The 49,798-nt window shown below is 58.4% G+C and carries 37 protein-coding genes and 2 tRNA genes; 2 read left to right on the top strand and 37 right to left on the bottom strand.

Annotated features, from left to right (window positions below; genetic code table 11):
* Positions 1-174: 174 nt before the first annotated feature.
* The 13 genes from ACTQ05_RS07115 to ACTQ05_RS07055 form a co-directional block, all read right to left on the bottom strand.
* Positions 175-318, bottom strand: coding sequence for a hypothetical protein (locus ACTQ05_RS07115; RefSeq protein ID WP_441048789.1), 144 nt, complete (start codon positions 316-318; stop codon positions 175-177).
* 254 nt (positions 319-572) lie between these two features.
* The gene (locus tag ACTQ05_RS07110) at positions 573-12,044 is read right to left on the bottom strand and encodes a SpaA isopeptide-forming pilin-related protein (RefSeq protein WP_441538577.1); all 11,472 of its coding nucleotides are present in this window, start codon (positions 12,042-12,044) and stop codon (positions 573-575) included.
* A 245-nt stretch (positions 12,045-12,289) separates the two neighbouring features.
* Complete coding sequence (locus tag ACTQ05_RS07105) at positions 12,290-13,885, bottom strand: sensor domain-containing diguanylate cyclase (RefSeq protein WP_441538575.1); 1,596 nt, start codon at positions 13,883-13,885, stop codon at positions 12,290-12,292.
* A gap of 31 nt (positions 13,886-13,916) precedes the next feature.
* Complete coding sequence (locus ACTQ05_RS07100; RefSeq protein WP_441083359.1) at positions 13,917-14,525, bottom strand: TetR/AcrR family transcriptional regulator; 609 nt, start codon at positions 14,523-14,525, stop codon at positions 13,917-13,919.
* Positions 14,526-14,661: 136 nt separating this feature from the next.
* A complete protein-coding gene (locus ACTQ05_RS07095; protein WP_441538572.1) occupies positions 14,662-15,954 on the bottom strand; it encodes a lysylphosphatidylglycerol synthase transmembrane domain-containing protein in 1,293 nt (430 codons plus the stop codon).
* A 151-nt stretch (positions 15,955-16,105) separates the two neighbouring features.
* Positions 16,106-16,182, bottom strand: a tRNA-Glu gene (locus ACTQ05_RS07090).
* A gap of 22 nt (positions 16,183-16,204) precedes the next feature.
* Positions 16,205-16,281 (bottom strand) — tRNA-Glu (locus ACTQ05_RS07085).
* A gap of 225 nt (positions 16,282-16,506) precedes the next feature.
* The gene (locus ACTQ05_RS07080; RefSeq protein WP_441538570.1) at positions 16,507-17,901 is read right to left on the bottom strand and encodes a CCA tRNA nucleotidyltransferase; all 1,395 of its coding nucleotides are present in this window, start codon (positions 17,899-17,901) and stop codon (positions 16,507-16,509) included.
* A gap of 192 nt (positions 17,902-18,093) precedes the next feature.
* Complete coding sequence (locus ACTQ05_RS07075; RefSeq protein ID WP_441538568.1) at positions 18,094-19,026, bottom strand: 1-phosphofructokinase family hexose kinase; 933 nt, start codon at positions 19,024-19,026, stop codon at positions 18,094-18,096.
* Positions 19,027-19,253: 227 nt separating this feature from the next.
* Positions 19,254-20,186: a 1-phosphofructokinase family hexose kinase gene (locus ACTQ05_RS07070; protein ID WP_154515554.1), complete on the bottom strand. Its 933-nt coding sequence runs from the start codon at positions 20,184-20,186 to the stop codon at positions 19,254-19,256.
* Positions 20,187-20,260: 74 nt separating this feature from the next.
* Positions 20,261-21,964, bottom strand: a complete 1,704-nt coding sequence (gene ptsP, locus ACTQ05_RS07065) for a phosphoenolpyruvate--protein phosphotransferase (RefSeq protein ID WP_427728175.1) — start codon at positions 21,962-21,964, stop codon at positions 20,261-20,263.
* 133 nt (positions 21,965-22,097) lie between these two features.
* A complete protein-coding gene (locus ACTQ05_RS07060) occupies positions 22,098-22,361 on the bottom strand; it encodes an HPr family phosphocarrier protein (RefSeq protein ID WP_022094575.1) in 264 nt (87 codons plus the stop codon).
* Positions 22,362-22,866: 505 nt separating this feature from the next.
* A complete protein-coding gene (locus ACTQ05_RS07055) occupies positions 22,867-24,876 on the bottom strand; it encodes a fructose-specific PTS transporter subunit EIIC (RefSeq protein WP_441048795.1) in 2,010 nt (669 codons plus the stop codon).
* Positions 24,877-25,147: 271 nt separating this feature from the next.
* Between ACTQ05_RS07055 and ACTQ05_RS07050 the strand changes: the two genes are divergently transcribed.
* Positions 25,148-26,005, top strand: coding sequence for a MurR/RpiR family transcriptional regulator (locus ACTQ05_RS07050; RefSeq protein WP_427717331.1), 858 nt, complete (start codon positions 25,148-25,150; stop codon positions 26,003-26,005).
* Between the two features lie 220 nt (positions 26,006-26,225).
* Here the strand turns inward: ACTQ05_RS07050 and ACTQ05_RS07045 are convergent, their stop codons facing one another.
* The 24 genes from ACTQ05_RS07045 to lspA all read right to left on the bottom strand — a co-directional run bounded on the left by ACTQ05_RS07045 (position 26,226) and on the right by lspA (position 48,991).
* The gene (locus ACTQ05_RS07045; protein WP_441538565.1) at positions 26,226-27,854 is read right to left on the bottom strand and encodes a DNA repair protein RecN; all 1,629 of its coding nucleotides are present in this window, start codon (positions 27,852-27,854) and stop codon (positions 26,226-26,228) included.
* Positions 27,844-28,704, bottom strand: coding sequence for an NAD(+)/NADH kinase (locus ACTQ05_RS07040; protein ID WP_441538564.1), 861 nt, complete (start codon positions 28,702-28,704; stop codon positions 27,844-27,846). Before ACTQ05_RS07040 ends, ACTQ05_RS07045 begins: the two co-directional genes overlap by 11 nt.
* The gene (locus ACTQ05_RS07035; protein WP_441538578.1) at positions 28,701-29,504 is read right to left on the bottom strand and encodes a TlyA family RNA methyltransferase; all 804 of its coding nucleotides are present in this window, start codon (positions 29,502-29,504) and stop codon (positions 28,701-28,703) included. The genes ACTQ05_RS07040 and ACTQ05_RS07035 overlap by 4 nt, the downstream gene beginning before the upstream one ends.
* An 8-nt stretch (positions 29,505-29,512) precedes the next feature.
* Entirely contained in the window at positions 29,513-29,779 is a 267-nt protein-coding gene (locus ACTQ05_RS07030) for an exodeoxyribonuclease VII small subunit (protein ID WP_390397661.1), read from the bottom strand.
* Between the two features lie 2 nt (positions 29,780-29,781).
* On the bottom strand, positions 29,782-30,366 hold the full coding sequence (nusB, locus tag ACTQ05_RS07025) for a transcription antitermination factor NusB (RefSeq protein WP_441538562.1): 585 nt from the start codon (positions 30,364-30,366) through the stop codon (positions 29,782-29,784).
* Between the two features lie 3 nt (positions 30,367-30,369).
* Positions 30,370-30,732 carry an Asp23/Gls24 family envelope stress response protein gene (locus ACTQ05_RS07020; RefSeq protein WP_441538560.1) on the bottom strand — a complete coding sequence of 121 codons (363 nt, stop codon included), beginning with the start codon at positions 30,730-30,732 and terminating at the stop codon, positions 30,370-30,372.
* Between the two features lie 24 nt (positions 30,733-30,756).
* Positions 30,757-31,320, bottom strand: a complete 564-nt coding sequence (gene efp / locus ACTQ05_RS07015; RefSeq protein WP_154515524.1) for an elongation factor P — start codon at positions 31,318-31,320, stop codon at positions 30,757-30,759.
* Between the two features lie 159 nt (positions 31,321-31,479).
* The gene (locus ACTQ05_RS07010) at positions 31,480-32,610 is read right to left on the bottom strand and encodes a M24 family metallopeptidase (RefSeq protein ID WP_441538558.1); all 1,131 of its coding nucleotides are present in this window, start codon (positions 32,608-32,610) and stop codon (positions 31,480-31,482) included.
* A gap of 132 nt (positions 32,611-32,742) precedes the next feature.
* A complete protein-coding gene (locus tag ACTQ05_RS07005) occupies positions 32,743-33,852 on the bottom strand; it encodes a hypothetical protein (protein ID WP_441538556.1) in 1,110 nt (369 codons plus the stop codon).
* On the bottom strand, positions 33,849-34,382 hold the full coding sequence (locus ACTQ05_RS07000) for a shikimate kinase (RefSeq protein WP_154515515.1): 534 nt from the start codon (positions 34,380-34,382) through the stop codon (positions 33,849-33,851). The genes ACTQ05_RS07005 and ACTQ05_RS07000 overlap by 4 nt, the downstream gene beginning before the upstream one ends.
* Before the next feature lie 8 nt (positions 34,383-34,390).
* Complete coding sequence (locus ACTQ05_RS06995; RefSeq protein WP_117646451.1) at positions 34,391-34,888, bottom strand: YqeG family HAD IIIA-type phosphatase; 498 nt, start codon at positions 34,886-34,888, stop codon at positions 34,391-34,393.
* 2 nt (positions 34,889-34,890) lie between these two features.
* Positions 34,891-36,324: an endolytic transglycosylase MltG gene (gene mltG, locus ACTQ05_RS06990; RefSeq protein ID WP_427793774.1), complete on the bottom strand. Its 1,434-nt coding sequence runs from the start codon at positions 36,322-36,324 to the stop codon at positions 34,891-34,893.
* Positions 36,317-36,745 carry a Holliday junction resolvase RuvX gene (ruvX, locus tag ACTQ05_RS06985; RefSeq protein WP_035138185.1) on the bottom strand — a complete coding sequence of 143 codons (429 nt, stop codon included), beginning with the start codon at positions 36,743-36,745 and terminating at the stop codon, positions 36,317-36,319. The genes mltG and ruvX overlap by 8 nt, the downstream gene beginning before the upstream one ends.
* A 17-nt stretch (positions 36,746-36,762) precedes the next feature.
* Positions 36,763-39,420, bottom strand: a complete 2,658-nt coding sequence (gene alaS, locus ACTQ05_RS06980) for an alanine--tRNA ligase (protein WP_441538554.1) — start codon at positions 39,418-39,420, stop codon at positions 36,763-36,765.
* A 148-nt stretch (positions 39,421-39,568) separates the two neighbouring features.
* Positions 39,569-40,978: an AI-2E family transporter gene (locus ACTQ05_RS06975; protein WP_441538552.1), complete on the bottom strand. Its 1,410-nt coding sequence runs from the start codon at positions 40,976-40,978 to the stop codon at positions 39,569-39,571.
* Complete coding sequence (locus ACTQ05_RS06970; RefSeq protein ID WP_427717298.1) at positions 40,975-41,766, bottom strand: RNA polymerase sigma factor SigF; 792 nt, start codon at positions 41,764-41,766, stop codon at positions 40,975-40,977. The genes ACTQ05_RS06975 and ACTQ05_RS06970 overlap by 4 nt, the downstream gene beginning before the upstream one ends.
* Position 41,767: 1 nt before the next feature.
* On the bottom strand, positions 41,768-42,145 hold the full coding sequence (locus ACTQ05_RS06965; protein ID WP_154515503.1) for an ATP-binding protein: 378 nt from the start codon (positions 42,143-42,145) through the stop codon (positions 41,768-41,770).
* Positions 42,138-42,728, bottom strand: a complete 591-nt coding sequence (locus ACTQ05_RS06960; protein WP_441538550.1) for a hypothetical protein — start codon at positions 42,726-42,728, stop codon at positions 42,138-42,140. The genes ACTQ05_RS06965 and ACTQ05_RS06960 overlap by 8 nt, the downstream gene beginning before the upstream one ends.
* A gap of 100 nt (positions 42,729-42,828) precedes the next feature.
* Positions 42,829-44,178: a replication-associated recombination protein A gene (locus tag ACTQ05_RS06955; RefSeq protein ID WP_441538548.1), complete on the bottom strand. Its 1,350-nt coding sequence runs from the start codon at positions 44,176-44,178 to the stop codon at positions 42,829-42,831.
* Between the two features lie 60 nt (positions 44,179-44,238).
* Complete coding sequence (locus ACTQ05_RS06950) at positions 44,239-45,486, bottom strand: deoxyguanosinetriphosphate triphosphohydrolase family protein (RefSeq protein ID WP_441538547.1); 1,248 nt, start codon at positions 45,484-45,486, stop codon at positions 44,239-44,241.
* Between the two features lie 31 nt (positions 45,487-45,517).
* Positions 45,518-45,940, bottom strand: a complete 423-nt coding sequence (locus ACTQ05_RS06945) for a prepilin peptidase (RefSeq protein WP_427728148.1) — start codon at positions 45,938-45,940, stop codon at positions 45,518-45,520.
* A gap of 78 nt (positions 45,941-46,018) precedes the next feature.
* Entirely contained in the window at positions 46,019-47,314 is a 1,296-nt protein-coding gene (locus tag ACTQ05_RS06940; RefSeq protein ID WP_154515488.1) for a glycosyltransferase family 2 protein, read from the bottom strand.
* Positions 47,315-47,396: 82 nt separating this feature from the next.
* On the bottom strand, positions 47,397-48,410 hold the full coding sequence (locus ACTQ05_RS06935) for an RluA family pseudouridine synthase (RefSeq protein ID WP_441016312.1): 1,014 nt from the start codon (positions 48,408-48,410) through the stop codon (positions 47,397-47,399).
* Complete coding sequence (gene lspA, locus ACTQ05_RS06930) at positions 48,410-48,991, bottom strand: signal peptidase II (RefSeq protein WP_441538544.1); 582 nt, start codon at positions 48,989-48,991, stop codon at positions 48,410-48,412. Before lspA ends, ACTQ05_RS06935 begins: the two co-directional genes overlap by 1 nt.
* A gap of 389 nt (positions 48,992-49,380) precedes the next feature.
* On the opposite strand from lspA, the gene ACTQ05_RS06925 reads away from it, so the two are divergent.
* Entirely contained in the window at positions 49,381-49,704 is a 324-nt protein-coding gene (locus tag ACTQ05_RS06925; protein WP_441538542.1) for a hypothetical protein, read from the top strand.
* Positions 49,705-49,798: the final 94 nt, after the last annotated feature.

Here is a 49,798-nt window from a genome sequence, read left to right as displayed (position 1 = left end):
AGTCTGCGAAGCAGCTCCTGCATATCGATGGCGCCGTCGTCGAAACGGGGCATAGCGAGCATGTCCGGCGTCGGGTCTGATAAGATTTCCATAGCGGTCTTCGTCCTTTCCCAGAACCTGTTGTTGTGGTGATTTCAGATTCTAGGACGAAGGCCGTTCTTCGTTAAACGAGCGCTAGGGTGTCACCCTTACACCAACATTTTCGACGCGATCGACCTGCTCGGCGAGTCTGCGAAGCAGCTCCTGCATATCGATGGCGCCGTCGTCGAAACGGGGCATAGCGAGCATGTCCGGCGTCGGGTCTGATAAGATTTCCATAGCGGTCTTCGTCCTTTCCTAGAACCTGTTGTTGTGGTGATTTCAGATTCTAGGACGAAGGCCGTTCTTCGTTAAACGAGCGCTAGGGTGTCACCCTTACACCAACATTTTCGACGCGATCGGCGGCACCATCATGGGCGAGAGCGATACGAGCGGCGAAGAGCAGCTGCTAACGCGGGATGACGCATCAGACAAGAAAGGCGGGGCATACGGTGATGAACCGTATGCCCCGCCTTGGCGTAATTAATTACCGCCTAGCTGCGTCGACGCGTGCGACGCAAGCCAATGGCAAACGCCATGAGACCAAGCGTTGCGAGTGCGTCAGAGACAGCAAACAGACTGTCGCCCGTGCCGGGCATGCCGTCCTTGGAACGCGAGACCTTATGGGCCTTATCGGTCACAGCAAGCTCAAGGGAGCCCGTGCCGCCCATGGACCATACGTCGCGGTTGTAGTCGTTCACAGCGGACCAAGATCCGTCTGCGGCAACCGAGAAGGAGAACGATGCGCTCGCGGCGGTACCGTCGCCGATCATGTAACCGGCAGGCGCCGAAGTCTCCGTCACGGTATAGGTCTCCCCGGCCACGAGCTGGGCCGAGCCAAGCGAGGCGATGCCATCGTCGCCGCTGGTAAGTTCAACGACAGATGAGCCGTCGGCAAACCGGCCTTCAACAGTAAAGACCGCACCGGGCAGCGCATCGCCGGACCCATTACGCTTGAGGAGCTTTAGGGCAAAAGCCGTATTGGTCACTGTGCCGCAGTCGAGCGGTAACTCGATGGAACCGGCCACATTATCTGCCGTAACGGTCAGTTCGTTTGTAGCGACTTCCTCGCGATCGAGGTAATAGCCAGCCGCGGGGGCGACTTCGACAAAGCGATAGGTGCCCCACGCGAGACCCGTCACCACGATGGAGCCATCCGTATCGGTTGCGCGGCCATCGCCCACATCGACCCAGTCCGAACCGCTCTTGAGCTGCAGCTTAAACGTTGCGCCGGCAATGGGCTGTCCGCCCTCGTCGACTTTGCGCATCGACACGCTACCCAGCAGCGGCTCGTTGGTAACGACGGGAGCCGAGCCGTCTGCCGTGGCGAGCACGTTGCCGACCCCATTGGCGGCATCGAGCACATCGAACGAGCTCACGAGCGAGCCGCCCGGCGCAACCGGCGCATAGCCGGTTGCGGAAACCGTCTCGATCAGCCGATAGCCGCCCTTCTTGAGGCCCGTCACCTTAAGGCAGCCGTCCGCATTTGAGGAATGCGCCGCCACTTGCGTGCCCGTCGCGTCGAGCACATATGAACAGCCGGTCTTAAGCCCGGAGATCGTCACGGAGTCAGTCTTGCCAAGCGGCGTATAGACGAGCTCGAAGCCCGCACCGTTGACCAGAGATCCGGTCGCGGCATCGCGTTTCTCAATGGCGAGCCCCGCGTTGAACTCATCGTTCTCGACCTTGACGGACTTCGTCTCTCCCCTATCGCTGCCACCCAGCGTGAACGCGGTCACCGCGCCGGCCGCGCCGGGCTTCTTGGTGAGCGCGGACTCGCCCGTCTCCACCAGGTAGTAGTCGCCCGCGGGCAGGCCGTCGGACTGCCTGACAAAGTAGCCGGCGAGCGAGCCGAAGGCGCCATCGCGGTTGAGCCACTCGACGGAGCCGTCCGCACTCCACTTGCCGTCGGCAGCCGTCACGATCGCGGCGATCTTCACGCCGCCGCCGTCAACGGAGGAGGCATGGTAGGTGCCGCGGTAGAGGTCGAACGTCATGCCCGCGACCGGCAGCTCGGAAGAACCGTGCCTGTAGACCTTCTCCAGCGAGAAGGCGGAGCGGTAGAGCGGGTCATTGGCAGTGATCGCACGACCGTCAGTCACGACCCAGCCCTCGGGGGCCTGCGAGAGCGCCGTGCCGCGCTCGTCGACCACAACAAGGCGCTCGCCGCGCTCGTCAAAGCGCACGCAGAGCGGAGCGTCCAGGCGCACGTAGCCGTCGGGGGCGACGGTCTCCTCGATGCGGTAGACCTCGCCGTTGATGAGGCCGCGCAGCTCGACGGCGCCGTCCACGGGGCTGACGGTCTTTGAGCCGTCGGCGCTATCGGAGAAGCGCCCGGTGACGGTAAACGTCGCACCCGAAACAAACACGCGCGAGCTCGCGTCGGCCTTGGAGAGCGAGACGACATTGGCCGTGTCCTTCATGGTGAGCTCAAGCGTGCCCGTGCCCGCCGCAGACCACACGGTTTTGGTATAGGTGCCGTCAGCCGCAAAGGTGCCGTCAGCCTTGACGGTAAAGCGGTAGGACGCGCTTGCCGCAGAGCCGTCGCCGATCTTGTAGCCCTCGGGCGCCGCAGTCTCCGTCACGGTATAGGTCTTCCCGGCCACGAGCAGGCCATCGGGCAGCGAAGCCGTGCCGTCAGCGGCGGTCACGAGAACGCGCGCGGCCGAGCCGTCGGAGAACTCGCCCGTCACCGTAAAGCGCGCGCCCGAGAGGCGCTCGCGGGCGGAGTTGACCTTGATGAGCCCAAAGCCGAGCCTCTCGTTGGTCACCGTGCCGCAGTCGAGGGGCGAAATGATGGAGCCAGCCACGTTATCGGCCCCGACGGTAACGCTCTTGGTGGTGACGCTGCCGCTCATGTAGAAGCCTGCGGCAGGCGCGACCTCGGCAAAGCGATAGGTACCCCAAGCGAGACCCGTCACGGTGATGCGCCCGTCAGCGTCGGTCGTATAGAGGCCGTCTGCCACATCGGTCCAGTCACCGCCAGCCAAACGCTGCAGTTTAAATTGAGCGCCCGCGATCGCATTGCTGTCAGTGTCCACCTTATGCATCGTCACGCTGCCCAGCAGCGGCATGTTGGTGACATCGGGGTCGGGGACAACATTTGCAAGCCCGGCCGAGCCCTCGCCCACGACAAACTCTCGCACAACCGTGCCGGCGGCCCCGACAGAAGCATAGCCAACCGCCGGCGAAGTCTCGACAAGCTGATATTGACCCTTCTTGAGGCCCGTCACCCTGAGCGCGCCCGGCGTAGCGGGAACAGGGGCCAGGCAGCTCGTGCCCGCGGCACCGAGCGCGTAAGAATAGCCAGACTTGAGCCCGCCAATAGTCACAACATCGGTAGAGCCCAAGGGCGTGTAGCGCAGCTCAAACGTGGCATTGTTAACCGCAGAATGCGTGAGCGCATCCCGCTTATGAATCTCGAGCCCCGCGTTGAACTCACGGTTCTCGACCTTGACGGCCATCGTCGTTCCCCTAACGCTGCCATCCAGCGTGAACTCTTTCACCCCGCCGGGCTTCTTGGTAAGCGCGGACTCGCCCGTCTCCACCAGGTAGTAGTCGCCCGCGGGCAGGCCGTCGGACTGCTTGAAAAAGTAGCCGGCGAGCACGCCAAAGGCGTCATCGCGGTTGAGCCACTCGACGGAGCCGTCCGCACTCCACTTGCCATCGGCATCCGTCACGATCGCGGCGATCTTCACACCGCCGCCGTCAACGGAGGAGGCATGGTAGGTGCCGCAGTAGAGGTCGAACGCCATGCCCGCGACCGGCAGCTCGGAATCTCCGTGCCTGTAGACCTTCTCCAGCGAGAAGGCGGAGCGGTAGAGCGGGTCGGCCACCGTGATCTTGGCGGCGTGACGCTCGACGCCCTCGGGCGGCTCCTCGATCGTCACAACGCCATCGACGCCCTCGGGCGGCTCCTCGTGCGTCACGACGCCATCGACGCCGATCTTGACCGTGAAGTCCGCCACGGCGACATGGCCCGCGGGCACCACAGCCTCGTGAACCTTGTACTCCCCTGCCGGCAAACCCACGATCCAGCCAGCGTTTTCGCCGGCGCCAGCCTTGCCATAACCGTCCTCCACAGTAACGGAGACAGCGCCATTCTCATCGCGCGACCACGTGGCAACCATCTGACCAGTGTTATCGAAGATCTCAAACGTCACGCCGTTGAGCTTCGTATCGGCGGCAACGCCCGTACCGCTTCCGCCCTCGACCTTGTCAAACGTCAAGCGCGTCGCAGCGTTGGTAAGGTTGCCCTTATCATTCTGAGCGTTATACCAACCGGCAACGGACCCGTCGACCTCTTTCACGCTGTAGGAATACACCTTGCCGTTCTGGGCGGTCTGGGGCAATCCCGTAAACTCGTAGGTCCAGGTGCCATCTTCATTCTTGCTCCACGTGGGCGCAGCATCACGCAGGGCGCCAGTGGCATCGGCAACCTTAACAAGCTCCTCGCTGCCACCCTCGACCTTTCGATACAAATTGAGCTTAATACCGCAGGTAGAAGGATCAAGCGTCGAAGCAAGCCCCGTGCCCCAGTCATTCCAAGTCTTAGTACCGGTAACTGTGGTCGTCACCAGCGTGTTCACATAGCGCTGAACCCCTTCTTCTGAGGCCGGCACCAGCTCAAGACGCATCGAGCGGTCGTCGCTTATAGCGAGAACATCCGCCGAAACAGTCGTGGCCTCATAGCTGCCCTTAACCAGCTCCACTGCGCGGTATTGGTACTCAACGGCCTGACCGTTCACACCAACGCCTTGCGCAGGCAACTTATCAAAGGAAACATTGGTATCTGCGACACTGACATTTCGGGTAAGCAGGTTATCGTTGAGAATAAAACCGTTAGTTTGATTCTCAACGAATGGATTGTCGACAACGGACCCGTACTTGGTAAACCACTTCCACGTATGCCCGCCATCAGAAGAGCGCTGCAGGACAAACGTCGTAGCCCAGGAGTCATTTGGAGAAGACGTGCCCGGACGAGTTACCCAAGCGTTGCCACTGTCATTCCAGGTCTTTTGCACCGTAACAGAAGTGGTTCCCACTGTACACACATTCGTGATATTTGACTTCCAGTTTGAGCTACCTGGCTCATGGGTTTCAGACTGAGAGGGAAGGTAGACACTCGCCGCGGAATTCTTAATTGAATAATTCCCGTCCCTATCGCACTCGAGGTAGACCTTGACGGTATTGGAGCTGCCTGCCTTCTTGTCATAGATAAGCAGGCTCTCAACCACGCGGTACTCAACCTTAACCCCACCGCTCGATGTCTTGACTTCCAAGGGAAGATTCGTCCAAGTAGTGTTTGAGTCATACGTGGTGGAATCTGTAGCGTCCGCGGTGAGCTTATCGACCGTATATCGATTGCTGCCCGGAAGCTTATAGGCGATCAGGCCCGTATTGTCATAATTGGTATCTTTCTCGAGATCGACCTCGACAATCCCACACGAGACAAAGAACGAGCCGGCCTCTTGCCATTCATCGCTGGAGCCAAGCTTGCGAGCCTGAAGCGTGTAGTACTGAGCAGGACGCTGTGCCCAAGCGTCATCAACCTGATTCCAGCTCTTTTTAAACCCAACTTGGCCCATCAACTCATTCTGGATCAACGGGAACTGAACGCCCTCGGAATTAGGACGATCGGTCGAAAGGCACGATCCGCCTTTATTCTTGGCATTGATTTTGTATTGGTATGGCATGTCAGCAGGCGATTCCGAGACCTCATACTTCCAAGCGGTACCGTCGGGCGCCCACTTCTCAAGGTTTTTGATGGTATAGGTCCAGATGTCTCCAGAGGATTTATCCCATTCGATGTAGTTAGCTCTAGAAGGATCGCTGCTTTGCAGCGTGACGCCGCCAGGGTTCTCTTCATCGGGGCCACCGCTCTGGTACCAGCGCTTAAGCGTCAGCTTGATAGATTCTGGACGCGTGCCAAAGATATTATTGCTGTCGACCCACTTCTTCTGGCCTTTTAGGTCAACCGAATCAACCACGTAGGCATTCTTAAACGTCTCGCTCACTGCGGAGGGGTTCTCAGCAAGCTCAACGGTGGGGCCCATGGAGAGGGAACCGGTCACGTCCGTTGGAAGCGACACGCCGTTGGCGGTCGTCCACTCATCCGAAGACTTAAAACCAGAAGCATCGGCGGCAAGCTCGCCCATGCCGCTCGTGGCGGTGTAGCCGTTGGGCACAACCTCAACGGCAACATATTGCCACTTGGCACCTGAGGGCGCGTAGATGTCGAGGTTGTCAAACGTGACAGCACCGGACTCAGTGGCATGATTGACGTCCTTGCCCTTGAGCGTCTGCTCAGCCACAAAGGTCAGAGCGCTCTTGGAGTCATCATCCTTGACGTAGTAGCGGTACAGCCTAAACGTCGAGTCGGGGTACTTGGTGTCAACGTCGGCACGCCCCGTAAAGACCTTGTACAGCGTGAGCTTGCTCTGCTTAGACTTATAGGTATTCCTGATCGAGAAGTCCGTATATCTAATATCGTAGACCTTGTCAAAGGCCTTCTCGAGTTCGCTTTCGGACGTGAGGTGCCAACCGTCCTTACCAACAATGCCATCGATGACCTCGCGCACACGGTACTCAATGCGACGTCCCTCGGCATCATAGGCCGCGAGCTTATTATCGCTCGGCAGAGCGTTGCTATTGGAATTGTCCCCGTACTGGCCGATGCTGAACGTCCAGTTGTTGCCGTCTTTCTCAAGGCTGTCTGTCCAGGCCACAGCAGTCTTGCCGTCAAGGATCTCCTGACCAGAGTCGGTCTTACCCGTATTAGAGCTGGCCACGGTATAGCCCTTTGCCTGCGTATCATCCACAGTCAGTTCAAGGCCAGACCAAGGCAAAGCAGCGCCATCGGTCCAGTTGCCGTTAGCTCCGTACGAACCCGCAAGCAGGCGGCGCTGCACGTAGATAGAAATCGCCGGCAGGTCGTCTTTGGAGTAACCGACAGGGACGTTCTCCCACAGCTTCTCACCCGAGACCGTTACCGAGCCGTGGATATGGAAATTGAACGTCGAGTCCTCACGGTAAACGAGCTGCTGGTCGTTGTCTGCAAGGAGGCAATCGGCAAACGATCCAACCTCGTCATCTGCCTTATCCCACGAGCCGGGGTCCTTTGTATAGGAATCCTTCGAAACCGTATCGTCATCATAGTAGTCGAGCGCGCCCTTGGTGTCATCCAGGACATTCATATCCACACGCGCGTAATAGACGTACTGTCCGCCGTTGCCGTCGTACTTGGGAAGGTTCTTGAACGTGGCGTATTGGGTAAAGTCACCCTTGGTGTCGTTGCGCAGGCGATCGGCTGGGTCGGACGACACCCACTCAAAGTGGCCGTCGTACTCGGAAGGAGAAACCGACGAGAGCGTAATTACGGGATTTCCATTGCCATCTTTAATGATATTGCCGTTATCGTCATACGTATAAGCCGCACGATACAGCACCAGCTTAACGTCAGGGCGCTGGTTGAGGACGTCCTTGACGTAGTGGTCAAACCACTTGGTATGGAACGTCACGTCCTTGGTGCCCGTACGCTTGTTAGTAAACGAATAGTTGAGCTGGTCTTCCTGATGCCAGGGCGAACCGAAGTCTGTGCTCGAAAGTCCGCCGACGGATCGATAGTCACCGGCATTGACGATATTCTCCTCGACCTTCCAATCAACGATGGCGCCGGAAAGATCGTACTTAGGAAGTCCCACGACGGAGAAGAAGGATGAGGCCTTGTTCACATCGACCGTAAAGGTAATGGACTTTGAATCCTCTGAAACAATCACATCAGTGTTTTCGGAGGCCTCAGCAGACCCAGTTAGCTGGCTAAAGTTGCCCTCCGAATCTTTTTTCTTTAGAGGCTGGTCGATTTTACCGGCAACCCTAACGGACAGCTCCCGGCTACCGTCATAGACAAACCTAAACTCGGAGCTCGATGCGGGCGCAGAGATTGTTATCTGAGCCTTGGGGCGCTTGCTCGTAGCAGATCCAGCGTCAGCCCAGGTCTTATCGATAGAGATATCCACCGAACCAACGCGGCGATTCGTGACCTCGAGAGAATTTTTATCGAGATTTTCCCCATACGAAACCTCATACGAAAAGCCCTGCGAAAGGTTCTTGGAGATCATGCGAGTAGAGGTATCCGTCTCAGGCCAATTTCTAAGCAGCGAATCATAGGCCGCAATCTCCTCGGCAGAGCCGTCTGTAGCCCTGCGAACAGCAGTATCGCGATCGATGACCTCATATCTTAGGTCGTCTGGTGTATCGCTGCTATTAAGCGTAGACAGCTCTCTGATAGAGACGTCATCCTTGGAAAGCCCGCCAACTGGGACATTTAATTCGTCGTACCAAGAGTTCTCTTCGTTAAGAGTGACCTTATTAATCAGTTCACCCTCTCTATAGGCCAACTGTCTATCCCTGTGAGAATAGATATCGTGATTCGCATACAGGCCAATCTCAACAGGCACGCGGGAGGCAGCGTTGCCGCTATCAAGCCATTTCTTGGAGACCGCAAATTTCGAACTGGAGGCATTGCCTTCAATCACGGGCCGGTTATAAAACTTGGTATAGATTTTGCGAGACTCGGGGTCGATACCGCGAACCGTATGGTCTAGGTTAAAGCCATCCACCGATTCCTCAAGAAAGAGGTAGTCGTACTTAGACCCGTTGTCGTCATATTTGGGTAGACGGATAAACTCAACATGCCAAGGACTCGTCTCCCACCAGCCAAGCTCCCAGGAAGAGCCAGGAATCGTCTGAAAATTGGGCGTGGGATCAACGCGACCGTCCAGCTCAATCGTTGTAAGCAGCGAATCGTTGCGGATTACCTTGACCGTTACCTTTGGAGCAACGCCATTACCACATTGTTTGGCATCCTGTGTCCAAATAGGATTGCCATCGGCATCAAGGGCCTGCCAATACTTATCAACGGTCGCATCAACTGTATCCACGTAGCTGTTGACAAAGCATTTCTCTTTAGCATCATATTCGCCATTAAAGGAAAGGAGATTCTGGTTGCCGTTAGCATCAGTAAACGTGCCAAAAAACTCAAACGGGCCGTCCGGTGTGGTAGGCAAGGCAGAGAACCGGTCAGGATCCTGCGTGTCCAGCACCTCAACCTCTTGCCAGCGGTAAACGTACTCGTTGCCCAGCTCGTCATATCGGGGCAGACCGCTCTTCGAGAAGGACTGCTCAGAATTCTCGGCGCTCCAGCCGTTAAGCGTGACGCGACCGTCAGCGACGTCGTTCCAGGTATAGGTGCCGATAAGCGAGCCATCAGCTCCATACATGGGATCTTCCTTAGAGAACCACTGTCCGTTGTTGTATGTAGCATGCTCTTTAAGGATGCGCTGGAGCTGAAAGCTCACCTCGACGGTACCGAGCTGATCTTGAAAGGCGCCGATATCCCAGCGCTTCTTGGCGCTAACGGTTTCGGTCTCAGCACGACGATTGGTGAGCGTACCGCCGTTGTAGACGCCAAAGTTGTCGGAATCGGAGCGCATCCATCCATCAAGCAAATACTCGGTGTTTGCATCGCTTGCACTGAAATAGTTGGGACCGAGATCGCCCGACGTGTTGCCCTCGTTGTCGACCGTGCCGAACACATGCTCATAACCCGCGAGGGTCGACTCGCGGAGCTGGTAGATATAGGGGTAGCCCTCGGGATCGTACTTGGCAAACTGCGTGAAGCCATCGGTGCCGTACTTATCGAGCAGCATCTTCCCAAGGTCCATCGTAGCGTTGTTGATGGAACCGTCTTCGCTGTTGTAGCTCGCGCCCAGCTCATTATTCTGCTCGGCCGTGACATCGAGCTTTACGAACTCGCCTTTGCGATCACCCGTCATCACGACCACCTGCGCCGCGCTCCGCGCATCGTTGCCGGGCCTTGCGGAATAGCGCCACAGGGTATAGGTGGCCGCAGGGCGCGAAATCTCGTTGCCATTGGAATCGGTCGAACCGGGCACGTAGTCGTCGAGCCAGACCTTGGTAGCCTCAAACCGCGTGGTGCCCGTATGGCGCACCGTCATAGTACCGCCGCTGTAGCACGCGGAGATATCGCTCGCATAGTCGGGAACAACCTTGTTGTCGTAGGAGACCACGTAGGCATCGCGATAGCCGGAGGTGCCGGAGTTATCTATTGTCTGCTGGATCAGGCGGTACTTCATCGACACGCCGGATGGATGGTAGGCCGGCATGCGACCGCTTATAACATAGTTGTTGGAAGCATTGTCATTCCAGGTAACACTAAAGAGCTCGCGTTCGATGAGCTGCAGAAGACCGTCCCCGTTGATATTGCTTACATCCTTGTCGTCAGACGCACCCATATGCCGCGCAGCCGTAAGGGTCAGGTACTTACCCCATCTCGAATACCAGCCATTATCGCCCGAAAGGTTGTGATCCACCATATCGTTGCCGATGTGGACATCGACGTTGAAGCTAACGCTTTTGAGCATCATCAGACATTCTTTGGCATAGGGCTCCACATAGTCCGTACGGTCACTCAGCATGGAGGAGTCGGGCACGATGTAGTCGCCAGACTCAGAGCTCTGCGAAGGGTCGGCGTTGGAGTTAGGATAGAGCGTCGAGCCAGTTTTGACTTCCACGGCCCCACCGCCCGCCGTCACGTGGGAAATTGCATACGTGATGGGCTGTTCTTGCGCCGTGCCGTCGTCCGTTCGCGTCACGACCTTGGCGGGAAGCTTGCCTGCGAGTACCACGGACGCCTCGTATTCGGAGACCGTGGACGCTGCAACGCTTACCAAGTGGCCATCGGTCTTGGCGGCATCGAGGGTCTCCTGGGTAAATCCGAGCTGCGCGGCCGCCTCATCGGACAGGTTATCTCCGTCCTTGGTGAGCGCCACATAGGTCTTACCGCCATCAAGAGAATAGAACACACGGTATTCGTTTCGATTCTGGAGAGCCTCCGCGGACGGGCGGTTGACGTTGTTGTTATCGGCCCAAAACGTGGTGAACGTGATCTTGCTGCCGTAAGAATCCACAGGGGTCACCGCAGAAACCGGATCCTGGAAGGTGCCCGCCGCAGTGACGGCAACCGTTGAGGAAGCATCGGCCCTATCAATCCCAAGAAGCCCCTCAACATGGGAGCGCGCGGGAATAGTGAGCTCGCAAGTACGCACGCCCTCGGTCTGCGTCTGCTGTATCGCCCAGTCAAGCGTTGACTCCTCGTCTTTGAGGAGCGCGGAATCGAGCAGTACATCGGCATCGACGGCAAAGGACTCTTTAGCCTCAAAGGAAAGGTCGGCATCGGTCTGCTCGTCATGCGGAGTAGCGAAAGCCACAGTAAGCTTAGAGGCAGTGAGCTGTGCATACCCAAGGCGGATGCGCGTGGTATTGCCCTCAGCGTCCAAGCGATAGAGGGCAATGCGCTTGATGCCATCATGGTCCTGGAGCTTGGCCGAATCGAGGTCGAATGTGAGCCCGGCGGGAAGATCGACGGTAAAGGTGTCGCCTTCAAGCAGCGCCGTGTTGAGAACACACTTGATGTTGAGCGAGGCAGGCAGCTGCACAGGAATTTCCTCGATGGGGCCTGCTCCAGCAAGCTCTCCCAAGCGCTTGTCAAAGGCAAGGCCCTCGGAGGATACCGTGAGCGCGCTGGCATCGTGCGACCAGTCGCGCGGGACCACGTCAACGGCGTCCTGGTTGCCAGAAGTGTCCTCGTTGGAGGCGGTGGTGTTGTTGGAAGTGTTTGAGTCAGACTTGTCATCGTTCGAAGCACTCGCGCTAGCCTCACCCGAACTATCGCTCGACGAGACGCCCGATGCGGCGTCCGAGCCGGTCTTGTCATCCGACTCCTCCGCCGCATCGGTCTCGGCAAACGGTTGGACAATGTCCTGCCACGACTGGGCGTCCTCAAGCGTAAGAGCAACCGCGCTGGCAACGCCGTTACCCAAAAGGGCCTCGACGCACATGATAAAGGTGAGGGCAAAAGCCACAGCACGCTTAATCTGCCTCATCCCAACCTACTTTCGGTAATAGTGTCCTAGAACTCATATTTTACCGAAACAACAACCGGAGAAAAATAGGATTAAAGAAAGGCGGAGCACTACTTGCCCAGGCGAAATGCTCGTCTGGGCATTTTCAGACTGATTAAATGCAACATCCATCTGCTTGAAAGCGACATCACGAACCGTGCTGCCCTGTGCGGTCAAAGTCGTGAAATACCGTGCAGTTTTACGTTTATATGCGCAGCTTTTCCCTCTCACAAGCTGTGCCTTCTCCGATCATTCCCTGCCGAGATGTAGTATTGCTTCTTGTTTTCATACATTTGCGCATCTGCGGCTTTCAGAAGCGACTCAAAATCCGTGTCCTTTGTGCCGCTTATCGTCGTACCGAGGGACGCGGTAGCCCCCAGTTGGCTTTTTGCCGTTTCCAGTAGTTTCTGAAACGCCGGATGTGTGATGTTTGGCAGAACCGCAATGAACTCATCTCCGCCAAGCCGATACACATGACGCTTTCCGAACACAGATTTCAGCGTCTGTGCGGTCTGCACAATGGCTTTATCACCGGCGTCATGTCCCTTTTGGTCATTTATTTCCTTTAGGCCATTTAGGTCGCACATGACAACCGCCAGGGGAAAGTACTTCTCCAGCTTTTCTGTGTACGCCCAATCCAGTGCTTTTCTGTTTTTACAATCTGTGAGCTGGTCATATAACGCACTGTGCTCCAGTGCATTCGCATTATCGCGCAGTCTTATCATAAAAGAGACCATAAACTCGATCATATCCATCTCATTCGAGATCTCATGCAGTTTCTCTTTGGGAGGATTGTCCACACCGTAGAATCCGACCATCTTGCCGTTGATTTTGATTGGCCCTGTCACAAGGGTATTGACACCCTGAGGTTTCAGCCGTTCATAGATGGCTTCGCTTGTTTTTTTGCATTCTTCAATGTCATGGATGATGGCATTGTTGGATTCTTGATATTGTGCAAACCATGTTTCAATGATGCCTTCATACGGCACATCCTGCAGGTTATCTTTTTCTTTGGGTACGCCCGCTTTGCACCACTCGTAGGTGTTGTCAAACGTTCCGCGGTCATTCTGTTCAAAGATGTACGCTCGATCGGCGGTCACACGCTGTCCGATATACTCCACCAGTTGATTCAGTACTTTGTCCGGAGTTGCTTCTGAAGCGGCATACCGAACCATGTCCGTGAGAAATCTCTCGTAATTCAGGAGTCGTTCCTGCGATTCGCGCTTGCCGACTTCCAACGCTTCCATTTCCTTATGGTACAGAATTCTCTGGAGCTTGCTTCGCATCATCGTGGCAGTCAGAAACATACTCAGCACCCCGTACAAAATAACATTCACGAGGTTTTTGGATAAAATTGGGTTATGCTGCGCAAAGAAAGCAAGTCCGATATAGAGCAGCATGCTGCTCAGAATCAGCCCGTTCATGACCGCCGCTCTAGCGGTAAACAGCAGCGGCGCTACCATCATGAACACAATGTAGTTGACCGTGAGCTCCTCCGGCGTAATTACCGTTCCCGTAATAATGCCGAACAGCAGCAGCGCGGCAAAAAAGCTGTATATAACCAGCTCTTTCCCCAAGAAGCTTCTAAGTTGACAACGAGAAATGCAAAAATAGAGCAAAGAAAGGAACGTATAGGCCAGATACACCCATTTATAATTTCCGATACTCAGGGAAACCGCACTCAGCAGCGTTATGACTCCAAAGGCAACAAGCGCCACAACAGAATACAGCCGCATGGCTTTCCAGTTTTCTTCCCATGCATTCTGTTTTACTTTCTCATAATCACAACGACTAAACATAAACAAGGAAACGATATTATTCATACGTATTTTTTCAATCTCTGTTTTATTGCTACTACAAACGGGTCTCTAGGCTCGAAAGGCCGTTCAGGGTCAGGTCGTTGGCGACCGCCGAGACGCGCTCGATGGGAACCGAGCCGTCGGATAATGCCCACGTGCGATAGATACCGATAATACCGGACAGCAAAAACGCCAGGTAGTAATCGAACATCTCGTCCTTAAGACCTTGGGGCAGCAGACCGCGCTCGGCAATCTCATGTTCGAGCGGCGCACGAAGACGAGCCATAAAGTCGTCGAGCGGAATGTTTTCAATCAGCTGGCGATTGAGCACCAAATTGTTGCACAGCGCCTCGTTAACGGTTTTGAAGAAGGTCGCCGCCGCTCCGAGTGCTCGCTCGTTGGTGTTACCGCCCATAGAGGAAAGCGTCTTCTCGACTGAGTCGACAATCATCTCGACCACATCCACGGCAATGGCATCGAGCAAGCCGTCCACCGTGCCAAAGTGCACGTAGAAGGTCTTACGGTCGACATTTGCCTCGCGCGCGATGGCGCTCACCGTAATATCGGCGAGGGGCTTTTCCATCAGCAGTCGCTCGAATGCCGAAAGAATCGCATTGCGACTGCGAACGATGCGGCGGTCAAGGCGCGGTTTAGTGGTGGCCATAGACGTGTCCCCTTCATGTCAACTGCCCACCTATAGCTCCTGTACAAGTGGGAGATAATCAACGTAAGAGGATTATCCTATATCTAACATCGCGATGACGAGCATCATTAAGAACGCACGACTCACCAACTGGGCTCTAGGGCCGCTTCTTTTTATTGAGCGCCGCAGGGGAAACGCGGATACCGTCGCCAGTCTGACGAACATAGGTCTTCCGTGCCGGTTTAGAGGCCACAGCAGTCTTTTGAGCATGCTGATTGGGGTCCACGGTAACCTGAGAGGTTGGATGTGCCTTAGCGGACGTAGAAGGCTTCTGAGGAGTGCGCCCGAGCTTGCACATCATACGGTCCCAGCGCGCATGGATACTCTCGTTATGAGCGCTCTTAAGGCCCAAAAGAGGGGCGGCCAAAATGGTCGGCGCGATAAAGGTAATCAAACGCCAAAGCAGATAGCCGGCAGCCGCTGCCGTGCCAAAAAAGTGACCCAGGAACAGCGCGAAGCCGCCCTCGGCACCACCGGTGCCGCCAGGCAGCGGGACGGCGGAACTCAACAGCTGTACAAAAGCACTCGCCGCCATGACCGAGAAAAAGTCAACGTCGTACTGACCAAAGGCAAGCATCAAAAAATACGGAACCAGGTAGAAAAACGCCAGCTGCAACATGGTGATGACGACCGTGAGCAGCATGGACGAAAAATGGCCGGCAGAGAGTTTGAATTTCTCGGAGAACGAGTAGATCTCGCCATCGACAAAGGTACGCCAGCCCTCGATCTTAGTAGCGGAAACACCCATGCGCTCGAGCCAATTGATAATACAATGTGCGACGCGCGTGACGGTCTTGGGCATCAACGCCACGGCAAAGATTCCGAGAAGAATGCAGCAGTGGCCGCCAAAACTAAAGACGCAAAGCAGCGTCATGTCGCCATAGCGCTCGGCGAAAAACGGCATGCGGGCGAGCAGCAGAATGGCACCCCATGCCACCAAACCAAACTGGTACACGATAAAGCGGGTGAACTGCGTGGCACCCGCTTCGCCCACATTTTGGCCGGCTTTGGTCAGGCGATAAATCTGGGCAGGCGTGGAGCCCATCATCATGGGCGTCAGATTGCCAAAGAAGATGCCGCTCGCCTCGACCGAAATGAGGTCGCGGATGCCGACAGGCGAATTGGGATCGAGCCATACGGCAATCGCGTACGCCACGATGCCAAAAAACAAGTATAGGAACATGCAGAAGCACGCGGCAGCGAGCCACGGCGCCTGAACGCTAGCCATGGCGGCCCAGAACTGACCCATCTGACCGGTCACGACCAAATAGACGATATAGCCCGCCAGCACAATGCCAATAAAGATGGCACCACGACGTGCGCTCTTGTTGTCATCGCCGCCCGAAACATCGACTTGAGGCTTTGGGGTATGCTGAGAGGACTCCGTCATGAGGCTCCTTCTGACCGTCAATGTATCTGGCCTATTGTACCCGTCTGGGAGATAAGCAAAACGTAAAGCTATGGGGCAAATGGGATTAACAGACAAGCCCGCAGGTAATAAAAAACCCGCCCTTCGAAAAGAAGGTCGGGTATCCAATACTTGGTAGCCCGTACCAGATTCGAACTGGTGATCTCCGCCTTGAGAGGGCGGCGTCCTAAACCGCTAGACGAACGGGCCATAAGCCTCAGCAGAAAAGAAGTGGTAGCCCGTACCAGATTCGAACTGGTGATCTCCGCCTTGAGAGGGCGGCGTCCTAAACCGCTAGACGAACGGGCCACATGACACCTGCACTGCCGTGCTGCGAGGACATATATTACGGGACAAAAAACGCGAGCGCAAGAAGAAATTCCAAATTGGCCAAATTTTGTCGTGAGGTTATGGAATACACAGGTCAACCTGGTAGCTCTTTTGGGACGGGGCTTTTTTAGCTACCCCTGCCAGAATCACTATTGTTCGTCCTATTGACAGCGGGGTAGCTAAAAAAGCCCCGTCCCAAAAGAGCTACCCCAGGTTGAGGTGGGCCAGAAGGGCTTCGCGGGTATTGGGAACGTTATTCTCGATCACGGCGTCGAGGGCGACGTTGAGAAGCTGTCCCAGCTCAGGCCCCGGTTTGACGCCGGCGCGAATCAGGTCCCCTCCGTTGATGCCAAGCATCTTAAGCGTATAGGGCTCCCCCGCTTCCAACAGTTCGTGGGCGAGCGAACGCATCTCCTCGATCGTCTCGACGTAATAGAAGCACGACGGTGCCTTACCCAGCGTATCGGCACGCTTAAGGTCCATAAGCTCGTCAATCAAACGCGGCGTGTCGACGCCCTCACCCGAAAGCGAGCGCATCATATTGAGCAAACAGGAGCGCTCGGGGCGCAACGGCTTATCGTGATACCTGATAAGCAGACACACGTCGCGAACCAAATCGTGCGAAAGCGCCAAGCGATCCATAATAGCGCGAGCTTTCTTGGCACCAAGCTCAGGATGACCGTAAAAGTGGCCGCTGCCCGCATGATCGACCGTAAAGCAATCGGGCTTGGAGACATCGTGCAAAAACGCTGCCCACATTAAGCTCGACGAAGGCGCCACGCCGTCACACAGCGCCAGCTCCCCCGCTACCGTCAAAACGCGAGCGATATGTTCGTAGACATTAAAGGCGTGGTAGACGCTGCGCTGGTCAAACCCACGAGCCGGCGAAAGCTCGGGCACGGCGGCGCAAACAAGCTCGGGGTAGCGTAGCATCGCGTCTCCCCCGTGACCGGTCGATAGAATCCCCTCGAGCTCAATGCCCACGCGTTCGCGTGCCACGACATCGAGCAGCGGCGAGCACTCGGCAAGCGCCTGTTTGGTCTTAGGCTCGATCATAAAATCCAGACGGCAGGCAAAACGCACGGCGCGCAGCATGCGAAGCGCATCCTCGTTAAAGCGACGCTTGGGATCTCCGACGGCACGAATCAGCTTACGCTCCAGGTCGCCCTGGCCATCATAACGGTCGACAAGACCGCGCTGGGGATGCCAAGCCATGGCGTTAACGGTAAAGTCACGACGTGCCAGATCGTCCTCAAGCGACGCCGCACGCTCTACACTCTGGGGATGGCGACCATCGGTGTAAAAACCGTCCAGGCGATACGTCGTGACCTCAATACGCTCATCGTCACAAAGGGCGGTAATGCCGCCAAATTTTATGCCCGACTCAACTACCGCAATGCCGGCTGCCTCGAGCGCCGCCTTGGACTCTTGCCACAGGCCGCTACAGCACATGTCAACATCGTGGCTGGGGCGTCCCATCAGGGCGTCACGCACCCAACCGCCTACGAACCAGGCCTCGAGACCGGCGTCCTCAAGCGCACGTAGCACACGCAGGGAGGCATCTGTGGGCTGCGTACCGTTGAGCGAAACATTACACATACCTATGGCCTCCTACGCTTGCAAGCGTTAAACGATGGTTCTCAAGCAGTCTAGCAAGAAACAAGCGTGAGCGCACATGAAATCACATCGTCGATTCGCGCGAACGAGACAGCAGAGCCCATGCGGCCAACAGATAAAAACACCCGCCTCGGAGATCCAAAGCGGGTGTTCGGCAACGATGTGTCTAAACGGTTAGCAGACCTGGCGAACGTCGATGTGCTTCTTATATTCGTCCACCTTGGCAAAATCGCCCAAACCAGGGCACTCGACCACGTTGGCACCAGTTGCCATCGAGAGGCGCAGGGCGTCCTCGACGCACTCGGGGGCATCATGCCACACGGACAGGAAGGCGGCAAGAGAGGAATCGCCGGCGCAGACCGTCGAGAGCAGCTTGACCTCAAAGGTGCGCTTGGCAAACCAAATGTGCTCGCCGTTGGAGAAGTACGCGCCGTCGCCACCAAGGGTCAGCAGCACATTCTTTGCGCCCTTGGCGTGCAGCTCAGCCATAGCGCCCTTAACGGACTCGTCGTCGCCACCGCTCACCTTAATGCCAAAGATGTCGAGCAGCTCGTCGTCGTTGGGCTTAATGAGCAACGGCTCCATGGCAATGAGATCGGCCAGCTGATGGCTCGAAATATCGAGCACGAACTCGGCACCCTTTGCCTTAACACGGCGAAGAACCTCGGCCAGGAAACCCTCGGAGGTGTTGGGGGGCAGCGAGCCGCTAATGACCAGGCAGGTCATGTCGTCGAGCGATTCGATGAGCTCAAACATCTCCTGCTCGTTGGCAGCATTGATGGCAGCGCCTGCATTGACCATGTTGTACTCGGTATCGGGACCGGCGTTGAGGAAAACGTTGACGCGCGTGATGCCGTCAGTCCACACGGGCTTGACGGGCACACCCAGGGCCTCGGCGCCCTTGACGATATACTCGCCTGAGAAGCCGGCAAAAAAGCCCAGGATCGTGGTGTCGACACCGTAGTGATCGAGGGTGAACGAGACGTTGAGACCCTTGCCATTGGGCGTATAGACCGCGTTGCGCGTGCGGGTGACGGTGTTGGCGGAAAGTCCGTCGCAGGAAATGTTGTAATCAATGGCGGGATTTGCAGTGAGCGTGTAAATCATGAATATTCCTTTCACAAAGCAACGTGATAATGAAAGTATATTCCACACCTTGTGAAAAGACCATAGCAACTCGGCGAACGGTGTAGAACGCGTGCAGGTCGACAGAAAAGCAGCAAGGCGGGGCAAAAATATCAGGAATGGTTGCCCTGAAGCTCATTTGCAATTTACAAATAAGCGCCCCAGCCTAAACCGGGGCGCCATATAGTCAAGAATATGTAGCGTTTCGCTTACTTGCGATCGAGCTTGCGGACAGCAACGCGCTTACTATACTCATCGACGTGACCGAAGTCGCCGATGCCCACGGACTCGGCAACATTGGCGCCGGTGGCCATAGCGAGCTTCATGGCCTCCTCGACGTTGTCGCGATCCCTGTACCACTTGTGCAGGAACGCAGCGAGCGTGCAGTCGCCGGCGCAGACGGAAGAAACCAGCTTGATGTTGAACTCACGCTTAGCGTACCAGATGTCCTCGCCGTTGGAGAAGTAAGCGTCGCCGCGGCTACCACGGGTGAGCAGCACGTTCTGGACGCCGGCATCGTGAGCCATCTTCATAGCAACGCGGACCTCGTCGTCGGTGTCGACCGGCACGCCAAAGATGGCCTTCATCTCGTGATGGTTCGGCTTGATGAGCAGCGGCTTCTTGTGAGCGAGCTCCTTGAGCTTGTCGGAAGACAGGTCCAGGACGACGTCGGCGCCACGAGCCTGAGCGTGATCCATGACCTGAGCCAGGAAGTCGGGCGTAGCTTTGGGAGGCACGGAGCCGGAGACGATCAGGCACTCAAGATCGCCCGCGGTGTCCAGGATGTTGTAGAGCTCCTTCTGGTGCTCCGGCGTAATCGGGGCGCCGGGGTTAAGGATGCCGTACTCGTGCTGGCCATCGTTGACATAGGTGTTGATACGCGTGATGCCGTCGGTCCAAACCGGGCGGCACAGGCAACCCAGGTTCATGACCTCCTCGACGATGAACTTGCCCGTGAAGCCGGCGAAGAAGCCGAGCGCGACGGTGTCGACGCCCATCTTCTTAAAGGCGAAGGACACGTCGAGGCCCTTGCCGTTAGCCGTGTAGCTGGCCGAGCCGGTGCGGACGTTCTCGTCGGGCTCGAGCGGAGAGCTCGAAACCGTCATGTCGACAGCCGGGTTAGCGGTTAGCGTGTAGAACATTTACAGTACCCCCTGTATATTTGAGGGCCGCGCGGCCAGCCCATTCCAACCACGCGGTTACCTCTGATACCAAATTAGCGAGCGGCAGCCTCAAGCAGCGCCTTGACCTCTTCGGCAGTGTTGCAGGCGAGCGCCTTCTCGGCGAGGTCGTCGCACTCGGCCTTGGTCCACTGGCTGATGGTCTTGCGGGCGCGAAGGATAGACGGAGCGCTCATCGAGAACTCCTCGAGGCCCCAGCTGATCAGCAGCGGCTCAAGCAGCGGATCGGCAGCGGCCTCGCCGCACATACCGACCATGATGCCAGCCTTGACGCCGCTCTCGATGATGTTCTTGAGCGAGCGAAGCACGGCGGGATAGTACACCTGGTACAGGTTAGAAATGGTGTCGTTACCACGGTCGGCACACATGGTGTAGCCGATCAGGTCGTTGGTGCCGATCGAGAAGAAGTCGGCGACCTCGGCCAGGCGGTCAGCGATCAGCGATGCGGCAGGCGTCTCGACCATAATGCCGACCTCGATGTTCTCGTTAAACTTGCGGCCCTCTTCGGTCAGCTCGGACTTGCACTCCTCGACGAGCTCCTTAACGGCCAAGACCTCCTCGACGCAAGTGACGAGCGGGATCATGATCTTGACATCACCGAAGGCGCTGGCGCGCAGCAGAGCGCGGAGCTGTACCTTGTACTGGTCGGGGTTGGCCAGGCAGTAACGCACGGCACGGAAGCCCATGAAGGGGTTCTCTTCCTTGACCATGTGCAGGTACGGGATCTCTTTGTCGCCACCCACGTCGAGCGTGCGGATGATGACCGGAGCGCCATTGAGCGCGCTGGCAACCTTACGATAGGCGTTGAACTGCTCCTCCTCGGAAGGAAGCTCGGCGGAATCCATGAACAGGAACTCGGAGCGGAACAGGCCAATGGCCTCGGCATCGTGATCGAGCGCGTTGGGCACGTCATCGGGGTTACCGATGTTGCAGGCAATGATCTTCTTGATGCCATCGGCAGTCACGGACGGCTTGCCACGGAAAGCCTCGAGGGCTGCCTTCTCGGCAGCGAAAGCCTCGGCCTTGGCGGTGTAGGCGGCAAGCGTCTCCTCGTCGGGATCGGCCTCGACGATACCCTTGCCACCGTCGACGACAACGGTCATGCCGTTGCGCAGCGCGGTGCAGCTGTTGGCAACCGAAAGGACAGCCGGAATCTCGAGGGCGCGGGCGATGATCGCGGAGTGCGACGTGCGGCCACCGGTCTCGGTGACGATACCGGCAACGTGAGCCTTATCGATCGTGGCGGTCATGGACGGCGTAAGGTCGTGCACGACAACGACAGTGTTTTCGGGCAGGACGGAGAGATCGACGACCTCCTTGCCCAAAAGCTCGGCCAGAATACCGGTGCGGATGTCGGCGATGTCTGCCGCGCGCAGGCGGAACATCTCATCGTCCATGGACAGGAACATGTTCTCAAACATGGTCGAGGTGTCCATGAGCGCCTGCTCGGCGCAGGTGCCGCCGTCAATGGCGGCGTTGATGGCGTCGGTCATGCCCGGGTCCTGAGCCAGGACGATGTGTCCGCTCATGATTTCGGCCTCGGCCTCGCCCACCGTCTCCTTCATGTGGTCGGCCTGAGCCTGGGTCTTCTCGCAGAAGACCGAAAGGGCGGTCTGATAGCGCTCCTTCTCTGCTGCCGAATCAGCAACCTCGTGCGGCTCAAACGTCAAGTCGGGTTCGACGGCAACCATGACGGTGCCGATACCGATGCCCTCGGAAGCGTTGACTCCCTGATACATTCCTATTCCTCTCTCCGTGTCATGTGATAAAGCGTTTTGCCATATCCATGACAAAAGAGCGCAGTTCCCTTTAAACAGGTCACTGCGCCCCCAAATATGAACTTAGTTGTTCAACATGCGACCCGTTTGAGTTCTACTCGCCAAGACCGCTCTTGATGAGCTCGATGGCAGCAGCCAGAGCCTCGGCCTCGTCAGCGCCGTCGCACTTGACCTCGACCTCGGTACCGCAGGGGATGCCGGCAGCCATGAGGGCCATCGGGGACTTGCCGTTGACCTCCTTCTCGGGGGTGACGACCGTCACGTCGCAGGCGTACTTGCCCATGGTGGAGGCGAAGAGGCCAGCCGGACGCATGTGAAGACCCTGAGGATTAACGAGGGTAGCCTTCTCAGAAACCATAATTGACTCCTTTTTTGTGTTTAACCCCTATCAGCAATGCGACAGGAGCCATATTCACGACGTGGATTATATTAACTCACATCAAACGGTTTTTCATTATGTTTCGCACGAATTGTTGGACAGATGTCGTTCCTGCACGCTCGTCTGCCGGGCGGGGCGGTTAAGTTTGCTGCTCTACAGTCCTGCGCAAGACGGAAAGCACATTAAGTGCTTTCCTTTGCGTGCGGAACTCGCGACAAACTTAACCGCCCCGCCCGGCAGACGAGCTGCGGAAACTCAGTCGGTCCAGAGCAATATCGTGCGAACGAAATTTTGGCTGATAATTTGTTCGCCTGGTTGATCTGGTTGATGGGGCTATCTATGCCCTCTTGTGAACTGAGGAGTATCCCTAACTGTCGGCAGAAAGGAAACGTCCCTCAGTACCGGGTTACTTGAAAAAGGCGGGGACCCCTGATGGAGTCTCCGCCTTATATACAGGGGGCGATGTTATTCGCAAGCTGCGGGATTAGACCAGACGGGCGTTGATCGTCTTAGCGATCTCGGCAGCGTCGGTAGAACCCTTAACGGTGGCACGGAAGCCCTCGTCCATGAGCGCCTCGGCGACCTTGGACAGGATCTTGAGGTGCGTGGTGCCGGCCTGGGCACCGGGGATGAGCAGGGCAATAGCCACGTTGACGGGAGCGCCGTCCATGGTGTCCCAACCGGTCACGCCAGAGTCGTCCTTGACGACGATGACGGCGGCCTCGGTAATGGCATCAGACTTGGCATGCGGAATAGCGAAGCCCTCCATCATGCCCGTGGTGCCCTCGGCCTCGCGGGCCAGGAAGGCGTTCATTACGGCGTCGGCGTCGTCAGCGATACCGGCCTTGACAGCCTGGTTGGAGACAAAGCTCAGGGCCTCGTCACGAGAAGCAAAATCCTCGGCGACAAAAACGTTCTCGACCTTCACGAAGTCGGAAGCCTCAGCCTTGGGGGCCTCGACGGCAGCGGCCTTGGGAGCCTCGACCGGCTTAGCGGCAGCGGCGGGAGCGGCCTTCTGATTCTTCTCGAAGTCATACTTCTTGAAAGCAACGAACAGGATGCCACCGACCACGGCGCCGATGAGGATCGCGAGGACCCACAGCGGACCGTTCTCGACAACGGGCAGGACCAGGAAACCACCGTGAGGCGCCGGATCGTGGACGTTGAACATAATGGTCAGGATCGAGGCGATGGAGGAACCGAGCATCATGATGGGCATGACGGGCCAGATGTTCTTGGTCATGAACGGAATGGCGCCCTCGGTGATGTGGGTGCAACCAAGGATGAGGTTGACGATACCGGCGTCATGATCCTCCTGGCTGAAGTACTTCTTGCCGACGATAACGGCAAAGGTGGTGATCAGCGGCGGAACGATGCAGGCGGCGGAGACGGCAGCCATGAAGTTGGTACCGAAGTTATAAGTGTCGGTGCCGACACCGGCAGCCAGGGCCTCGGTGAGCATAGCGGTACCGGTGACGTAAGCAGCCTTGTTGACCGGGCCGCCCATATCAAAGGCGCACATGCAGCCAATGGCAAGACCCAGGACAACAGCGCCAGAGGCAGACAGACCCTTGAGGAAGTCCATCATGGCGGTGTTAATGGCAGCCATGGGGCCGGAGATGCCGAGCATGACCAGGCCGACGATGGCGGTCGAGAACAGCGGGTACAGGAAGATAGCCTTGAGGCCGTCCAGGTTCTTGGGCAGCTTGGCAAAAACCTTCTCGAGCAGCAGGATGACATAGCCAGAGAGGAAGCCGCCGACGATGCCGCCCAGGAAGCCAAAGCCCACGCCGGCACCGCCGGCATCGATCATGCCGGTCTCGGCATTAACGGGCAGGCCCTGGATGGCGATCATACCGGCAACAAAGCCGGGAACGAGCGCCGGGCGCTTGCCGATGGACTCGGCGATATAGGCGGAAAGCACGGGAACCATGAGGTTCATGGCGATGCCGCCGATGATCTTGAGCATAGCGGCAAAGCTGTTGTAGTCGGCAGCCGTCGAGTCGAAGGACGTGATGCCCCACAGGAACGAAACGGCGGTCAGAACACCACCGGCAACGACGAAGACCAGCATGTGGCTGACGCCGTTCATGAGGTGCTTATAGATGATGTGACCGATGGACTCCTTCTCCTCGACCTCATCCTCGACATCGGCAGCAGCCGCAACCGTGTCGTCGCCCTTGGCGGCGAGAGCACGGTCGATCAGCTTGCCGGCAGCCTCGACGGACAGGGCCTTGGAAACACCGACGGAAACCATGGGCTTACCGGCGAAACGCTCCGCCTGGACATCCTTATCGGCTGCGACGACGACAGCCTTGGCACCGGCGATCTCACCCTTCGTGAGTTCGTTCTCGACACCGACCTGGCCATGAGTCTCGACCTTAATGGTCAGACCGCGCTCGGCAGCTGCCTTCTCCAGCGCCTCCTTCGCCATGAAGGTGTGCGCGATGCCGGTCGGGCAACCGGTGGCGGCGATGATGTCAAACTTAGCCATGTGTCCCTCCTTCTTGAGTACTGCGCCCGCGGGCGCTCCCCTACACGCGCTACGGTGCGCGTTTTTCCACTCCTGAAAGATACCAAGCCACCGCTTATATGAGAAGCAATCCAGCCTATTTCTCCGGTGAAAGGTTCTTTCACAACCGTAAACGGTCGATGAAAGTTTACCATCAACTATTGAAACAGCAAGGTGTATCTTGTAATTGAAATCCCCGTATACTAGAGCGGCACACAACAAGACAGGTTTTAATGCCAACCAGGAGTCATCCATGTCCTATAGCAGCAAGAGCGCACTCTCCCTTATTAGCACGCACAAGGGATACAGCGAGTCCGAGCAACGCATTGTCGACTATATCCTAGAGCACCAGTCCGAGGCACCGCTCCTAACAGCCGCGCAACTCTCGCGCGCCGCCGCAACCTCCGAGGCCACCGTCTCGCGCTTCTGCCGCAAGCTGGGCTTTGGAAGCTTTCGCAGCTTTCAGTTTTCGCTGGCGCGCGACCTGGAGAGCCAGCGCAACGAGGGCCTGACAGACGAGGTCTCGCTCGATAATATGGAGCAGAGCCTCAAAAACATCCTCGCCGCAAAGGTCAGTGAACTCAATGCGACCATCGATGGCATTGATCACGATACACTGGCAGCCGTCGTGCACGCGTTTAAGAACGCAGGGGCTATCGAGTTTGCAGCCGTAGGTAATACCAACGCCGTTGCGCTTGACGCGACGTTTAAGTTTTCGCAACTGGGCCTTCGCTGTATGTCAAGCACCATCAGCGAGACATCAATCGGCTTTGCGCTCACGTTGCGCCCCGGCGACGTTATCGTGCTGATCTCGAACTCTGGCAAGTCGCGTCGACTGAATCGCATGGCAAAAGCGGCTCGAGGCTGTGGTGCCACCGTAGTCGTCATCAGCAGCGACAGCAAGTCTCCGCTTGCTCGCCTAGCCGACTACACCTTTAATACCGTGAACCACGAGGCGCTGCTCACCACGGGCGACTTTGCGTTCTCCAAGATCAGCGCCACGATGATCATCGAGGTTATCTACAACTTCCTGCTGCCCGAAATCGAGGACGCCCGAGAGCACATTAGCTACTACGAGGAGCTTATCCAGCCGGATAAGGTCGTGGAATAGAAATTTTGGCGAGCCGACAAACGCCACTCGCCACGAAACCGGCCCATCTACTACGTTTTATCAGTATGGCCCAACCACATACCGAAAATAGAAATACCGCAGGCGTTCTACCTGCGGTTTTCTATTTGCAATTCAAGGCGTGGTTGCCGATAGCCTATTAAACGTAGTAGATGGGCCGGTTTCGTGGCGGCCGGGTCGAACATACATGTAACGGCTCGGCCTAAGCACGCGCTTCCTCGAGCAGCTGCTTAGCGTGCGCCAAGCTTGCCTCCGATTGATCGCCGCTCAGCATACGGGCGATCTCTGCGGTACGGGCGTCCCCGGTCACCTCATCCAGATGGGTTTGGGGAACGTCGCCGGGCTCTTTGCTCACCACGTAATGTTTGTCGGCCATGACGGCGACCTGCGCCAGGTGCGTTACGACAATCACCTGATGCGTTGCGGCAAGATCTGCCAGAACGCTCGCAAGGGCGCGTGCAGTAGAGCCGCCAACACCGGCATCGACCTCGTCGAACACCAACGTATCCACGCCGTCCGCGTTACCCAAAACAACCTTGCTCGCCAACATGACACGGCTCAGCTCGCCACCGGAAGCAATGCGGCGCAGGGGGCGCGGCGTCAATCCGGCACCGCTACGATACAAAAGCTCGTAGCTCGAAGGACCCGCCGGCGTCCACTCGGCGCGCGGAAGATCGCGCGAGTCCCAAACGAGCTCGGCGCCGCCCATCTCCAGGCGCGCCATCTGACGGCCAACCGCGTGGCAAAAGTGCGGGGCTGCCGTATTGCGTGCACGCTTAAGTGCCTTGGCGGCGGCGAACAGTTCGCGCTCTGCCGCGCCAAGCGCTTCGCGCGCCTTCTTAATCCGCTCATCACCATCGTCTACCAGCGACAACAGCTCTCGCGAGCTATCGCGCATGGCAAACACGTCGTCCATGGTGGGACCCCACTGACGCAAAAGTCCCTTAAGATCGGAATACCGCTCGCGCATACGAGCCAACTCGCGCGGATCGAAGGCAACCCCATCGCGATAGGCGCGCAGCTCGTTGGCACAATCCTCGAGCGAGATGCAGGCATCCGAAAGCGCATCGGCGATAACACCCAGCTTGCGATCGACAGTAGCCATGCGCGAAAGCTCCGCGACGGCACTGTTCACGGCATCGAGTGCTCCCCCTTCGGCAGCAAGCGACGCATGGGCATCGTTGGCCGTTGCCACCAGCACCTCGGCATGCTCGGAGCGTGGCAGCAGTTCCTCGAGCTCCTCATACTCACCCGGCTTGGGGTCGACCTCGGCGATGCGCTCCAGAGCGAAGCGCGCTTCCTCGACACGACTCCCCTGCGCACGCGAGGCCTCTTCGACGCGACGGACCTCTTTGGCAGCCGCGCGAGATGCCTTAAGGCAAGCACGATAGCGATCGAGCGCCTCGAGCGCCGGGCGCCCCGCCCATGCATCGACCATGGCAACATGATGCGCAGGGTCGAGCAGGCGCTGGTGCTCGTGCTGGCCGCAAAGATCCATCATCACGCCGACGCGCTCCGAAAGCTCACGCACGCTGGCGATGCGGCCGTCAATTTTTACGCGGCTACGGCCCTCGGCAGAAAGGCTGCGCTGCACGGTGAAGCCCTCCGTGTCGTGCGGGCCGTCAAACAGGCGCGCCTCGACGTTGGCAAGCGTCTCGCCCTCGCGCACCGTCGACGAATCCGCGCGCTCGCCCAGAATGAGCTTAAGTGCCGAGAGCAACGCAGTCTTACCGGCGCCGGTCTCGCCGGTCAGAACCGTTAAGCCCGCGCTCGGAACCAACGTCGCCTCGCGAATGAGGGCAATGTTGGAAACCTGCAGCTCATCGATCATGACGCACTCCGTAGAACACGCGGCTCACCGAGTTATAGAAGCTCTCGGGGCCGTAATCCAGCAGCAGAACATCGCCGGGACCGCGACGCACGGCCACGCTCTCGACCGTGCCATCGCAGGTAATAAACTGTCCATCGATGGCGATCGCAGGCACGCTCGGGCGGTCATCGGACATAAAGATCTCGACGACATCGCTTGGCGAGGTCAAAAAGGCGCGAGCCTGAATGGTATGTGGGGCGATGGGCACGCAAACCATGCCCGTGTAATCGGGACTGACGATGGGGCCGCCTGCGGAAAGCGCGTAGCCGGTGGAACCGGTCGCTGTCGAAACGACGACGCCGTCACCGCGCAGGCGGTCGATATGATGGCCAGACACCGTGATGTCGAACTCAACCATATCGGACAGGGGCCCGCGCGTAAGCGCCATATCGTTAAGGGCAAACGTGCGCACGACATCCTTCGTGCCATCTTCGCGCACCGAAACGATATCCGCGGCGAGGGTGGCGCGGCGACTCACATGGAGCTCACCGGAAAGGGCATCGCTCACGACCCGCAAAATATCGCGATCCTCGGGGCTCGCAGCCGTCAAAAAACCCAAATGACCATAGGAAAGGCCCAGAATGGGGATCTCGCGGTAGTTGAGAATGCGGGCGGCACGCAGCAGCGTGCCGTCGCCGCCGAGCGTAATGACCAGGTCGGCATCGTCAACATCGGGCGCACGCTGGATCTTGGAACGCTGATCGGCAGCCCATGCGACCTCGTAGCCTTGGCGCGAAAGCCAAAGCTCGAGCATCAGGCCGCTCTCGACAGCCTCTTGCTTGTAGTAATTGGGAACCAGAAAGACCTTCATAGCGTTGCAGCTTTCTCGCTCAAAGCCGTTACCTGTGATTGCAGCTCATCGTCGGCACGCTCGCCAGAGGCAAACCTCGTGCCGTACAGGAAAAACTCGACGTTGCCCTTGGCGCCATGGATGGGCGACACGCACACGTCGAGCGGAAACAGGCCCTTGGCGGCAAAGAGCTCAATCGCCGCCACAAGCGTATCGCGGCGGACGGAGGGGTCGGTCACGATACCGCCCTCGCCCACCAGCGCAGCCGGCGCCTCAAACTGCGGCTTTACGAGCGTGCAGAACGAACCCAAAGGCTTCAGGCACGCCAACACGGCGTCGATGATATGCGCGATACTCGTAAACGACACATCGCAGACAGCCAAGTCGATAGCGCCGCCGTAGCCAAGCTCGGGCAGTTGTGTCACGTTGGTGCGCTCATGGAGCCTCACGCGCTCGTCTTGGCGCAGCGACCAATCAAACTGAGCGCGACCCACATCGACCGAAACGACCGTTGCGGCGCCACGCTTGAGCAGGCAATCGGTAAAGCCGCCCGTGGAGCAGCCCACATCGAGGCAAGCAAGGCCCATGGGATCGATCCCAAACGCATCGAGCGCGCCCTCGAGCTTGAGCCCGCCGCGCCCCACGTAGGGAATACGGCCCTTCACGTGCAGGGGCAGACCGGGCGTCACCTTAAGGCCCGGCGAGGTCAAACGCTCGCCGCCACTCGAGACCAAGCCGGCCATAAGAGTGCGAAGGGCATCCGCGCGGTCGGCGCAGATGCCCTGTGAAATCAGTTCGTCATCGAGACGCACGCGTTTCATGAATGCCATCAACCATTCGTATCCGGAGACGCGGCCTGGCTATCCTGGGATTCGTTTGCCGCATCCTCATCGTATTCCTGCTCGAGCTTATCGGCCTCACGAGGCGTCAACTCAAACTTGTCGACCATATCGACCGCACGGGAGCCAAGTTCGATCGCCTCGTCAAACAAATCGAGCGAACGCTCCAAGGACGTATCCTTGGAGCGAACGGTAGCGATGATCTGGTCCAAGCGGTTCGAGATCTCGTCGAAGTTGCGGACGGAACCCTCTGGCATGGCTACTCCTCGACGGTACCGTTCTCGACCTCGGCGACCTCGGCACCCTCGTCGAGAACGCCGGCCGCAGCCTGAGCGGCTGCAACCTTGGCGGCAGCCTCGGCGGCCTGGGCCTCCTCGCGGGCGCGGTCCTCGGCCAGCAGCTCCTGATACAGGTCCTCGCCCGGCAGCTCCTCGCTACGCGCGATCTTGCCCAGCACGCCATTGACAAACGACGCGGACTGGTCGGTGCCATAGGCCTTGGCAAGCTCTACAGCCTCGTTGATCACGATGGCGTCCGAGACCTCCTCGTCGGTGAGGAAGCGCATCTCATAGACGGCGATACGCAGCAGATTGCGATCGGCGCCGGGCATGCGCATAAGATCCCAGTTCTTGGCGATGGAGCGCAGGGCGCAGTCGATACGGTCGATATACTCGTAGGCACCGCGGCACAGCTCCAGAGCGTAGGGGTCGAGGGGACCCTTCGAGATCAGGAAATCGCCCTCGAGGACGCGCTCGAGCGGGCTGTCCGTCGCCTCGGCCTGGAACAGCAGCTGCAGCGCCTGACTGCGGGCAAGCGTACGCCCGCGATAAACCTTAAGGCTCAAAGGTTACTCCTTGGGGAAAACGAGGCCGTCGATGCAAACGTCAACGCGCTCGACCTCGACACCTACCTGGGCATCGATAGCTGCGACCACGGCGGAGCGAACGGCCTCGGCGAGTTTCTTGAACGGATAGCCAAAGAACACCACGACGCGCACGGCGAGTGCGAGCTTGTCGCCGATGACCTCGGCCTCTACCGGCGGCTCGGAAGCCGGGGCCTTGGACGAAAGCATCATGGAGACAAGGTTGGTGGCAAGGTCCTTGACGCCCACGGAGGCGATGCCCTCGACATCCGTGACGGCGCGCGAGACGATGGCGGTCAGAACATCGGGCGAAATACCGATGCCGTCAATCTTGATTTCCTGGGGCATGAGTCCTCCTAGAAGAGTTGGTTGCTAGACGCGGGAGACGAACTTGCCGTCGCGGGTGTCAACCTTGATGACCTCGCCCTCGTTGAGGTACATCGGGACCTGGATGACAGCACCGGTGTCGATGGTGGCCGGCTTGGTGGAACCCTGAACGGTGTCGCCCTTAAAGCCCGGGTCGGTCTGGACGATGGTGGTCTCGATGAACATCGGCGGGGTCACGCCCATGAGCTCGTCGTCGGCGAAGAGCAACTGGCAGGTGTCGTTCTCGCGCAGCCACTTGGAGTTCTCGCCCACCATGTCCTCGGGAACGGGAACCTGCTCGTAGGACTCGTTGTCCATGAAGATGTAGTCGGCGCCGTCGTTGTAGAGGTACTGGAACTCACGGGTGGTGAGCATGACGCTCTCGAACTTGGTACCGGCGTTGCAGGTGTTCTCGACGACACGACCGCTCTTGATATCGCGGGTCTTGTAGCGCACAAAAGCACCGCCCTTGCCCGGCTTGACGTGCTGGAACTCGACGATGGTGTAGACCTTGTCCTTAATGCGGAGACCGAGGCCGTTCTTGAAGTCGGCGGTAGAAATGGTAGGCATAGCGACCTTTCTTGTTATGGGTAGAACGCACAAGCGTCCAAATTACATACGAGCGAAATTATACACTTGCAGGCGGCGCCTGCGGCGAGCGCATAAAAAGAGAACGCGGGGCGCCCGAATCATTTCGGACGCCCCGCTTCCAAAATCAAACTGAATGGCTTAGCAGTCGATGACGTGCAAGTCGTGCGGGGTCTTGGTGAAGGGCTCATAGCCGTTCTCGGTGACAACACCGTAATCCTCCAAGCGCACGCCGCCCACGCCGGGCAGGTAGACGCCGGGCTCCATGGTGACAACCGAGCCGACCTCGATGATGTTCTTGCTGCGGTTGAAGTTGGGCAGCTCGTGGATGTCGATACCGACACCATGGCCCAGGCCATGGTTGTAGTAATCGCCATAACCGGCATCACCGATGATCTTCTTGGAAAGCTTGAAGATATCGTTACCCTCGACGCCCGGATGGATAGCGGCGACGCACTCCTCGTGGGTGCGGCGCACGAGCTCGTACAGGTCGAGCTGTTCCTGCGTGGACTCGCCCATCACGACGGTACGCGTCATATCGGAGCGATAGTCGCAGTAGCCCGCGCCATAATCCATGAGGACGAAATCGCCCTTCTCGATGACACGGTCGCTCGGGACGGCATGCGGGTTGGCGGTGTTGGGACCGCTCGCGACGATGGAGCCAAAGGCCAAGCTGTCGGCACCGTTGGCGAACATAAAGTTCTCGAGCTCGTTGCGGACCTGCTTCTCGGTCATACCGGGCTTAATAAAGCCGAGCATGTGCTGGAAGGCGGCATCGGTGATCGACTGCGCGTGTCGCATGAGCTCGATCTCCTCGGCATCCTTGATGGCGCGCATCTTACGAATGTCGTCATGCATCAGCGGCAGCATGCAGGCGACGGAGCGATCCTCAAGACCACGCTGAATACCCTGGTAAAAGTTAATCTGCATGTCATCCTCGACGGCGCAGACGCGACACTTGTTGGCCGCGATCTTGTCGGCAACCCAACCGGGGATGGTGCCCTCGTCCATGTCGTAGACCCAGGGGCTGCCGGCGGGCGTGTTCTCCTCAAAGCTGTTGAGATAGCGCGAGTCGGTATGGAACAGGCATTGATCGGCCGTAATAAATGCGGCGTGCGGAAACTCGAAGGTGTAATCGAAGACGCCCTTCACACCCGTGAGCCAACGGAGGTTGGCCTCATCGCGCACGACGATAGCATCGTAGCCGCGCTCGACCATCAGGGCACGGACACGCTCGATACGACCGGCAGGACCGGCAGCAAACTCAGACATTCAGATTCCTTTCTTATTGTCCTCAAAAAGAGCAGGACGGGCTTCAAACGAATAGCCGAACCACAAGCGATTCGCAACCGATTGAAAACCCGTCCCTCAAAATGATACGAAAGACGATGGATGTCAATAAAGTTAAAAAAGTTCCTTGCGAGAAGCCAGATACGCCTGCGCATGGCGTTCGAGAATCTCGTCCTCGACATTTGTCAGGCGAATGGCGCCGAGCGCCGCGGGCAGCGGCAGCATGCTGCGGTTTGAGCGGGCAAACTGCTGCTTGCGGAACTCCTCGATAAACGCGGTGGGCTCCAAGTCGAAGGCAAGCTCTTCGATGCCAAAGTCCTCCAGGCAATCGTCGAGATCAAACACATTGTCGATATCGAAGTCGCAGGCATCATGTGCTAAGCGCGCCTCAAAGCGCATGCCCTCGGAAAGGAGCTGGTATGCGGGAACGTTATCCGCGGCCTCGCCCAGGCAGGCGCGAAGGGTGCGCTCCCCTGTCTTACCAAAATCGAGTGCATGGCGAGCACTGGGGTTCGTGGCCATGAGCACGTCTTTGCGCGCGGTCTGGGACCACTGCACAGCATTGACGAGCGCGACCTCCTCGCCGGAAAGAATCTCGGGAACAGTCTCGGTAAACTGATTCCAGCGGGACTTGCTGCTCGAAAGCATGGTGCCAACAAGCACCACATAGCCGAGCTTGAGATCCTCGGAGTCCGCCTCGCGAACAAGGTCGAGGTCACACACGACCAAGCCCGATTCGGGACGGAACGCGATAGCGGGAAGCGCATTCGACGACGAGGCGACGAGCGGCTTCATGGTCGTCGCGACCGTGAGCATGGCGTCGAACGTTGTCGGCAGCAAGGCGCACTCGGTGCGACCGCACCACTGATTAGCACACCAGCTAACAACCGAGCAGGTTGCGGCATCACCAACGGCGACGACCAGATCGTCACAGGTAATTCCGTTGGCAGATAGGGCACCAAAGATGGTATCGGCATCGGCCAGCGTGGCACCAGCAGGCGAAACCTCGAGTGGGAGCTGCGACACGACAAAACCGGCATCAACCAGCGCATGCTCGACGACCTCGCCAAAACGCTCTGACGTGGCGCCGTTCCAAACCACCAACGCGCGCTTAGGCTTGCCCACAGCCGAGGCAAACATGCGCGACAGCTCCTCGAACGCGCCCAATCCGACGCGGACATCGACACTGCGGTTTTGGAAATTGATCAGTTGACGGCGAATCATAGCAGCCCACGCTCCAAAAGCATCTCGGCACAAAGGTAGGAAACGTCCTCGAAGGACTTGTTGCGAATATCAAGAGTAATATCGGCGGCCTGGCGATATAGCGGACGGCGATGCTCAAACAGGCGCGCGGCATGCTCGGGCGAACGGAAATCGGGACGCGTGTCGGACCGACGAATCTGGCGAATCGAATCCTCAAAGTCACCTTCGAGATACACACAGATACCCATCTGGTGCATAAGCTCAATATTCACCGGAGTCTCGACGATACCTCCGCCGCAAGAAACCAGCAGGCTGCGCTCGCTTTGGAGCGAACGGAGCGCCGAGGTCTCGAGCTCGCGAAAACGCTCCTCGCCCTCGGTCTCAAAAATCTCGGTCACCGATTTACCGCAACGACGCACGACAAGGCGGTCGGTATCGATAAAGCGACGTTTGAACATAGTGCCCACGTTGCGCGCAAGCGTCGATTTGCCCGCGCCCAAAAAGCCGATAAAGAAGATATGGTCGCAGCCGTGTTTGGTGTGCTGGGACATAGCGAGACCTATTCCTCGCAGGGAAGGTCGCGCAGGGCCCGGCGCTCAAAGATACGGAAGATCTGCGTATACCACAGGTCCTGAGTGGCCTGCGGCTTTACCAGGATGGTATCGACGCCGGCGAAATTGCCGCTCCACACGTCCGTGTAGAGCTGATCACCGATCAGCACCGCCTCGTCGGCCGTGGCGCCGAGGCGCTTAAGACCCGCCTTGAGGGCAAACGGAGCCGGCTTCATGGCGTGGCTAATGGCCTCGAGTCCCAGCTCGCGTGCCGAGCTCATGACCTGGTCGCGATGCCAGTTGTTAGACACCATGCACAGCTTAAAGCCTTTGGCGCGGGCGGCGTCGAGCCAAGCGGAAACCGCGGCGGGAACCTGCTCGGTGTCGCGCGGCACCAGGGTGTTATCGCGATCGAGCAGAATGGCGCGTTTGCCGTCGGCCCACAGGGTATCAAGGTCGATGCGGTCGACGGATGCAACATATCGTTTGGGGCTGAAAATCCTCATGTTTAATTCCAAGACTGTTGGTGCTCTTCGTAGGTTTGCGAGAAGTACTCCTCGTCCTGCGTTATGTAGAAATACAGGTCATCGGAGTCGGTCGGCTCAAGCGTGGCCTTGAGTGCCTCGAGCGACGGGGAGCAGATGGGCGTGGGTGGCAGACCCTCGTGCTTATAGGTGTTGTACGGACTATCGCTCTGCAGGTCGTCGGCGGAAACCTCGCCACCGGTGACATACATCATGGTCGCATCGCTGTTGAGATAACGCAGACCGTCGAGCTTGCCGGCAAGGCGGTTGTAGAAGACCGAGGCGACATGTGCGCGCTGCTCGGCGTTGAGACCCTCGCGCTCAACGATGGAAGCGAGATTGATGATGTCGTAATCGGACATCTCCACGCCGTAACGCTCTTTGATCTTGGCCTCGCACCCGGCAAAATCGAGAGACTTGTACTCGGTGTTGAACTGATCGAGCATGGCGCGGATAACGTCATCGGCGCTCGGGTCCTTGCCCAGCGAATAGGTCTTGGGGAACAGAAAACCCTCGAGCGAATCGTTGGCGGCGCCCTTAAGGAAGCTATAGTCGTCCACGTAGTTGGAGGCCTTGGCCTGGTTGAGGAAGTCCTCCTTAGAGATGCTGTCGTAGGCCTGGGCCACACGGTCGGCGACTTGATCGACCGTTAGACCCTCGGGAATAGTAAGCGCATTGGAGCCCGCATTGGGGCCTTCCATGAGCTGCTGAACAACCTTGGTCGCATCCATGAATGTGGTGAACGAATAGGTACCAGGCTTGAGGGACATATCGGCATTGAGCTTTTTGACCGCCGCATAGTAATCCTTGGGATTTTCGACGATATGGTTCTCGGAGAGGATCGAGGCGATGGTGTCGCCCGAAGCACCGTCGGGAATGGTCACCGTAACCTGCTGACCAGCCGTAACCTTCGTATCCTCACCGGCAAAGAAGCCCTTGACGGCCGGCACGACAAAGAAAGCGATCACAGCAAGCGCGAGCACCGCCACCACAACGCCGATGATCATGGGAACCGGAGAACTCTTCTTTTGAGCACCGCGTCGAGCACGCGTGTCGTAGCTCGAGCGGGTCGCCGGAGCAACGCCATGCAAACCGCGAGCATGATGCGAATGAGATTGGGTAGCCTGCGTTCGCCGGACAGGTGCCTGCTGCTTAAAGCGGGTACCGCCTGCAGGCTGGGCCGTACGAGCAGTGGGCTGCTGAGCCGCGCGAGAAGCCGGATGCTGAACCGAACGAGCAGAAGGCTGCTGACCCGTCCTTTGAGCAGGTTGGGCCGAACGAGCGAAGGACTGCACCGGGCGCGCGCCAGGCTGAGCTGCGCGCTGCGTCGGCTGTGCCGGACGCTGGCCAGGCTGGGCAGGGCGCGACTCGGGCTGACGTGTACGATTCGGCTGGCGCGGATCGGAAGCGCTAGGCATGCGAAACCTCCTCGTTTTTACGATCGAGCCACGTCTGCAAAAACAGGCTGGCGGCAATCATGTCAATCTTGCCCCTCATCTGCTTTTCGTTGAGGCCCTGCTCGCGCAAGATACGCTTTGCCTCTTGCGAGGACAGACGCTCATCCTCAAACTCGAGCGGAAGATCAAGCTCGTCGGCGATCTTTTGTGCCACGGCGGCAACGCGCTCGGCTTGAGGGCCGGGCTCGCCGGCCATGGTCAAGGGACGTCCGCTTACCAGGATGTCGGGCTCATAGTCCTCGACCAGGTAACGGAACGTCTTGGCCATACCGGTGACCTCGGCGGCCGGGAGTACCTTGACAGGCATCGCCATCTTGCCATCACGGCTCGAGACGGCAATGCCAATCCTGGTCTCCCCTATGTCCAGTGCGAGCGCGACCACAGCGACTACTTCGGTTCTTAGGCGCCCAGCGCGGTCTTAGCGGCCGCGAGGGCATCGGCGATACCGGCGGCGTTCTTGCCACCGGCCTGGGCCATGTTGGGACGGCCGCCACCGCGACCGTCGACCAGGCCCGCGATCTGCTTGATCACGTTGCCGGCGTGGAAACCGGCCTTGACGGCGTCATCGGAGCCGGCGGCGAGCAGCGCCGGGGTGCCCTTCTCGGTCACGCTGGCGACGACGCAGGCGACAGGGCCGGCGACCTTCTGGTGCACGGTATCCCAAACGTTGCGCAGGTCGGCGGCCTCGAGACCCTGGAGCTCAGCGACGACGAGCTTGTAGCCATCAAGCTCGACGGCGCCCTCGATGGCGCTGGAGATAGCGTCGGAGGAGCCACCGGTCAGGGCCTTCTTGAGCTTATTGGACGTCTCGCGCAGCTCGGCCTGCAGGTTCTCCACACGAGCGGGAACCTCGTCGACGCGGCACTTGAGCGCAGCGGCAGCGGCGTCAACGAGTGCCAGGCGGTCGGCCATGTAGTCGAGGGCACCCTTAGAGGTCACGGCCTCGATACGGCGGACGTTGGAGCCCGTGGAGGACTCGGAAATGATCTTGAACAGACCGATCTCGGCGGTGTTGGCGGCATGGGTGCCACCGCAAAGCTCACGGGAGAACGGCTGGTCCTCGGCGCCCACGGAGACAACGCGGACAACGTCGCCGTACTTCTCGCCAAAGAGGGCGACAGCGCCGGCGGCCTTGGCCTCATCGATGCCCATGACGCGGGTAACGACCGGCTTGGAAGCGAAGATCTGCTGGTTGACCAGGTCCTCGACAGCCTTGAGCTGCTCGGAAGACAGGGCCTCAAAGTGCGTGAAGTCAAAGCGCAGGTGCTCGGGCGTCACCAGCGAGCCGGCCTGGGAGACATGCTCGCCCAGGACCTGCTTAAGGGCGGCGTCGAGCAGGTGCGTGGCGGTGTGGTTGCGGCGCAGGAAGCCACGGCGCTCGGCGTCGAGCGCGGCGGTCACGGTAGCGCCGACGGTCAGCGTGCCCTCGGCAACGTGGGCGACGTGGGCATACAGGCCGTTGTGGTTCTTGGTATCGGAAACCGTCAGCGTAACGCCCTCGGCGGATAGCTTACCGGCGTCGCCCTGCTGGCCACCCATCTCGGCATAGAACGGAGTGCGGTCGAGCACGACCTCGACGTCCTCGCCGGCGGCAGCGGACTCGACGGACTCGCCGTTGCGCACGATGGCAACAACCTTGGCACCCTCGATCACATCGTTGTCATAGCCGTCGAACTCGGTCGCGGCAACTTTGTCGGAAAGCTCAACCCACACGTCGTTGAAGCTGCCCCAGGCGTCGCCCTTGGCATTGGCGCGGGCGCGGGCCTTCTGGTCCTCCATGCAGGCGGTAAAGCCGTCCATGTCGACGTCGTGGCCAGCGGTGCCGGCGATCTCGACGGTCAGGTCGATGGGGAAACCAAAGGTGTCATGCAGCTTAAAGGCAACATCGCCCGGAAGGACAGCGCCGTCGGCGAGCGCGGCCAGGGCCTCGTCCAGGTAAACGCGGCCGTTGTCGAGCGTCGTGGAGAAGCGCTCCTCCTCGGAGGCGACGATACCCTTGACGAGCGCGACGTTCTTGAGCAGCTCGGGATAGGCCTCGCCCATCTGAGCGTTGACCTCGTCGATGAACTTGGTTAGGAAGGCGCCCTCGATACCCAGCAGGCGACCGTGGAACACGGCGCGGCGGAGCAGGCGGCGAAGGACGTACTCGCGGCCCTCGTTACCGGGCAGGATGCCGTCCGAGATCATGAAGTCGACGGCACGGGAGTGATCGGCGATGATACGCAGCGAGCGGCTGGCACCGGAGTAATCGTCGGCGTCATAGGTCTTGCCGCTGATCTCCTCGCCAAGCTTGATGAGGTGCTGCATCAGATCGCCGTCGTAGTTGGCGGTCTTGTGCTGCATGATAGCGGCCATGCGCTCCAGGCCCATGCCCGTATCGAGGTTGCGGTGCGGCAGCTCCGGCATGGAGCCGTCCTCTTGGCGGTCGTACTGGGTAAAGACGAGGTTCCAGAACTCCAGGAAGCGGTCGCAGTCGCAGCCGGGCTTGCAGTCGGGGCTGCCGCAGCCGACCTCCTCGCCCATGTCAAAGTAGATCTCGGAGCACGGACCGCAGGGGCCGGTGGGGCCGGCGGCCCAGAAGTTGTCGTCCTCGCCCAGACGCGAGATGTGATCCTCGGCAACGCCCAGAGAGCGCCACACGTCGTGAGTCTCGTCGTCCTCGGTAAAGACGGTGAAGTACAGGCGGTCGAGCGGCAGCTTGAACTCCTTGGTGATGAGCTCAAAGGCCCAAGCGCAGGCCTGCTGCTTGGAGACGCCGCCAAAGGAGAAGTCGCCGAGCATCTCAAAGAAGGACAGGTGACGGCCATCCTCGCCGATGCAGTCGATGTCGTTGGTGCGGACGCACTTCTGGCAGGAGATAGCGCCGATCTCCTTCATGGTCTTCTTGCCCTGGTAATACTCCTTAAACTGGTTCATGCCGGCGTTGGCAAGCAGCAGCGAAGGATCGTCGGGGACGAGGGACGAAGAAGGATAGAGCTTAAGACCGCGCTCCTCAAAGAAGTTGAGGAACTTGGAGCGAATCTCAGCCGTAGTCATTGACGGGTAGTCAGCACTCATAGAGGGAATCTCCTCGGTTTCACATCGAAACAGTTCAAACGTAACGATATTACCATCCCACCGCGCCTGTGCAAAAAAGAGGGTCGCCAAACAGCGACCCTCCAGCGAATTTGCACGTTATTGCCTATGAACTTGAACTTGAAATGACTTACTGCTCATCATCGTCCATGGAGCCGTCGATGCCGGTATTGGTATCGTCGTCCGAGTTGGAATCGTCGTCTTTGGCGAAGGGATTCTTGAAAAAGCCCGTAGCATCGGGCTGAAGGCCCGAGAGCTTGATCCAGGGGTTATCGAGCTCGGGTTTGGGCATGGCCTGCGCCTCGGGCGCAGTCTCGTTACCGATGAGCTCGGACTCATAGATGAATGTATCGTCTCCAAGCGCATCGTAGGCGGCGACCGGGTTACCCTCAGTATCGCGATACGGCGTGCCCTTAAACACGGCGCCGTCGTATGCCACGAGCTGATGGCCGGTCTCGTTCTCAAAGTAGTAGACGAAAATGCCCTTGAGGGCCGCGCACAGCGGAATGGCGATAACCATGCCGATGGCGCCCATAAGCGCCGAACCGATAACGAGTGCCGTCAGGCTCATGATGGGATGCACCTGGACCGAGCTTTGCATGACTTTAGGCGAAATGACGTTGTCAGTGACATTTTGCGCCACCATGGTCACGACCAAAGTCCACAAAGCCAGCATCGGGCTGAACATAAAACCGAGCACCGTGGCGATCGCCGCGCTCACCCAGGGGCCGACAACCGGGACCAAGTGCATAATGCCCGTAAAGATGGCCATGAGTGCCGCGTAGGGATGGCCAATGAGCGTAAAGCCGATAAAGGCCAGGATGCCACCGCAGATGGACGTCACGACCATGCCGCGCATATAACCGCCAACCGAGCGCGAAAGAATCGCAACCATAAAGCGGTACGAGGTCTCCTTTTCCTGCCCGATGATGGTGCAGACCTCGTGGTGCATACGGGGATAGTCGCAGGCCAGCCAATAGGCAAGCACCAGACCCAGGAAGATGACGAACAGCTGCGAGGCCGTATTGGTAATGAACGGGAATACACCGCGACCAAGCTCGGCGGCAATCTGAGATACATACTTGGACGCCACGGTAACCAGCGAAGAAAGATTATCGTCCAGATACTCTTTGAGCGGCGTGTTGTTGAGCGTCTTGGCATGCGAGACCATCTCGTTGAGATCACCGCCCGCAACACGAAGCTGCTCAGGCAGGCGACTCAGGACTTCCATAATCTGACCAAAGAGAATCGGCGACAAGATGCAAACGACACCGACGAGCACAGCAACGACCACGATCAGCGCGATAAGCGAACCAATGCCACGGTTGACGCCGTGATGCTCGAGCCAGTTAGTAATCGGCGACATCACAAAAGCGATGATGGAACCGACAGCTAGAAACTCGATAACCGGCGCCAAGATACCCATAAGGTTAAAGATGACGGCGGCGATGACAATGCAGCCGACGACGGCCCAAATGCGAAGCGTCAGAATACGGGTATCGCGCAGCGCGCGATCGGTTTGTTGGGGGTGTTCACTCATGAACGAACCATCACTCCGTCGGGGTCGATCTTGTCCTGAACCTTCTTAAGGGTACGGCGCAGCAGGCGCGAGACCTGCACCTGCGAGATGCCCAGCTTCTTGGCGATCTCGATCTGGGTCATGCCCTTTACGAAACGCAGCTCGATAACCTCGCGCTCGCGCGGCGAGAAATCGCGGATGGCCTCCTCAATCACCAGGCGGTCATCGGTGAAGTCGAGCTCGTTGTCGTCGTCGGCGTAGCGGTCGAGAATTGAAGGCGCGTCGTCAGAATCGGACGCACCGGGGGCCTCGATGGGCACCGAGGTATAGGCCGAGGACGATTCCATGGCCTCCAGCACCTCGTCAACGGTCACGTCTAGGTACTCAGCGATTTCCTCCACCTTAGGCGAGCGCTGCAGCTCGTTAGTGAGCTTGTCGGTGGCCTGGTTAACCTTGGCAGAGAGCTCCTGTAGGCGACGCGGAACGCGCACACTCCAACCCTTGTCGCGGAAGTGACGCTTGATCTCACCCAAGATGGTGGGCGTGGCAAACGTGGTGAACTCAAGTCCGCGCTCGGGGTCAAAGCGGTCGATAGCCTTGAGCAAACCCAGATAGCCGACCTGCATGAGGTCGTCGAGCGGCTCGCCGCGATTCTTAAATTTGTTGGCAAGAAACCTTACCAGGTTCATATGGGACATGACGAGCTGCTCGCGGGCGTCCGGATCACCGGTCTCTTTGTAGCGACGAAACAGCTCGCGGGTTTTCTCCTTGTCCCAAGCGGTCTTACCGCTCCGGGAACGTTCGGTCATATTAGATATCCGCCTTGAGATCGAGGGAAAGCGTCAGAGGCGCCGCAGTCTTTTCGTAGGAATCGCACACGCTTGCCAGAATGAGCTCGGCATATACGGCGGCCTGGTCATCCTCATCGACAGTCGCCTGGTCGCCAAAGGTGAAGGTCATGCCCACGTGAGACTCATCGACATCGAATTTGATCGAGATAACGTCAGAATCAACGGCCGTGCAGCCAAAGATGAAGGCCTCCTCGGCAGCCATACGAATGTCCTCGATGCGATCGACGGACATGGAACACAGCGCGCCGACATTAGCCGCCGTCATGCGCACCAAGCGTGCCAGACGCGGATCCCCGGCAACAGTCAGCGTGATAGAGCAAGTTGCTTCACTACTCATCGCAGGACTCCTCAGAGGTCTCGGCGGGCGTGTAGGTGTAATACCGGGCTACTTTAGCAGCAGGCTTCTGTGCATCATCGTCACCAGCAGCGGCATCGTCCCCGGTTTCGCCAATCAGGACACGCTCGGTCGGCTGCTCGGCTTCGGCGGCAGCGGAAAGATTGCGCTCGGCCTCGACCGCGGGAGCCTTCACCTTGTTAAAGAGTTTCTGAACGGCACCGGCCGCAGAGTCGGTCACACTCGACACGGCATTGCTGGCCTCGGCCATGCTGCCCGTAACCTCGGAAATGTCGCGAACCACGGCTTCGACCTCTACGAGATTGGAGGTAAGGGCGTCGACGGCGGTCTTGCTCGACTTGAGGAGCGGCTCAACCTGCGCCAGCGCGGGGGTGAGCTCATCGACGGCGCCATCGAGCTTTGCTACCACGGGCTGAGCCTCGGCGATGGTGTTGTTAAGGTCGCTCACCGTCTTGTCGAGCGAATCAACGACAGTGCGGGTCTTTCGCAGCGTGAGCGCGAGCTCGATGACAGCCCACACGCCGGCAACGGCGAGCAGCAGCAGGGCGATTTGGATGGGACTCATACAAGCCTCCCGAAGGAATCGAAATACAGACGCTGTTCATGGTACCCCAAAGGGGACCGAACATGCCAAAAGCAGCAACGTGAGACAAAATTACCAGCAGCTACTTCGGTGCATTCCCGCTACGGTCGCGCTCGCTTTGCTCTACACGCCACTCTTCCCAGCCGCGGCCGGCAGGCTGCCAAAACGCACCGCGCTCCAGCCCCTCGGGCAAATAGCGTTGATCGACCCAGCCTTCGGGATAATCATGCGGATACTTATACACACCGTATTCGTCGCTGCCCGGGCGATGACGATCGCGTAGATAGCTCGGCACCTCGCGCAGCCCACTTGAATGAATATCGGCCAACGCCGCATCAATCGAGGCCTCACACGCGTTGGATTTTGGCGCCAAGCACACATAGAGTGCAGCCTGAGCCAGATTAATGCGACACTCGGGATAACCGATGACCTCGGCAGACTTAAACGCGGCATGGGCCACCAATAGCGCCTGCGGGTCGGCGTTGCCAACATCCTCAGAAGCCTGAATCATAATACGGCGAGCGATAAACTTAGGGTCCTCCCCCGCATCGATCATGCGCGCGAGCCAATAGATCGTGGCATCGGGGTCGCTGCCGCGCATAGACTTAATAAACGCGCTGATGATGTCGTAGTGCATGTCGCCGTTTTTGTCATACGAAAAACCACGGCGCGGATTGGCAATCTTTACGTCATCCACGGTAATGGGATAACGCTCCCCCGCCGCCGGCGCTGGCGTTCCCTCGGTATCGGGACGCGTGACGGCAATCTCGCTCGCAAGCTCGAGCGTCGTGAGTGCCGAGCGAGCGTCACCCGCAGCCAGCGTGCAGATGGTCTTAACCGTATCCTCATCGGCCGAGAACTTGCCGTTCAAACCCTGCGGCGCCTCGAGCGCACGCTCGATAAGCGTGGCGATATCCTCGTCCTTTAAATGTTCAAGTTCCACCACGCGACCGCGCGAGAGCAACGCCGAGTTGACCTCGAAGTACGGATTCTCCGTCGTGGCGCCAATCATAACGACGGTACGGTTCTCAACCGCATGCAGCAGGGCATCCTGCTGCGACTTGGAGAAGCGGTGAATCTCGTCGATGAAAAGAATGGTGCGACGGTCGTACGTATTCAGGCGCGTCTTGGCCTCGTCAATCACGCGGCGCAGGTCCTTCACAGTGCCCGTCACGGCGCTGACCTCGACAAACTCGCTCTTGGTATGGTTGGCGATAATGTGGGCCAGCGTCGTCTTGCCCGTACCGGCCGGCCCATACAGAATCACACTCGACAGCACGTCATGCTCAATCGCGGCACGCAACCACGAGCCCTTACCGACGGCCTTTTGCTGGCCCACGTACTCGTCGAGCGAATTGGGCCGCATGCGCACCGCAAGCGGCGCATTCTGAAAGGAACGCTCACGCGTCGAAGCAGAAAAAAGGTCGTCCATAGCCATCCCGTGCATCAATCAAAAACGTTTTCCATGAACAGTATACCGAATATATACGAACTACCGTTCGTTAATATAGGTACGGTGCGGAAACATCAATCCCGGGAACAGCTTGCTCGTGAGCTCGCAGAAATAACCGTCCGTCATGCTCGCAATGTAATCCACGACCGTCTGGTCCTTATCGTCCTGCCATGCATAGGTGCGATCGTAGTAGGAAAGCTGCTGCTCAATGCGAGAAATGTGGTGCTTAAAGATATACGAGGACTCGTCGCCTTCGTTTATATCCCGCAGGCAACGGTCATAGAGCTTCTCGAAGGCCTCGCGCAGCTCCGCTTCGGAGTCGCCTTCTATGCCGCCCTTGCTATAGATCTTCTCGTAGTTCTCGCGCTTGGCCCGGCGGATTTCCTCAAACAGGTCCTCGCTCATCTCGATGCGCGGCTTGCCATAGCTGTGCTCGACGATATCGATAGAGGCATGCGTAAGGATCCAGCTGTTGTATGCACCGCCCAGGTCATCGTCAAAGTCGTCGGGTGACAGCAGGCCCGCCGCAATGGCGTCTTGGCGATCGCGCCCAACGTAGGCAAGGATATCCGAGATGCGAACCACGCAGCCCTCGAGCGTCATGGGGCGCAGGTGCTCAATTGCGCTATAACCCGTGGCAATGCATTCCTCGACGGTTCGGTCGAACTGGTCAAAGGAACCCATGTCCGAAAGCTCAAAAACACGCTGTTCGTACTCGCCGTTGTGGCACAGTACGCCATCGAGCGTCTGGAGCGACACGTTGCGGCCGTACAGCGCGTCGAGCACGCGGACCGACTGCACATTATGGAAAAAATAACGCCCCGTGCGCTCATGATAGATGTCGTTGAGGAAACGCTCACCGGCATGGCCAAAGGGCGTGTGGCCCAAGTCGTGGCCTAAGCCAATCGCCTCGATCAGATCGCAGTTGAGGCCCAGAGCACGCCCGATATCGCGAGCGATGCGCGAGACAAGCTGCACGTGCAGGCCGCGGCGCGACAGATCGTCGTTGCTGCGAAAACTGAAGACCTGCGTTTTGCCTGCATAACGTGTGTATGCTGGCAGATGCAGAATCTTTTCGATATCGCGCATAAAGGCCGGACGCATAAGCGTGCCCTCGTCTGCGGCCCGATCGACACGGCGGATGGCCTGGTCGTCACCGCATCGATAGGGATTAACGACACCCGCGGCGCGGTCGGCGGCAATGCGCTCGACCAGCTCGGGCGACAACGCCGCGGGAATGCGATCCAGGCGCGCCTTGATGGCGGCTGTCTGTTGATTGATTGCCATGGCATGCTCCTTAAAAAGGGCGCGCAAACGGTTACAGCGTACTACCCACGAACTCGATTATGGCAAATATTGGCACCAAAAACGGCAGCAAAGGCAGCGAGCGCGATTTTACGATGAGACAGGCAGCGGCAAGGGTCAGGAGCGCAACCGCAAACGCGACGACGCCGCCCAGGGGATCGAAGGTGCAAAGGGCAAAGAGCGCCTTGGCATCCCCCATGCCAACGCCAGGGGCATGGCGAAGGCGACGCCAGAGTGACTCAGTAAGCACAAGGGCAAGGTAGACGATGACCGCAAGACCGGCGTGGTCAAGCGCCATGTTAACACCCTTGTCGAGCCAGACGCCTGCAAACGCCGCCACCGCACACGCGCCGGCAAGCTCATTGGGAAACCGCCGCTCGCGGACATCAATCGCCGCGCCGGCAAAGATGCAAATCCAAAACGGGATATAGAACATCGAAACCCCTCAACTGAGCGCTCAAACGTAAAAACCACCGCAAAGGTTCTATCCCCTTTGTGGTGGTTTTGATGGTGGTTATTTGGCGCCCTGCATGACCTCGTCGAGGGTAACGCTTACGGCGTGCTGCGTCGGCACCCAGTCGACCTTCAAGAACAGCGCTGCCACCGTAATGGGGATATAGCTGAACATAAAGATCGGGAAGGTAAACAGGTTGGTTACCAGACGCCACTTTTGCGCGCAGTGAATATGCTTGTATTCAAAGATAGTCGTGAGCAGCGCCAGGATAAAGAAAGTCTGATACATCATAGCGAAGGTCATAATGAGAGAAGCGGCACACGCCTGCATCTCGACTTCGGTAGCCAAGAAACCGTGCGAAAGGCCGCCCACGATGAGGAACGTCGCATTAGCGAGCATCGAGATCAGAGAGAGCAGCATGCCCGGTGCGATCGTCATAAACATGTCGTAGGCGGCAAAGCGATGATAGCGGAAGGTCGATTTGACCAGGTGCTTACCGTACGTAAAGAACACCTGGTAGAAGCCCTTGGTCCAACGCATACGCTGTTTCCAGGATGCCTTAAACGTCACGGGCTGTTCGTCAAAGAACTCCGCCGGCGCATAGCCAATGCGAATGCCGTGAATGGCACAGAACGTGGTGAACTGAATATCCTCGGTCAGCGTGTGGAACTGCCAGCCGTGCATACCCTCGATAACGCTGGCGGAGATGAGGTAGCCCGAACCCGAAACGGCGCAAGACGTCTTACAGATGTTGCGCGCGTTGTTGAGAAAGCGCGCCTCGCGCAGGTACCACGTGGCATTAGCTGCCGAGATCCACGAGCTGCCAAAGTTCTTGGAATTGCGATAGCTCGTAACAACATGGAAGCCCTGGTCAAAAGCATCGTTCATCTTGGACACGTAATCGCGGGCGATAACGTTATCGGCATCGAAGATAAAGTAGCCTTCAAACGTATCGGGATACTCGTTAAGGATGCGGTCGAAGCCATAGTCCATGACCCAGCTCTTGCCTTTACGGGCCAAGTCATTGCGCTCATAGACGACGGCGCCCGCCTCGCGCGCGAGCTGCGCCGTGTTGTCGGTGCAGGCATCGGCGACCACGAAGACCTCGATAAGCTCGGACGGATAATCTTGGTCCTTAATGGAGCGCACGAGGTTGGCGATCACGGCCTCCTCGTTATGCGCCGCGATAAAAAAGGCATAACGATGGAGCTTCTTGGCCTTGGGAGGTGCGACCTCACCACGAAGAGCGCCGATGACAAAGAAGACCACCTGGTACAGAAAGCAGACCGTAAGCAGCGTGACGACAATCTGGTTGAAGATCACGATGGGTGTGTTGGTTTGTAAAAAGGCGAGCATGCAGGCTCCCAGGAACGCGTGACGTAAACAACCGTATATCTTACCGCAGGCTTACGGAGTTCAAGAAACCACCTAATACTGGCTAGGCCTCGAGCAGACCGAGCTGAGGGACGATTTCGTTGCCAGCGGCAGTGCGGCCGAGCGAACGCGGGGCCAAATCATCCAGAACCGCCGCAAGATCCCATGGCAGCTCGTCACGGCACTCGATGTGCTCCCCCGTCACGGGATGATCGAACGCCACACGCCAGGAATGCAGGAACTGCCTGGTCAGACCCTGATCGGCACGAGCATCGCACTTACCATAGAGTGGATCGCCCACGCAGGCATGGTTGATATGGCGCATGTGAACGCGAATCTGATGCGTGCGGCCGGTAAACAGGTGACACTCGACAAGCGTGTAGCCGTCGTCGAAGCGCGTGGAATCAAAGCGCTCAAGGACCTTAAAGGTCGTGATGGCCTGGCGCGCAAAGGGGTCATCGGAAACCGCCATCTTCACGCGGTCGCGCGTGGAGCGAGCGATACCAGTATTGATAGTGCCCTCGTCCATGGCGATGTGCCCGTGAACGAGCGTAATGTAGCGACGGTCGAGGGTACGCGTGCGGATGAGATTTTGGAGCGCACGCTGGGTGTCGTCGTCTTTAGCCGCGAGCATAAGGCCCGAGGTATCGCGATCCAGACGATGCACGATGCCGGGGCGGTCCTCGCCCTGCACGGTACCCAGATGGTCGATACCGCAGTGATAGACCAGGGCATTCGCAAGCGTACCGCTCTCATGACCATGCGCAGGATGGCACACCAGGCCGCGCTGCTTGGAGAGCACCATGAGATAGTCGTCCTCATAGCGAATGTCGAGCGGGATGGCCTCGGGGATCACGTCGGTCGGGTCATGCGGCTCGGGCAGGTCGACCGAGATGCGGTCACCGGAGCGTACGGCATACTTTTTAGATAGGCAGGTCTCGCCGTTGACGGCAACGGCGCCTCCCTCGATCAGATGCGCGCAGGCAGAGCGCGTGGGACAGCCATCGTTGGCGCCCAGATAGGCGTCGAGACGTTGACCGGCGCAATCGTCGGCAACGAGAATATGGATGTCGGCCATTAGCGCTCATTCCTTTCGCGAATCTTGCGGGCATGCTCCCCACGCTGCTTAGCTTTACGTTTGGCGCGGGCCTCGTCACGGGCGTTGAGCTCGGCGGTCGCATCGACCTCGCGAGCGGCGGGACTCAAGAACATGTATCCGATGAGCGCCAGCACGACACCGGCGGTAATGCCGATATCGGCCACGTTAAAGACGGGGAAATCAATGAAGGTAGTGGCAATAAAATCAGTCACAAAGCCCATGGCCAGGCGATCGATCGCGTTGCCGATGGCGCCGCCCGCAACCATGGCCATACCCACGACCTCTAGGCGAGCGAGCTGAGGAGCACGGAGCAAGTACACGGCAATGGCGGCAATGGCCCCAAGCGCCAGCACGGCAAACGCTATGCCATGGCCCTCGCCCATGCTAAAGGCAGCTCCGATATTGCGGACAAACACAAAATCGATCACGCCGGGGATAACAGTCATATGCAGGGTATCGCCCACGGCACGAACCGCAAGCTTGGTCAGCTGGTCAACAAGCAACACAAAGAGCGCCACCCCACCAGCAACACGCAACCGCCAACGCAAAGGCGGCGTCATATCCGCACCACGACCCAAAGAAATCCCCTACCCTCAAAATAATCGAATTCCATTTAACGCAAATAACCATCTTATATTGCCATACGCAGAACGCACGACATATCCACCAATGCGACAAAGGGGCTGTCCCCTTGTCCCTTCACCGGGTAGTCTTTTTGGGACGGGGCTTTTTTAGCTACCCAGTCCAGCGCTTTCGAAGATTAAGTCCTTATTTGAGGTAGGGCAGCTAAAAAAGCCCCGTCCCAAAAAGACTACTGACAGACACTATGACCCAATCCGAGGGCACTAAAAAGATAGGAGCCCCCGCTCGTGACCGCGGGTCGGGGCTGCGACAATGATGTTGAAGTGCCATAGGCGCAGCCGCGCCGCAACGAGGTTGGGAGGCTCCCATGCCAAAGTATTCTACCGCGTTCGGGATGGACGTCCACCTGAGGTCGACCACCGTCTGCGCCCTCGACGCGGACACCGGCGAGGCCGTGACGAGGAGGTTCCCCGGCAACCCCTGGGGCGAGATCGCCGGGTGGATGGATGGGTTCCCCGGGCCGTCGCTCGCGGCCTACGAGAGCGGCTACCTCGGCTTCGCCCCGCAAAGGGAGCTCGCCGGGCTCGGCGTCGAGTGCGTCGTCGCCGCGGTCTCGAAGATCCCCAGGTCGGCCGCCGACTCGGCCTCCAAGAACGACAGGAACGACGCCGCCATGTTAATGCCAATATAAAAAGGGCCAGTTACACCAACGTAAAAATCCAATAGCACCAAGATAGATGTGCCAACAGCGCCAACGCATTTTGCCCAACCGCGCCAACGAAGGT

The sequence above is a fragment of the Collinsella sp. LCP21S3_A9 genome, assembly GCF_052118785.1.
Taxonomy (GTDB): domain Bacteria; phylum Actinomycetota; class Coriobacteriia; order Coriobacteriales; family Coriobacteriaceae; genus Collinsella.
Note: the sequence above shows the minus strand (reverse complement) of the source record. Positions and strands in the feature narration are given on the sequence as shown.

Excerpts from the sequence above, each read along its gene's own strand:
- ACTQ05_RS07115 (WP_441048789.1), bottom strand. The coding sequence starts at position 318 with ATGGAAATCTTATCAGACCCGACGCCGGACATGCTCGCTATGCCCCGT.
- ACTQ05_RS07110 (WP_441538577.1), bottom strand. The coding sequence starts at position 12,044 with ATGAGGCAGATTAAGCGTGCTGTGGCTTTTGCCCTCACCTTTATCATG.
- ACTQ05_RS07105 (WP_441538575.1), bottom strand. The coding sequence starts at position 13,885 with ATGAATAATATCGTTTCCTTGTTTATGTTTAGTCGTTGTGATTATGAG.
- ACTQ05_RS07100 (WP_441083359.1), bottom strand. The coding sequence starts at position 14,525 with ATGGCCACCACTAAACCGCGCCTTGACCGCCGCATCGTTCGCAGTCGC.
- ACTQ05_RS07095 (WP_441538572.1), bottom strand. The coding sequence starts at position 15,954 with ATGACGGAGTCCTCTCAGCATACCCCAAAGCCTCAAGTCGATGTTTCG.
- ACTQ05_RS07080 (WP_441538570.1), bottom strand. The coding sequence starts at position 17,901 with ATGTGTAATGTTTCGCTCAACGGTACGCAGCCCACAGATGCCTCCCTG.
- ACTQ05_RS07075 (WP_441538568.1), bottom strand. The coding sequence starts at position 19,026 with ATGATTTACACGCTCACTGCAAATCCCGCCATTGATTACAACATTTCC.
- ACTQ05_RS07070 (WP_154515554.1), bottom strand. The coding sequence starts at position 20,186 with ATGTTCTACACGCTAACCGCTAACCCGGCTGTCGACATGACGGTTTCG.
- ptsP (WP_427728175.1), bottom strand. The coding sequence starts at position 21,964 with ATGTATCAGGGAGTCAACGCTTCCGAGGGCATCGGTATCGGCACCGTC.
- ACTQ05_RS07060 (WP_022094575.1), bottom strand. The coding sequence starts at position 22,361 with ATGGTTTCTGAGAAGGCTACCCTCGTTAATCCTCAGGGTCTTCACATG.
- ACTQ05_RS07055 (WP_441048795.1), bottom strand. The coding sequence starts at position 24,876 with ATGGCTAAGTTTGACATCATCGCCGCCACCGGTTGCCCGACCGGCATC.
- ACTQ05_RS07050 (WP_427717331.1), top strand. The coding sequence starts at position 25,148 with ATGTCCTATAGCAGCAAGAGCGCACTCTCCCTTATTAGCACGCACAAG.
- ACTQ05_RS07045 (WP_441538565.1), bottom strand. The coding sequence starts at position 27,854 with ATGATCGATGAGCTGCAGGTTTCCAACATTGCCCTCATTCGCGAGGCG.
- ACTQ05_RS07040 (WP_441538564.1), bottom strand. The coding sequence starts at position 28,704 with ATGAAGGTCTTTCTGGTTCCCAATTACTACAAGCAAGAGGCTGTCGAG.
- ACTQ05_RS07035 (WP_441538578.1), bottom strand. The coding sequence starts at position 29,504 with ATGAAACGCGTGCGTCTCGATGACGAACTGATTTCACAGGGCATCTGC.
- ACTQ05_RS07030 (WP_390397661.1), bottom strand. The coding sequence starts at position 29,779 with ATGCCAGAGGGTTCCGTCCGCAACTTCGACGAGATCTCGAACCGCTTG.
- ACTQ05_RS07020 (WP_441538560.1), bottom strand. The coding sequence starts at position 30,732 with ATGCCCCAGGAAATCAAGATTGACGGCATCGGTATTTCGCCCGATGTT.
- efp (WP_154515524.1), bottom strand. The coding sequence starts at position 31,320 with ATGCCTACCATTTCTACCGCCGACTTCAAGAACGGCCTCGGTCTCCGC.
- ACTQ05_RS07010 (WP_441538558.1), bottom strand. The coding sequence starts at position 32,610 with ATGTCTGAGTTTGCTGCCGGTCCTGCCGGTCGTATCGAGCGTGTCCGT.
- ACTQ05_RS07005 (WP_441538556.1), bottom strand. The coding sequence starts at position 33,852 with ATGATTCGCCGTCAACTGATCAATTTCCAAAACCGCAGTGTCGATGTC.
- ACTQ05_RS07000 (WP_154515515.1), bottom strand. The coding sequence starts at position 34,382 with ATGTCCCAGCACACCAAACACGGCTGCGACCATATCTTCTTTATCGGC.
- ACTQ05_RS06995 (WP_117646451.1), bottom strand. The coding sequence starts at position 34,888 with ATGAGGATTTTCAGCCCCAAACGATATGTTGCATCCGTCGACCGCATC.
- mltG (WP_427793774.1), bottom strand. The coding sequence starts at position 36,324 with ATGCCTAGCGCTTCCGATCCGCGCCAGCCGAATCGTACACGTCAGCCC.
- alaS (WP_441538554.1), bottom strand. The coding sequence starts at position 39,420 with ATGAGTGCTGACTACCCGTCAATGACTACGGCTGAGATTCGCTCCAAG.
- ACTQ05_RS06975 (WP_441538552.1), bottom strand. The coding sequence starts at position 40,978 with ATGAGTGAACACCCCCAACAAACCGATCGCGCGCTGCGCGATACCCGT.
- ACTQ05_RS06970 (WP_427717298.1), bottom strand. The coding sequence starts at position 41,766 with ATGACCGAACGTTCCCGGAGCGGTAAGACCGCTTGGGACAAGGAGAAA.
- ACTQ05_RS06965 (WP_154515503.1), bottom strand. The coding sequence starts at position 42,145 with ATGAGTAGTGAAGCAACTTGCTCTATCACGCTGACTGTTGCCGGGGAT.
- ACTQ05_RS06960 (WP_441538550.1), bottom strand. The coding sequence starts at position 42,728 with ATGAGTCCCATCCAAATCGCCCTGCTGCTGCTCGCCGTTGCCGGCGTG.
- ACTQ05_RS06955 (WP_441538548.1), bottom strand. The coding sequence starts at position 44,178 with ATGGACGACCTTTTTTCTGCTTCGACGCGTGAGCGTTCCTTTCAGAAT.
- ACTQ05_RS06950 (WP_441538547.1), bottom strand. The coding sequence starts at position 45,486 with ATGGCAATCAATCAACAGACAGCCGCCATCAAGGCGCGCCTGGATCGC.
- ACTQ05_RS06945 (WP_427728148.1), bottom strand. The coding sequence starts at position 45,940 with ATGTTCTATATCCCGTTTTGGATTTGCATCTTTGCCGGCGCGGCGATT.
- ACTQ05_RS06940 (WP_154515488.1), bottom strand. The coding sequence starts at position 47,314 with ATGCTCGCCTTTTTACAAACCAACACACCCATCGTGATCTTCAACCAG.
- ACTQ05_RS06935 (WP_441016312.1), bottom strand. The coding sequence starts at position 48,410 with ATGGCCGACATCCATATTCTCGTTGCCGACGATTGCGCCGGTCAACGT.
- lspA (WP_441538544.1), bottom strand. The coding sequence starts at position 48,991 with ATGACGCCGCCTTTGCGTTGGCGGTTGCGTGTTGCTGGTGGGGTGGCG.
- ACTQ05_RS06925 (WP_441538542.1), top strand. The coding sequence starts at position 49,381 with ATGCCAAAGTATTCTACCGCGTTCGGGATGGACGTCCACCTGAGGTCG.